The 54,874-nt window shown below is 61.6% G+C and carries 54 protein-coding genes (2 of these 54 cut by a window edge); 21 read left to right on the top strand and 33 right to left on the bottom strand.

The annotated features are described in order from the left end of the window. From prlC to OJHNALOF_RS00550, 3 genes are all read left to right on the top strand, one after another. On the top strand, positions 1-1,994 hold the 3' portion of the coding sequence (gene prlC / locus OJHNALOF_RS00560; protein ID WP_165660824.1) for an oligopeptidase A. It extends 49 nt beyond the left edge of the window; only the last 1,994 of its 2,043 coding nucleotides appear in the window; its start codon lies beyond the left edge, outside the window; the stop codon is at positions 1,992-1,994. Positions 1,995-2,107: 113 nt separating this feature from the next. Continuing rightward, on the top strand, positions 2,108-4,507 hold the full coding sequence (locus OJHNALOF_RS00555) for a bifunctional diguanylate cyclase/phosphodiesterase (RefSeq protein WP_165660823.1): 2,400 nt from the start codon (positions 2,108-2,110) through the stop codon (positions 4,505-4,507). Continuing rightward, a complete protein-coding gene (locus OJHNALOF_RS00550; RefSeq protein WP_240919602.1) occupies positions 4,476-5,234 on the top strand; it encodes a class I SAM-dependent methyltransferase in 759 nt (252 codons plus the stop codon). The genes OJHNALOF_RS00555 and OJHNALOF_RS00550 overlap by 32 nt, the downstream gene beginning before the upstream one ends. On the opposite strand, the gene OJHNALOF_RS00545 is transcribed toward OJHNALOF_RS00550, so the two are convergent. From OJHNALOF_RS00545 to speB, 6 genes are all read right to left on the bottom strand, one after another. Next, positions 5,235-7,154 (bottom strand): methyl-accepting chemotaxis protein, encoded by a 1,920-nt coding sequence (locus OJHNALOF_RS00545; RefSeq protein ID WP_165660822.1) that lies wholly within the window; start codon positions 7,152-7,154, stop codon positions 5,235-5,237. A 58-nt stretch (positions 7,155-7,212) separates the two neighbouring features. Then, positions 7,213-8,211, bottom strand: a complete 999-nt coding sequence (locus tag OJHNALOF_RS00540) for a GTP-binding protein (protein WP_094200939.1) — start codon at positions 8,209-8,211, stop codon at positions 7,213-7,215. A gap of 141 nt (positions 8,212-8,352) precedes the next feature. Further along, on the bottom strand, positions 8,353-9,801 hold the full coding sequence (locus tag OJHNALOF_RS00535) for an aldehyde dehydrogenase family protein (protein ID WP_094200938.1): 1,449 nt from the start codon (positions 9,799-9,801) through the stop codon (positions 8,353-8,355). Positions 9,802-9,828: 27 nt separating this feature from the next. Further along, positions 9,829-11,463: a 5-guanidino-2-oxopentanoate decarboxylase gene (locus tag OJHNALOF_RS00530; protein ID WP_094200937.1), complete on the bottom strand. Its 1,635-nt coding sequence runs from the start codon at positions 11,461-11,463 to the stop codon at positions 9,829-9,831. An 11-nt stretch (positions 11,464-11,474) separates the two neighbouring features. Continuing rightward, entirely contained in the window at positions 11,475-12,860 is a 1,386-nt protein-coding gene (locus tag OJHNALOF_RS00525) for a YjiH family protein (RefSeq protein WP_094200936.1), read from the bottom strand. 57 nt (positions 12,861-12,917) lie between these two features. After that, positions 12,918-13,877 (bottom strand): agmatinase, encoded by a 960-nt coding sequence (gene speB, locus OJHNALOF_RS00520; RefSeq protein ID WP_094200935.1) that lies wholly within the window; start codon positions 13,875-13,877, stop codon positions 12,918-12,920. A 206-nt stretch (positions 13,878-14,083) separates the two neighbouring features. Here speB and OJHNALOF_RS00515 point away from each other — a divergent pair, with 206 nt between their 5' ends. Then, entirely contained in the window at positions 14,084-15,499 is a 1,416-nt protein-coding gene (locus tag OJHNALOF_RS00515) for a sigma-54-dependent Fis family transcriptional regulator (RefSeq protein ID WP_094200934.1), read from the top strand. 55 nt (positions 15,500-15,554) lie between these two features. On the opposite strand, the gene OJHNALOF_RS00510 is transcribed toward OJHNALOF_RS00515, so the two are convergent. The 3 genes from OJHNALOF_RS00510 to OJHNALOF_RS00500 form a co-directional block, all read right to left on the bottom strand. Further along, complete coding sequence (locus OJHNALOF_RS00510; RefSeq protein ID WP_094200933.1) at positions 15,555-16,529, bottom strand: MDR family oxidoreductase; 975 nt, start codon at positions 16,527-16,529, stop codon at positions 15,555-15,557. 153 nt (positions 16,530-16,682) lie between these two features. Beyond that, positions 16,683-17,759, bottom strand: coding sequence for a heparan-alpha-glucosaminide N-acetyltransferase domain-containing protein (locus tag OJHNALOF_RS00505; protein ID WP_165660821.1), 1,077 nt, complete (start codon positions 17,757-17,759; stop codon positions 16,683-16,685). 172 nt (positions 17,760-17,931) lie between these two features. Continuing rightward, positions 17,932-18,798, bottom strand: coding sequence for a carboxylate/amino acid/amine transporter (locus OJHNALOF_RS00500; RefSeq protein WP_165660820.1), 867 nt, complete (start codon positions 18,796-18,798; stop codon positions 17,932-17,934). A 466-nt stretch (positions 18,799-19,264) separates the two neighbouring features. Here OJHNALOF_RS00500 and OJHNALOF_RS00495 point away from each other — a divergent pair, with 466 nt between their 5' ends. Next, positions 19,265-20,173, top strand: coding sequence for a LysR family transcriptional regulator (locus OJHNALOF_RS00495; protein WP_165660819.1), 909 nt, complete (start codon positions 19,265-19,267; stop codon positions 20,171-20,173). A gap of 17 nt (positions 20,174-20,190) precedes the next feature. Here the strand turns inward: OJHNALOF_RS00495 and OJHNALOF_RS00490 are convergent, their stop codons facing one another. From OJHNALOF_RS00490 to OJHNALOF_RS00480, 3 genes are all read right to left on the bottom strand, one after another. Beyond that, positions 20,191-20,631: a universal stress protein gene (locus OJHNALOF_RS00490; protein WP_094200929.1), complete on the bottom strand. Its 441-nt coding sequence runs from the start codon at positions 20,629-20,631 to the stop codon at positions 20,191-20,193. A 142-nt stretch (positions 20,632-20,773) separates the two neighbouring features. Further along, on the bottom strand, positions 20,774-21,550 hold the full coding sequence (locus OJHNALOF_RS00485) for an ion transporter (protein WP_094200928.1): 777 nt from the start codon (positions 21,548-21,550) through the stop codon (positions 20,774-20,776). Positions 21,551-21,580: 30 nt separating this feature from the next. Further along, positions 21,581-22,765, bottom strand: a complete 1,185-nt coding sequence (locus OJHNALOF_RS00480; RefSeq protein WP_165660818.1) for a methyltransferase — start codon at positions 22,763-22,765, stop codon at positions 21,581-21,583. 97 nt (positions 22,766-22,862) lie between these two features. Here OJHNALOF_RS00480 and OJHNALOF_RS00475 point away from each other — a divergent pair, with 97 nt between their 5' ends. Then, positions 22,863-24,035, top strand: a complete 1,173-nt coding sequence (locus OJHNALOF_RS00475) for an NAD(P)/FAD-dependent oxidoreductase (protein WP_165660817.1) — start codon at positions 22,863-22,865, stop codon at positions 24,033-24,035. A gap of 104 nt (positions 24,036-24,139) precedes the next feature. Then, entirely contained in the window at positions 24,140-25,441 is a 1,302-nt protein-coding gene (locus OJHNALOF_RS00470) for an MFS transporter (RefSeq protein WP_165660816.1), read from the top strand. A gap of 45 nt (positions 25,442-25,486) precedes the next feature. On the opposite strand, the gene trpB is transcribed toward OJHNALOF_RS00470, so the two are convergent. After that, positions 25,487-26,668, bottom strand: a complete 1,182-nt coding sequence (gene trpB, locus OJHNALOF_RS00465; protein WP_165660891.1) for a tryptophan synthase subunit beta — start codon at positions 26,666-26,668, stop codon at positions 25,487-25,489. Positions 26,669-26,814: 146 nt separating this feature from the next. After that, positions 26,815-27,693, bottom strand: a complete 879-nt coding sequence (locus OJHNALOF_RS00460) for an aldo/keto reductase (RefSeq protein ID WP_165660815.1) — start codon at positions 27,691-27,693, stop codon at positions 26,815-26,817. Between the two features lie 142 nt (positions 27,694-27,835). Between OJHNALOF_RS00460 and OJHNALOF_RS00455 the strand changes: the two genes are divergently transcribed. Beyond that, on the top strand, positions 27,836-28,162 hold the full coding sequence (locus OJHNALOF_RS00455; protein WP_094200924.1) for a hypothetical protein: 327 nt from the start codon (positions 27,836-27,838) through the stop codon (positions 28,160-28,162). 9 nt (positions 28,163-28,171) lie between these two features. On the opposite strand, the gene murQ is transcribed toward OJHNALOF_RS00455, so the two are convergent. The 3 genes from murQ to OJHNALOF_RS16920 are packed head-to-tail and all read right to left on the bottom strand — an operon-like array spanning position 28,172 to position 30,373. Next, positions 28,172-29,083: an N-acetylmuramic acid 6-phosphate etherase gene (murQ, locus tag OJHNALOF_RS00450; protein WP_094200923.1), complete on the bottom strand. Its 912-nt coding sequence runs from the start codon at positions 29,081-29,083 to the stop codon at positions 28,172-28,174. A 10-nt stretch (positions 29,084-29,093) separates the two neighbouring features. Continuing rightward, positions 29,094-30,191 (bottom strand): anhydro-N-acetylmuramic acid kinase, encoded by a 1,098-nt coding sequence (locus tag OJHNALOF_RS00445; protein WP_165660814.1) that lies wholly within the window; start codon positions 30,189-30,191, stop codon positions 29,094-29,096. Continuing rightward, positions 30,185-30,373 (bottom strand): hypothetical protein, encoded by a 189-nt coding sequence (locus OJHNALOF_RS16920; protein WP_094200921.1) that lies wholly within the window; start codon positions 30,371-30,373, stop codon positions 30,185-30,187. The genes OJHNALOF_RS00445 and OJHNALOF_RS16920 overlap by 7 nt, the downstream gene beginning before the upstream one ends. A gap of 101 nt (positions 30,374-30,474) precedes the next feature. On the opposite strand from OJHNALOF_RS16920, the gene OJHNALOF_RS00435 reads away from it, so the two are divergent. Beyond that, positions 30,475-30,927 (top strand): EVE domain-containing protein, encoded by a 453-nt coding sequence (locus OJHNALOF_RS00435; RefSeq protein WP_165660813.1) that lies wholly within the window; start codon positions 30,475-30,477, stop codon positions 30,925-30,927. A gap of 155 nt (positions 30,928-31,082) precedes the next feature. Here the strand turns inward: OJHNALOF_RS00435 and OJHNALOF_RS00430 are convergent, their stop codons facing one another. The 5 genes from OJHNALOF_RS00430 to gmk form a co-directional block, all read right to left on the bottom strand. Then, positions 31,083-31,877 (bottom strand): Cof-type HAD-IIB family hydrolase, encoded by a 795-nt coding sequence (locus tag OJHNALOF_RS00430; RefSeq protein WP_165660812.1) that lies wholly within the window; start codon positions 31,875-31,877, stop codon positions 31,083-31,085. A 17-nt stretch (positions 31,878-31,894) separates the two neighbouring features. Next, complete coding sequence (locus OJHNALOF_RS00425; RefSeq protein WP_165660811.1) at positions 31,895-32,935, bottom strand: alpha/beta fold hydrolase; 1,041 nt, start codon at positions 32,933-32,935, stop codon at positions 31,895-31,897. A gap of 115 nt (positions 32,936-33,050) precedes the next feature. Beyond that, positions 33,051-35,159, bottom strand: coding sequence for a bifunctional GTP diphosphokinase/guanosine-3',5'-bis pyrophosphate 3'-pyrophosphohydrolase (gene spoT / locus OJHNALOF_RS00420; RefSeq protein ID WP_094200917.1), 2,109 nt, complete (start codon positions 35,157-35,159; stop codon positions 33,051-33,053). Positions 35,160-35,247: 88 nt separating this feature from the next. Further along, positions 35,248-35,523 (bottom strand): DNA-directed RNA polymerase subunit omega, encoded by a 276-nt coding sequence (gene rpoZ / locus OJHNALOF_RS00415; RefSeq protein ID WP_094200916.1) that lies wholly within the window; start codon positions 35,521-35,523, stop codon positions 35,248-35,250. A gap of 49 nt (positions 35,524-35,572) precedes the next feature. Beyond that, positions 35,573-36,202: a guanylate kinase gene (gene gmk, locus OJHNALOF_RS00410; RefSeq protein WP_094200915.1), complete on the bottom strand. Its 630-nt coding sequence runs from the start codon at positions 36,200-36,202 to the stop codon at positions 35,573-35,575. Positions 36,203-36,522: 320 nt separating this feature from the next. On the opposite strand from gmk, the gene OJHNALOF_RS00405 reads away from it, so the two are divergent. Further along, positions 36,523-36,828: a DUF6482 family protein gene (locus OJHNALOF_RS00405; protein WP_094200913.1), complete on the top strand. Its 306-nt coding sequence runs from the start codon at positions 36,523-36,525 to the stop codon at positions 36,826-36,828. A 3-nt stretch (positions 36,829-36,831) separates the two neighbouring features. Here the strand turns inward: OJHNALOF_RS00405 and OJHNALOF_RS00400 are convergent, their stop codons facing one another. Together OJHNALOF_RS00400 and OJHNALOF_RS00395 are read right to left on the bottom strand one after the other, a co-directional pair. Continuing rightward, positions 36,832-37,620 carry a glycosyltransferase gene (locus OJHNALOF_RS00400; RefSeq protein WP_165660810.1) on the bottom strand — a complete coding sequence of 263 codons (789 nt, stop codon included), beginning with the start codon at positions 37,618-37,620 and terminating at the stop codon, positions 36,832-36,834. A gap of 127 nt (positions 37,621-37,747) precedes the next feature. Next, positions 37,748-38,446, bottom strand: coding sequence for a glutathione S-transferase family protein (locus OJHNALOF_RS00395; protein WP_165660809.1), 699 nt, complete (start codon positions 38,444-38,446; stop codon positions 37,748-37,750). A 190-nt stretch (positions 38,447-38,636) separates the two neighbouring features. Here OJHNALOF_RS00395 and OJHNALOF_RS00390 point away from each other — a divergent pair, with 190 nt between their 5' ends. Beyond that, entirely contained in the window at positions 38,637-39,242 is a 606-nt protein-coding gene (locus OJHNALOF_RS00390) for a TetR/AcrR family transcriptional regulator (RefSeq protein WP_094200910.1), read from the top strand. Between the two features lie 60 nt (positions 39,243-39,302). Here OJHNALOF_RS00390 and OJHNALOF_RS00385 read toward each other — a convergent pair whose 3' ends face one another. Beyond that, positions 39,303-40,166 carry a YicC/YloC family endoribonuclease gene (locus OJHNALOF_RS00385; protein ID WP_165660808.1) on the bottom strand — a complete coding sequence of 288 codons (864 nt, stop codon included), beginning with the start codon at positions 40,164-40,166 and terminating at the stop codon, positions 39,303-39,305. A 154-nt stretch (positions 40,167-40,320) separates the two neighbouring features. On the opposite strand from OJHNALOF_RS00385, the gene rph reads away from it, so the two are divergent. Both rph and pyrE read left to right on the top strand, forming a co-directional pair. Then, a complete protein-coding gene (gene rph, locus OJHNALOF_RS00380; RefSeq protein WP_165660807.1) occupies positions 40,321-41,043 on the top strand; it encodes a ribonuclease PH in 723 nt (240 codons plus the stop codon). Between the two features lie 47 nt (positions 41,044-41,090). Beyond that, a complete protein-coding gene (gene pyrE, locus OJHNALOF_RS00375; RefSeq protein ID WP_094200907.1) occupies positions 41,091-41,732 on the top strand; it encodes an orotate phosphoribosyltransferase in 642 nt (213 codons plus the stop codon). A 64-nt stretch (positions 41,733-41,796) separates the two neighbouring features. Here pyrE and mscS read toward each other — a convergent pair whose 3' ends face one another. From mscS to coaBC, 4 genes are read right to left on the bottom strand one after another with little or no spacing between them, the layout of a single operon-like run. After that, a complete protein-coding gene (gene mscS / locus OJHNALOF_RS00370) occupies positions 41,797-42,651 on the bottom strand; it encodes a small-conductance mechanosensitive channel MscS (protein ID WP_094200906.1) in 855 nt (284 codons plus the stop codon). A 43-nt stretch (positions 42,652-42,694) separates the two neighbouring features. Continuing rightward, positions 42,695-43,294 (bottom strand): nucleoid occlusion factor SlmA, encoded by a 600-nt coding sequence (gene slmA, locus OJHNALOF_RS00365; RefSeq protein ID WP_094200905.1) that lies wholly within the window; start codon positions 43,292-43,294, stop codon positions 42,695-42,697. Between the two features lie 16 nt (positions 43,295-43,310). After that, entirely contained in the window at positions 43,311-43,769 is a 459-nt protein-coding gene (gene dut / locus OJHNALOF_RS00360; RefSeq protein ID WP_370462284.1) for a dUTP diphosphatase, read from the bottom strand. Next, positions 43,753-44,961 (bottom strand): bifunctional phosphopantothenoylcysteine decarboxylase/phosphopantothenate--cysteine ligase CoaBC, encoded by a 1,209-nt coding sequence (gene coaBC / locus OJHNALOF_RS00355; RefSeq protein WP_165660805.1) that lies wholly within the window; start codon positions 44,959-44,961, stop codon positions 43,753-43,755. Before coaBC ends, dut begins: the two co-directional genes overlap by 17 nt. Before the next feature lie 115 nt (positions 44,962-45,076). On the opposite strand from coaBC, the gene radC reads away from it, so the two are divergent. The 4 genes from radC (at position 45,077) to mutM (ending at position 47,209) form a co-directional block, all read left to right on the top strand. After that, positions 45,077-45,751: a DNA repair protein RadC gene (gene radC, locus OJHNALOF_RS00350; RefSeq protein WP_165660804.1), complete on the top strand. Its 675-nt coding sequence runs from the start codon at positions 45,077-45,079 to the stop codon at positions 45,749-45,751. A gap of 130 nt (positions 45,752-45,881) precedes the next feature. Then, positions 45,882-46,118 carry a 50S ribosomal protein L28 gene (rpmB, locus tag OJHNALOF_RS00345; protein WP_014291125.1) on the top strand — a complete coding sequence of 79 codons (237 nt, stop codon included), beginning with the start codon at positions 45,882-45,884 and terminating at the stop codon, positions 46,116-46,118. Between the two features lie 11 nt (positions 46,119-46,129). Beyond that, positions 46,130-46,300 (top strand): 50S ribosomal protein L33, encoded by a 171-nt coding sequence (rpmG, locus tag OJHNALOF_RS00340; RefSeq protein WP_094200902.1) that lies wholly within the window; start codon positions 46,130-46,132, stop codon positions 46,298-46,300. 96 nt (positions 46,301-46,396) lie between these two features. Continuing rightward, the gene (mutM, locus tag OJHNALOF_RS00335; protein ID WP_094200901.1) at positions 46,397-47,209 is read left to right on the top strand and encodes a bifunctional DNA-formamidopyrimidine glycosylase/DNA-(apurinic or apyrimidinic site) lyase; all 813 of its coding nucleotides are present in this window, start codon (positions 46,397-46,399) and stop codon (positions 47,207-47,209) included. Between the two features lie 335 nt (positions 47,210-47,544). Here mutM and coaD read toward each other — a convergent pair whose 3' ends face one another. Then, entirely contained in the window at positions 47,545-48,030 is a 486-nt protein-coding gene (gene coaD, locus OJHNALOF_RS00330) for a pantetheine-phosphate adenylyltransferase (protein WP_165660803.1), read from the bottom strand. Positions 48,031-48,107: 77 nt separating this feature from the next. Between coaD and OJHNALOF_RS00325 the strand changes: the two genes are divergently transcribed. Next, the gene (locus tag OJHNALOF_RS00325; RefSeq protein WP_165660802.1) at positions 48,108-49,190 is read left to right on the top strand and encodes a glycosyltransferase family 9 protein; all 1,083 of its coding nucleotides are present in this window, start codon (positions 48,108-48,110) and stop codon (positions 49,188-49,190) included. Here the strand turns inward: OJHNALOF_RS00325 and OJHNALOF_RS00320 are convergent. Further along, positions 49,138-50,193 carry a glycosyltransferase family 9 protein gene (locus tag OJHNALOF_RS00320; RefSeq protein WP_165660801.1) on the bottom strand — a complete coding sequence of 352 codons (1,056 nt, stop codon included), beginning with the start codon at positions 50,191-50,193 and terminating at the stop codon, positions 49,138-49,140. The two genes, OJHNALOF_RS00325 and OJHNALOF_RS00320, sit on opposite strands and share 53 nt — an antisense overlap. Before the next feature lie 86 nt (positions 50,194-50,279). On the opposite strand from OJHNALOF_RS00320, the gene OJHNALOF_RS00315 reads away from it, so the two are divergent. Continuing rightward, entirely contained in the window at positions 50,280-50,990 is a 711-nt protein-coding gene (locus OJHNALOF_RS00315; protein ID WP_206063496.1) for a 3-deoxy-D-manno-octulosonic acid kinase, read from the top strand. Here the strand turns inward: OJHNALOF_RS00315 and waaA are convergent. Next, a complete protein-coding gene (gene waaA, locus OJHNALOF_RS00310) occupies positions 50,975-52,240 on the bottom strand; it encodes a lipid IV(A) 3-deoxy-D-manno-octulosonic acid transferase (RefSeq protein WP_165660799.1) in 1,266 nt (421 codons plus the stop codon). The two genes, OJHNALOF_RS00315 and waaA, sit on opposite strands and share 16 nt — an antisense overlap. A gap of 5 nt (positions 52,241-52,245) precedes the next feature. Then, positions 52,246-53,274, bottom strand: coding sequence for a lipopolysaccharide heptosyltransferase II (gene waaF / locus OJHNALOF_RS00305; protein WP_165660890.1), 1,029 nt, complete (start codon positions 53,272-53,274; stop codon positions 52,246-52,248). 275 nt (positions 53,275-53,549) lie between these two features. On the opposite strand from waaF, the gene OJHNALOF_RS00300 reads away from it, so the two are divergent. Both OJHNALOF_RS00300 and OJHNALOF_RS00295 read left to right on the top strand, forming a co-directional pair. Next, positions 53,550-54,743 (top strand): glycosyltransferase, encoded by a 1,194-nt coding sequence (locus OJHNALOF_RS00300; RefSeq protein ID WP_165660798.1) that lies wholly within the window; start codon positions 53,550-53,552, stop codon positions 54,741-54,743. A gap of 17 nt (positions 54,744-54,760) precedes the next feature. Further along, positions 54,761-54,874, top strand: partial view of a PIG-L deacetylase family protein gene (locus OJHNALOF_RS00295; RefSeq protein ID WP_165660797.1) — the 5' end (the start) only. It continues 1,170 nt past the right edge of the window; the window shows 114 of its 1,284 coding nt (coding positions 1-114); the start codon lies at positions 54,761-54,763; its stop codon lies beyond the right edge, outside the window.

The following is a 54,874-nucleotide window of genomic DNA, read 5'->3' as shown; positions in this document are numbered from 1 at the left end:
TCAAGCCGGAGCACGTAAGACCGGCCGTGGAGCATGCCATTGCGGATTGCAAAAAGCGGGTGGAAACCGTGCTGGCCCGTCACGAGCAGTTCACCTGGGACAACCTGGTGGCGCCGCTGGAAGAAGTGAACGATCACCTCAGCCGCATCTGGTCGCCGGTCAGTCATCTCAATAGCGTGCTCAACAGCGAGGAGCTGCGCCAGGCCTATGAGTCCTGCCTGCCGCTACTGTCGGAATATCACACCTGGATGGGTCAGCATCAGGGACTGTTCGAGGCCTATCAAAGCCTGGCCGACCGGGACAGTTTCAAGAAGCTGAGCCTGGCCCAGCAAAAGGAAGTGGCCAACACCCTGCGTGATTTTCGGCTGTCGGGCATCGCCCTAGAAGCGGAACAGAAGCGCCGCTTTGGTGAAATTCAGGCGCGGCTGTCGGAGTTGTCTTCCACCTTTGCCAACCGGGTGCTCGACGCCACCCAGGCCTGGCACAAGCACATTACCGACCAGGCCCGGCTGGCCGGCCTGCCGGAGTCGGCCCTGGCCGCCGCCGAGGCCCAGGCCAAAGCCCGCGAGCTGGACGGCTGGGTGTTCACCCTCGACATTCCGTCCTACCTGCCGGTGATGATGTATGCCGACGACGCCGAGCTGCGCGAGGAAATGTATTACGCCTTTACCACCCGGGCTTCCGATCAGGGTCCTAATGCCGGCGAGTTTGATAACACCAGAGTGATCGAGGAAACCCTGGCCCTGAAACAGGAGCTGGCCACCCTGCTGGGCTTTGACAATTACGCCCAGGTGTCGCTGGCCACCAAGATGGCGGAAAGCGAGCAGCAGGTGCTGGAATTTCTCGAGCAACTGGCCAGCCGCAGCCACCCTCAGGGGCAGGCCGAGCTGGCCGAGCTCAAGGACTTCGCCGAGGCGCAGTTTGGCGTGAGCGAGCTCAATGCCTGGGATCTGAGCTACTACGGCGAAAAACTCAAGCAGCATAAATACACCATCTCCGACGAGGAGCTGCGGCCCTATTTTCCCGAGAACCGGGTCATTCACGGACTGTTCGAGACCGTCAAGCGGCTGTTCGGCATCAAGGTGGTGGAGCGCTTCGGTGTGGAAGTCTGGCATCCAGACGTGCGCTTCTTTGACATCTTTGATGAAACCGGCGAGCTGCGCGGCAGCTTTTACCTGGATCTCTATGCCCGCGCCAACAAGCGTGGCGGTGCCTGGATGGACGACTGCATTGGCCGTCGCTACCGGGAAGACGGCAGCCTGCAAAAGCCGGTGGCCTACCTCACCTGCAACTTCAACGGCCCGGTGGGCGACAAGCCCGCACTCTTTACCCACAACGAGGTGCTGACCCTGTTCCACGAATTTGGCCATGGCATTCACCATATGCTGACCAAGGTGGACGTGGCCGGGGTGGCCGGCATCAATGGCGTGGCCTGGGACGCGGTGGAGTTGCCCAGCCAGTTCCTGGAAAACTGGTGCTGGCAGCCCGAGGCGCTGGCGTTTATTTCCGGCCATTATGAAACCCATGAGCCACTGCCGGCGGATCTGCTGGAGCGCATGCTGGCGGCGCGCAACTACCATTCGGCGCTGATGATGCTGCGCCAGCTGGAGTTCGCCCTGTTCGACTTCCGTCTGCATATGGATGACAAATGCGCCGAGCCGGGCCGGGTACAGCAGGTGCTGGATGAGGTGCGCAGCCAGGTGGCGGTGCTGACGCCGCCGGCCTTCAACCGCTTTCAGCACGGTTTCTCCCATATTTTCGCCGGTGGCTATGCGGCGGGCTACTACAGTTACAAGTGGGCCGAGGTGCTGTCGAGCGATGCCTTCTCCCGGTTTGAGGAAGAAGGGGTGTTCTCGGCAAAAACCGGGCGCGACTTTCTGCATGCCATTCTGGAACAGGGGGGCTCAAAAGAGCCGATGGAGCTGTTCAGGCAGTTTCGAGGCCGGGAGCCAAACATCGACGCCCTGCTGCGTCACTCGGGCGTTTCCGCTTGAGTCCACTCCAAAACAAGGTGGCCCAGGCCACCTTTTTTGATCCATGAGTCAGGGTAGAGGCCGGGCCCGGTTGCAGGCACAATGGGCGGGTATTGGTTAATGAGACACGCTTAATGGAAAACGGGGTTCTATCCTGGTTCAACCTCTGGTGCCTGAGTCAGCTGGTGGAGCAGCGCCTGGCGGATGGCGCCATGCTCTGCCGGCGCCGGGGCACTCGCTGGCAGCCGCTGCTGGCCGCCGGCATGCCGGTGCCGGACAGCCCCCTGTCGGGACTGGATTCTCGCCCCCAACGTCGCCTTACCCGCCGTCAATGTGCCGCCCTGGGCATGGCTTCCGGTCAGTTGTTGTCGCTGGCCGATCTTTACCCGGGTCACGCCCTGTTGCTGTTTCGGCGTCAGCGCCGGGTGCGCTTGTCGCGCAGTGCCTTGCTCGGTTTTTTTGCCACCGTTTTCACCCATCACGACAGGGCCCAGCAGGCGATTTCCCGGTTGGCACTGTTTGAACGGCTGCCGTTGCCGCTGGTACGGCTGACCCTGGATGGCGTGGTGGAATGGAGCAATGCGGCGGTGCGGCGCATTGCCGGCCTTGACGGCCAGATGGCGGGTCGCTCCCTGCGCGAGTTCAGCCTGGGCGGCGACTGGCCCGAGACCCTGCGCCTGTATCGGCGGCTGGCCGACGAGCCGGCCCTGGGCATGGCGGTGGTGGAGAAGCATTACCGCCATCCCGACGGTCGCCTGCTGCTGGGCGAAGTGCAGCTGACCCTGGTGCGCAACCAGCGTGGTGAGCCGATGTGCCTGATGGCGGCGCTGGCCAGCCTGCGGCCGCGGGCGCCCTTTCGTGAAGGGCTGAACGTGCGTTTTATTCCCGCCCCGGAGCAGCCCGAGGGGGTGATGATCTGCGACGGCAACAGCCGTATTCTGGATGTCAGCCCGGCCTTTGAGCGGGTCACCGGTTTTCGAGAAGAAGAGGTGCGGGGCAGCTACCCCTCGTTGCTGCGTTCCGGGCTGCACAGCCGGGAGTTCTACCGGCGCATGAACCAGGCCCTGAACGATCGCGGTTTTTGGCGCGGTGAGGTGTGGAACCGGCGCAAGAGCGGTCAGGTGTATCCGGAGCGGTTGCGTATCGGCTCGTTGCGCGGCCCCGGCGGTGCACTGCGTTACGTGGCGGTGTTCAGCGACATGGGCCAGCCCGATGCCACCGAACAGGGAGCGCCGCCGGAGGTCAAGGACAGCCTCACCGGCCTGGCCAACCGTGCCAGCTTTCAGCAGCGGCTGGCCCGGCACTGCCGGCTGAGCGAGTCCTTTGCGTTGTTGATCCTCGACATCAACAACTTTCGCCTGTTCAACAATGCCATGAACCACAAGGTGGGGGATCAGGTGTTGCAGGAGGTGGCCTCGCGGCTGCGGGGTCGGCTGCGCAGCGGCGACTTTCTGGCCCGTATCGGCAGTGACGAGTTCGCCCTGCTGGTGCCGGGTATAGTGCACCACCGCCAGGCGCGCATTTTTGGCCGCCACCTGCTGAGCGCCCTGGCCCGACCGTTGCCCCTGGCGGAGCAGCAGCTTTATGTGGATGCCACGCTGGGGGGGGCGCTCTGGCCCGGGGTAGGGGAGGAAGACGCCGAAAGCCTGTTGCAACACGCCGAACAGGCGCTGTTTGGTGCCAAGCAGAAGAAGGAAGCCCTGGCGCTGTATGACGACCAGCTCAACCGGGCCCAGAGCCGGCGCATGCGGTTGCAGCACGATTTGATGGATGCCATTCACCAGGGCGGCCTGCGGCTGCATTACCAGCCCATAGTGGACACCCAGTCGGGGCGGGTTACCAAGCTGGAGGCGCTGGTGCGCTGGCAACACGAGGAGCTGGGCGCCATTTCGCCGGTGGAGTTTGTGCCGGTGGCCGAGGAAAGCGGCCTGGTGCAGGCCCTGGGAGACTGGGTGCTGAACCGGGCCTGCACCGATCTGCGGCGCCTGCACCAGGCCGGGTATCCGTTGCAGATGGCCATCAACCGCTCCAGCCTGGAGTTCCAGAGCCTGGGGCTGGCGGGGGAGGAATGGCTGGCGATCATCGAACGGCATCAGCTCTCGCCCCGCCACCTGATTTTCGAAATCACCGAGTCGCTGTTTATGCAGGGTAACGAACACCACCTGGAGCGTATTTCGGCCCTGCGGCGGGCCGGCTGTCGTATTGCCATCGACGACTTTGGCACCGGCTTTTCGGCGCTCAACTATTTGCGTGCCTTTCCCATCGATCTGGTGAAAATCGACAAAAGCTTTATCGATCACCTGCCCGGCAATCAAAAAGATGGCTTGCTGCTGGAAGGCATTTTGCGCATTATCGGCGACCTTGGCATGAAGGTGGTGATCGAAGGCATGGAAACACCGGCCCAGGCCACCTACCTGTCGACTCAGCCCTGCCATTTTCTGCAGGGCTATCTGATCGCCAAACCCATGCCCCTTCGTGAACTGCTGGTATTTCTGGAGTCCTATGCCGGACACACTGTATCCACTGCAGATTGAGCTGCAGGACCACTCCCTGGCCGCCGAGGCCGACGGCCTGCGCCATCGCCTGCACGGCGTGACCGCCCCCGCCCCCTTTGCCCTGGTGTTCACCGAGGGCCGGCTGGAGCTGCACAAGCGGGACGAGCCCAGGCTGGGGGCGGTGTATGTTGACTTTGTGGCCGGGGCGGCGGCGCACCGGCGCAAGTTTGGCGGCGGCCGGGGCCAGACCATCGCCAAGGCGGTGGGGCTCAAGCACGGCCATAACCCCAGCGTGGTGGACGGTACCGCCGGCCTCGGCCGGGACGCCTTTGTGCTGGCCTCGCTGGGCTGCACCGTGGCCCTGTGCGAACGCCACCCTGTGGTGCACGCCTTGCTGGCCGACGGCCTGCGCCGGGCTGCCGCCGATGGTGAAATTGGCCCCTGGGTGAGTGAACGGCTGCGGCTGTTGCCCTTTGGCCACAGCCTGGGCGATATCGCCGGGCAGCCGGACGTGGTCTACCTCGACCCCATGTTTCCCCACAAGAAAAAGGCGGCGCTGGTGAAAAAGGAGATGCGGGTGTTTCATTCCCTGGTGGGGGCGGACGAAGACGCCGATGCCCTGCTGGCCCCGGCACTGGCGCTGGCCCGGGCCCGGGTCGTGGTGAAGCGGCCCGACTACGCCGGGTTTCTCAACGACACTCCCCCCTCGGCGCAGATCGCCAGCAAAAACAACCGCTTTGATCTTTATGTGAAGCAGGCGCTGTAATCAGCCCGCTTCCGGTCCCAGCAAGCGAGTAATGGTGCCGGCCTGGTGACGAATGTGGCCGGTGACCTGGCCGGCCCGATCAGACACTCGGGCCGAGCGCGCCTTGAGTTCGTCCATCAGTGTCATGAAGCGGCCCAGCTCGGCGGCCTGGCTGTCGGCGTGGCCGGCACCCTGCTCGGCCACCGAGGTGGTGGCCCGGGAGGTTTCGCTGACCTGCTCGGTCACTTCCAGCAGGGTCTGGGCCTGGCTGTGCTGATCTTCCGCCGCCTGCAGCATGCGATCCATGATGCCGCCCAGCTCGTCGTTTGACAGTCGCAGCCGATCCATGATGTTGGCGATTTCTTCCAGTGACCCTTGCGTATTGCCCGACAGCTTGCGCACCTCGTCGGCCACCACCGCAAAGCCCCGACCGTGCTCGCCGGCCCGGGCCGCTTCAATGGCGGCATTGAGGGCCAGCAGGTTGGTCTGTTCGGCAATCTGGCGGATCACGCCGATAATGGCGGCGGCATCGTCCACCGACCGGCCCAGGCTGGCCAGCGCCTCGCGGCCGGACAGCGCCGCCTGGCGGCTGTCACCGGCGCTGTGGGCCAGCTGCTCGACCTGCCTGCGGCTGACGTCCATGGCCTCAAGGTTGTCACGGGCGGTGTGGGCAATGTCGTCGCTGGCCTGGCGCATTCGCTCGGTCAGCCGGTTCAGGTCTTCCGCCATGGCCAGGCTGCCCTGCAGGGCGCCGTCGTTGCTCTGGGTGTGCTGCTGAATGTCCTGCACTTCCTCAATCATGCCTTCCAGTGCCGCCGACACCTGCTGCAATTGCTCGGCCCGCTCCTGCTGCTGACGTTGCAGTCGCGCCAGCAGGCCGTTGAAACTGGTGGCGATCTGGCCCAGCTCACTGTGGGGGTGGGTCACCGGCAAGGCGGCCAGCTGGCCGTCCTGCAGCAGCTGGCGAAAGGCGTTGCGCAACTGATCGAGCCGACCCACCACCAGCCGGCGCTGGAACAGGTAACCGAGCAGGGCAAACAACAGCAGGGCCGCACACAGGGCCAGCAACACCAGGGTGGAGTGATGATAGGCCTGTTGGCGTTCGGCCTCGCGGGCCGCCACCAGGGCGTCGAGCTGCTGCTCAATGCCGGCCAGGCTGGCGCTCAGGGTGGTGACGGCATGGGCACGTTGCGCCAGTCCCTGCTGGGTGTTGTCGAGCTCCTTGGGATAACGGCGCAGCAGGCTTTGCAGCTCCCGCCTGGGCGCGTCGCCCACTTCAACCGGCTTGGGTTTGCGCAGGGCGAATTCGTCCACTTCGGGAGTGTGATAGATGCCAAGCAGGGGCAGGGCCTGCAGTTGGCCGGCGAGCTTGTTCAGCTCCGACAGCTGAAAGTCGAGGCTTTGCCTGAGGTTGTCGTCCCCGCCGGCCATGTAGCCGCTGCGCAGGTGGATAAGGCGCGGCAGCGAGGCCAGCATTTCCGCCACCAGGGCCTGGTAACGGGCCGCCAGGCTGTGCTCGGTATCGGCGTAGCGGGCCAGGGCGCGCAGTTGGTCGGTCATTTCCTGCTCGGCGTGTTGCAGCAGCTGCTGGCTGTTGCCCGAGAGCTTGCCGGCCTCGCGAAAATCGTGGAGCAGCTGTTGCTGCAGGCGTTGCACCGCCTGCAGGGCCGGCTCGCCACCCGGTTCATCGGCCAGGGTGCCGGCCATGGCGTCCAGCCGCTGCTCGGCCAGGGTTAGTTTGCTGGCGTCGCCGTCGGCAAGGTAGGCGAACACGGTGCGATAGAGTTCGATATTGGCATTCCGGCGCAGCTGCTCCAGCTCGGCCCGGGCCTGTTCTCCCTGCCTGAGCTGGCGATCCCCGGCGAGAAAGGCAAACGCCAGCGCTATCGCCAGCAGCATCAGCCCCAGTGATGACAATAAGGAAAACCGAGATATTCGCATGAAGCCCAACCCTGGCCAATTTCAAAGGTGGGCAGATTAAGACACTGCGGTGACAGTTTTATGAAGATGGCAGCGAAATCACCGTTTTCATCAGTTGTTCATGCAGGGGCGCCGCCGCCAGCGGGCTGGCATCAATGAGTTCTATACGACTCTCTTTTTGGGGCGCCAGGCGGTACACACTGAGTCTGTCGGTCTGGTTGAAGGCCCACCAGCCGTCCGCCGTGCGCACCACCGCCTTGAGCCGGGCCAGGTTTTGCGCCTCGCAGAAGGCACGCAGGGCATCGAGATCGAACACCACTTCGTCGAGAAAGCGCCAGCCCACGGAGAAATGATCGTCGCCGTGATTGCCGTAGCGGCGCCAGGGCCGCGCCGGGCTGAGGGGCGGTTCGTGGGCCGCCAACATGGGACGCTCGGCCTTGCCGGCATGGGCCTGGGGATGGGCGGCACGGCGCTCGGGGGCGTGGGGGTGAGTCAGCCAGTTGAGATCCAGCCGTCCCTGCTCGGTTTCCACCAGGACCTGTTTCGGCTCGGGCCCTTGAGCGATATCGTGACGTAGTCGGCTCAGCTCGGCCTCGCTGCACATATCGGTCTTGTTGGCTACCACCACGTCGGCCAGGGCCAGCTGATCCCGATAGGTTTCGTGCTCGCGGTATCGGGAATCTTGCCACTGGCGTGGATCTATCAGGCAAAAGGCGGCGCCCAGGCTGAGCACGTTGCGGTAATGCTCATTGGTGAGAATGTCCATGACTCGGCTGGGATGACCCAGGCCGGTGGGCTCAATCAGCAGCCGGTCCGGTTGGGCCTTGTGCAGCAGGGCGTTCAGGCCAATCTGAAACGGCAACCCGGCCACACAGCACAGGCAACCACCGGGAATTTCCTTGACCAGGGCGCCCTGCTCACTCAGCAGCGCGCCGTCTATGCCCACTTCGCCAAACTCGTTGACCAGAATGGCCCAGCGTTCGTGTTCCGGCTTGTGGGCCAGCAGGTGGCGCAGCAGGGTGGTTTTGCCGGTGCCGAGAAAACCCATAACAAGGTGAGTGGGAATGGCGGTGTTCATCAGGCGCAGGAAGGTAAGGACATTTGTTATTTTATAACACTTTTTGCCGAGGTCGGGTACCTTGCCCTTTGCGTCTCACTGTTACAAAAAAGAGCCCTGGCGGGCTCTCTGATGTGGTGAGTGCGCTGGATGGTCTTGGCCCTATGCGGCAGGGCCGATGAGATGCTTGACCTCAAGGTAGGCATTCAGGCCCCAGGGACCCAGCTCCCGGCCGATACCGCTGCGTTTAAAGCCGCCCCAACTGGTCTCGGGCAGCACCAGCTGAGGGCTGTTGTACCAGATGGTGCCGGCCTGCAGTCGCCTGCCGAGCCGCCGGACCCGCGCTGCGTCCTTGCCGACCAGGGTCGCGGCCAGGCCGAACTCGCTGTCGTTTGCCAGGGCGACGGCCTGTTCCTCGGTGGCAAAGCTGCGACCGCAGAGCACGGGGCCAAAGATTTCTTCTCGCCACAGCCGGCTGGTGACGGGAACGTCCCGGTACAGGCTGGGAGCCAGGAAATAACCCTGCTGCGGCAGGGCCCGCTGGCGCCCGTCCCGTACGGCCTGCAGCCCTTCCTGATCGGCCTGGGTTAGATAGCCGAGGACGGTGTCGCGCTGGCGGGCACTGGTCAGGGGACCCATGTCGGTGTCCTCGGCCAGGGGGTTGCCCAGGCGCAGGGCGTCGATGCGCTGCCCCAATGCTTGATACAGGTCATCGGCGAGGGGTTCGTGCACCAGTAGCCGGGAGGTGGCCGAGCAGATCTGTCCGGCATTGAAGTAGATGCCGGCCATGACATAGTCGGCGGCCTCATTCACATCCGCATCTTCCAGCACCAGTATCGGCGATTTGCCACCCAGCTCCAGGGACACGCCTCGGCTACCCGGGGCGGCGGCGGCCATGATGGCCTCTCCCACCCGGTTGCTGCCGGTAAAGGAGATCTTGTCGATGCTCCGGTGGGACGACATGGACGAGCCCACCCCTTCGCCGTCGCCAAATACCAGATTGAACACGCCGGCGGGCAGGCCCACCTCCAGGACGATGTCGGCCAGTTCCCGCTCGGGCAGCGGGGTCACTTCGGACGGCTTGAACACCAGGGTGCAGCCTGCTGCCAACGCCGGTGCCAGCTTCCAGGCACTGGTGACCAGCGGAAAGTTCCAGGGCGTAATCAGCCCCACCACTCCCACCGGATCCAGGTAGCTGTGCGCCTGCACCCCTTCCATATCGAGGGACACCGGCTGGCCCTGACGCTCGTCCAGGGCGCGCGCCTGGTCCGCATAATAACGGTAACAGGCAATGGCATCGTCCAGATCCAGCTGGGCTTCCGCCAGGATTTTACCGTTGTTGACGGCAGACAGCCTGGCCAGATCTTCACGCCGTCGGCTCAGGCCCTCGGCCATGCCATCCAGATAAACTGCCCGCTCTGCGCCTGTGGTCTGTTGCCAGCCGGGCAGGGCGCGGCGGGCTGCCGCCACTGCCGCATCAACGTCGTCCGGATGACCACAGGTGACTTCGGCGATCACCTCTTCCGTGCAGGGGTTGACCACGGGCAGGTAACGGCCCCCTCGGCTCGGTCGCCACTGATTATCGATAAACTGTTGCACCAATCGTTGCATTACCGGCTCCTTAAACGCGCCGCTGGCTCAGCGGGCAATAATGTTGCGGTGCCAGGCGGCGGCATCCACTTCGATCAACTGCGGGCCATCGGTGGGCCTGTCCGCCAGGGCCTGAGCAAGCTCGGCCGGGTCGGTCACTCGGCAGGCCCGGCAGCCGAAGCCGTTCGCCAGCTGTTGAAAGTCCGGCGGCTGAATGTCCACTCCGACCCGGCTGACGCCGTGGTTGTCCATATAGCGGCGGATTTCTTCATAACCATGGTTGTGCCACAGCAGGATCACCACCGGCAGCTTTTCTTCCACCGCCGTGGCCAGCTCGCTCAGGGTAAACATGATGCCGCCATCACCCACCAGGGCCACTACCGGCAGCTCGGGCCTGGCCAGGGCCGCGCCCAGGGCAGCCGGCAGGCCATATCCCAGGGTGCCATAGCCGGTTGAGGCATTGAAGAAGCGCCGGGTGGCCGGTTGGGAGACCAGGTGGTTGCCGGCATAAACGGTGGCGGTGGAATCCCCCACCAGGATGGCGTCGGGCACGGCCTCGCGCAGGGTATTGAACAGGGGCACGAAGGGAGCAAAGGCGGCATCCTCGGGCAGTGCCAGAGCCTGGCGGGTAGTTTGAGTCCGTTCGGCACCATTTCGGCTCAGGGGCTCGGGAACCAGTTCAAGCAACAGTTCCAGGCTACGGCCGGCATCGGCCACCAGCCCCAGGGCCAGGCGCTGGTTACGCACCAGTTGCTCGGGATCGATATCGATGCGGATCAGTTTTCCGTCCAGTTGAAAGCCGTCATCAAACACCACGTCGTAGTCGGTTTCACCCAGCTCGGTGCCCACTGCCAGGATCACATCGGCGTCCCGGGCCAGGGCCCGCACCGCCGGCAAGGCGGCATTGGCACCGAGATCAAGGGGATGATCCCGGCCCAGCAGGCCCTTGGCATTAATGGTGGTTACGGTGGGGGCATCGAGTCGTTCCACCAGCTCACGGGCCGCTTCCGGCGCATCGATGCAGCCGCCACCCAGCAACAACAGCGGTCGTTGGGCTTCTTTCAGCCAGGCTGCCGCCGTGGCCAGGCCTTGCGGATCCGGGGCGGGCCGGTACAGGACCGGGGGCGCCGAGGGGGTGGGCACCTTGACTCGGGCGGCCAGCAAATCGATGGGAATTTCGATGTGCACTGGTCCGGGGCGGGCCCCCCGAAACAGGGCAAAGGCCCGGGCCAGTACCTCCGGCAGCGTACTGGCATCAAGCAGGGTGTGGCTGAAGCGCGCGACGCCGGCCATCAGCTGTTGCTGGGACGGCAGCTCGTGCAGCCGGCCCTGGCCCATGCCCAGGGTGTCCAGCCGGCTGACGCTGGAGATCACCAGCATGGGAATTGAATCGGCCAGGGCCTGACCCATGGCGGTGGCGATGTTGGTCATGCCCGGGCCGGTGATGATAAAGCACACACCGGGCTGGCCGGTGCTGCGGGCATAGCCATCGGCCATAAATCCCGCCCCCTGCTCGTGCCGGGGCGTGACATGGCGCAGTCCGCTGCCTTCAAGGCCACGATACAGCTCTATGGTATGCACCCCGGGAATGCCGAAAAGGGTATCCACGCCATAAGTATCGCGCAGCAGGCGTACCAGCAGCTCGGCACAGCTTGTTTCAGTCGTTGTACTGGTTACGGTCATAGGGGGTCACCTCAAAAGAAAAAGACATGGGCCATCAGGGCGATGATGGGCAGGGTGATCAGGGTGCGCAGCAGGAAAATCACCAACAGCTCCCACAGGTTGAGTGGTATTCTGGACTTCAGCAGCAGGGCGCCCACTTCCGACATGTATACCAGCTGGGTCAGCGACAGACAGGCGACCACAAACCGGGTCAGTTCGCTTTCAATTCCCTTGGCCAGCACCGCCGGCAGGAACATGTCGGCAAAACCGACCAGGGTTGCCGGGGCGGCGGCGGCGGCCTCGGGCAGGCGCAGCAACTCAAGCAAGGGGATCATGGGGTAGGACAGCCAGACGAACAGCTGGGTATATTCGGCCAGTACCAGGGAGATGGTGCCGATGGCCACCACCAGGGGCAGCAGCGCCAGGAAGATATCCACCACGTTGATCAGGGCACTCATGGCCAGCTTGCCGGCACCGGGTGCCTGGGCGGCCCGTGCCACCGCCAGCTCCAGGCTATAGCGCAGCACACCCTTGTCGCTGGGCGCGGCCTCGGCAATGCGGCAGCCCACCGGCTCATAATAGGTGTCGGGTTTGCGGGAAAGGGGCGGCAGGCGGGGCACTATGATGGCGGCGATCAGCCCGGCGACCACTACCGTCAGGTAGAACTGAATAAACATGTGATTCAGCCCCACAAAGGTGGTGATCAGCAGGCTGAAGGCAATGGAGGCCACCGAGAAGTTGGTGGCGATCACCGCCGCTTCCCGCCGGTTATAAAAGCCCTGTTCATACTGCTGTGCCGTGATCAGCACGCCCACCGTGCCCGACCCCAGCCAGGAGGCGGTGGCATCGATGGCGCTGCGTCCCGGCAGGCGAAAGATAAAGCGGAACGGTTTGCTCACCAGGGCCCCGATAAATTCCATCAGGCCAAAATCCACCAGAAAGGGCAGCAGCACGGCGGCACAGAAGAAAAAGGTCAGCAGCACGGGCACCAGATCCAGCAGCACCACGCCACCGGTATTGCGGTTCCAGATAAATTCCGGGCCGAACTGGAACAGGGTCATCAGGCCAAACAGGGCACCCAGCACGCGCATGGCAAACCAGGCATGGCCCACGTTGAAAATCTCGCGCCAGACCCCTTTTTGCGCCCAGCCGGGTTTGGTGACCTTGACCAGGGTGGTCAGCACCACCGACAGGCACAGTATGGTCACCGCCATGGCCGGTAGGGCATCACCGGCCAGGCCCTTGAGCCAGTCGGCCATCAGCCCCAGGCCGATGGTGACCTGGTCCTCCAGGTAAATGGGCACCAGAAACATGCTCATTCCCAGCAGTGAAGGCAGCAGGAACTTTAGTAGTCCATCTCGACTCAATTGATCGCCTTTGGCAGCGGTGCGCTCGGTTGCGGTATCCAGAGAAGACATAGGGTAACACTCCTTTGTTCATTCGTGATTGCCGCCCGGGCCGGCGGCAATATTCATTTACCGCCGTTGCACACCCGGCAACACGCACAGCATTTCATACAGCAGGTTGGCCGCCAGCAGGGCGGTATTGCCGCTGGGATCATAGGGAGGAGACACCTCCACCAGATCGCCGCCGACGATGTCCAGCCCCCAGGCACCACGAATGATCTCCAACGCCTGAGGCACGGTCAGGCCGGCGATTTCCACCGTGCCGGTGCCCGGGGCATAGGCAGGGTCGATGCCGTCGATATCAAAGCTGATATAAACGGGCCCGCCGCCAATCTTGGCGCGCACTTCTTCCATCAGTGACACCAGGGAGGTGTTCCAGCATTCCTCGGCGGGAACGACCCGAAAGCCCTGCTCCCGGCTCCAGTCAAAGTCATCTGCCGCATAGCCGGTTCCCCGCAGGCCAATTTGCACCACGCGGTTGCAATCGAGCAGGCCTTCCTCCACCGCCCGCCGAAAGGGGGTGCCGTGGGCGATCTCCTCACCGAACATGTGTTCATTGATATCGGCGTGGGCATCCACATGGATCAGGCCAACCGGGCCGTGCTTTTTGCGCATGGCCCGCAAAATGGGCAGGGCTATGGTGTGATCCCCGCCCAGCGTCAGCGGCCGGCATCCCTGTTCAAGCACCTGGTCATAGAAGGATTCGATAATGGCCATGCTCTTGTGCAGGTTGAAGGTGTTGATCGGCACATCACCGATGTCCGCCACTTGCAGGCTGTCAAAGGGAGCGGCGCGGGTTGCCATGTTATAGGGGCGCAGCATGCGTGACTCGTCGCGAATCTGTCTGGGCGCCAGCCGGGCCCCCGGGCGGTTCGAGGTGCCAATATCAAAGGGCACGCCGATAAAGGCGGCATCCAGGCCGGCCGCCGAGTCCTGGGCGGGCAGGCGCATCATGGTGGCGGGGCCGCCAAAACGGGGCATTTCATTGCCACCCAGGGGCTGGTTAAAGGTTGACGGGGTCTTGCTCATGGCTATCTCCTGCTGCTCCCACCAGGCTGGCTGGTGGGGATAATGGTCCTTGCCATTACAAGGCAGTAATCATGCCAGTTTTTATTTATATGATTTATAAGCTCTTTTTGTTTTTGTGATGCAAATATGTATCGATCGTGAAGCGTGTGTGATACATAAAAGAATTGATGATTCATTTATGTATCAATGGTTGAGCAAGGAAAGCCATGTCGGACATAGACACCCTGGTGATCGACACCATTCTCGCCACCGCTTACGATCACCTGTTTCTGGTTGATGCGGACGGTCGCATCCTTCAGGTCAGTCCGGGCAGCGCCGCCGTCTATGGCCTGAGTCCGGACGAATTGTGCGCCAGCACGGTACAGGAGCTGGAACGACGAGGCGTCTTGTCGCCGTCGGTCAGTCTGGAAGTGATTCGCACCGGCCGGCCGGCCCAGATGATGCAACATACCGCGACCGGGCGCCGAGTGATCGCCGAGGCCTACCCGGTTTTTCTGAACGGCAGGCTGACCCGTATCGTCAGCCGCTCCCGGGATCTTACCGATCTGCAACTGCTGCAGGATGAATATGCCCTGCTGCAACAGCGCTTCAGCGACCACCTGAAAAGAGGGAACGGCCCCTCACTGGGGGAGGATCTGGAGCTGGATGAGCTGGAAGTCCGCAGCAGCCTGCTGCGGGAAGTGGTGATGTTGCTCAAGCGAGTGGCCTCGACCGATGCCACCGTGCTGATGCTGGGCGAATCCGGAGTGGGCAAGACCGCCTTTGCCCGCCAGTTGCATCGCTGGAGTCAGCGCAGCCACGGCCCCTTTATCGACGTCAACTGTGCCGCCATTCCCGAGTCGCTGTTCGAGTCGGAAATGTTCGGTTATCAGCCCGGAGCCTTCAGTGGTGCGGCTCGACAGGGCAAGGCCGGCATTCTGGAACAGGCCCAGGGAGGCACCCTGTTCCTTGATGAAATAGGTGAATTGCCCCTGGCCATGCAGACCAAGCTGCTCAAGGTGATTCAGGATGGCAGTATCACCCGCCTGGGTGATACCCGTCCCAAGAGGGTGGATTTTCGCCTGGTCGTGGCCACCAACCGGGATCTGGCCCGACAGGTGGAGGAAGGCTCATTTCGCCTGGATCTTTACTACCGGCTCAATGTGATACCCGTGACCATACCGCCGCTGCGCGAGCGGCGGGAAGATATTCCGGGCCTGGTCGAGTTGCAGCTGGCGCGGCTAAACCGACGCTACGGCAGCCGAAAGGTGCTGCACCCCGGTGTCTGGCCAAAGCTGATGAGCGGTGACTGGCCCGGCAACGTGCGTGAGCTGGAAAACTGGGTGGAGCGGTCCTGGCTGTCCGCCAGCGGTGATCAGATTGGTGCCAATGAGGCCGAGGCCCATATCAGCCCGGATGCGCCGTCGCCCGAACGGTCAACTGACCAGGAAAGCGAGTGTCTGGTGCCGGGCCAGAGCCTGAAAGAGGCTATGGAACACCATGAACGGTGCATTCTGGCCGCATTGTGTGAGCAGTTGCCCAGCACCTACGCGCTGGCCGAGCGGTTGAGGATCAGCCAGCCCAGTGTGGTTCGTAAATTGCGCAAGCACGGTTTGCGTATTCGTAGCCGAGGGGCCGAATAGCCGATAAACATAAAGATGACTTCGCCGGCGCCATCGGGGAGCCGGCGATGGCCGGTCAGGGTTGAATCACCACTCGGCCCACCGGTTTGCCGGCGACCATGTCGTGGGCGGCCTCTATGGTCTGCTCCAGGGTCAGCTCCCTGACCTCATTCTCGTAGTTCATCGGCAGGCTCTGGTGCAGCCGTTGCCAGGCCTCAATGCGCCGCTCTTTGGGAATATGCACCGAATTGATGCCGAGCAGCTGCACCCCACGCAAAATAAAGGGCATGACGGTGGTGTGAAGGGCCACCCCACCGGTCAGGCCGCAGGCAGCCACGGCACCGTACATGCGAGTCTGGCTCAGAATGCGGGCCAGGGTACGGCCGCCCACGGCGTCGATGGCGCCGGCCCAGTGTTGAGACTCGAGTGCCGCCGGCTCCTGATCCAGCTTGATACGATCGATGATCTCGTGGGCGCCCAGGCTTTTCAGCCAGTCGCTGTGCTCGGGCCGGCCGGTGGAGGCGTGTACCTCGTAACCGGCCTTGGCCAGCAACCGTACCGCGATGGAGCCCACGCCACCGGTGGCGCCGGTGACCAGCACCGGTCCCTGGCCCGGCTTTACGCCGGCCTGTTCCAGTGCCATTACCGCCAGCATGGCGGTGAAGCCGGCGGTGCCGATGGCCATGGCCCGCTTGGCGCTCATTTCCGCCGGCAGCGGAATCAGCCAGTCACCCTTGACGCTGGCCTTTTCCGCCAGGCCGCCCCAGGTTTGCTCGCCAACCCCCCAGCCGGTGAGCAGCACGTCGTCGCCAATGCGGTAGTCCGGATGATCCGATGACAGCACGGTGCCGGCGAAATCGATGCCGGGCACCATGGGCCAGCTGCGCACGATTTTGCCCTTGCCGGTAATGGCCAGGGCGTCCTTGTAGTTGAGGGTGGAGTAGTCCACCTTCACCTTGACATCGCCGGTGGTCAGCTGTTGTTCGTTGAGGCGTTGCAGGCTGGCATGAGTCTGCTTGCCGGATTCTTCCAGTAAGATGGCCTTGAACATATCGCTCTCCTTGCACGTTTTTTATTATGTTTTTCAGTGTATGGAGACTATGGGCAAAAGCCATGGCCCGGCGCCGGGGAAATGTTGATTTTGTGACCCGGCGCCGTCGTGCCGCGCCAAACCGTGATGCCGGCACGGGGCATGATCCCGCCGTCAGGTTTGTTCGGCTGAGGCATCGGCTGCGGGCTTCATAACCCGAGCATGGCGTGGGCGTCTGCGCAGCCTCAGCCAGGCCCGGGTTGCCGAATCCGACAGCAGCAGCACGACGACCATCGCCACCAGGGTATCGGTGAAATCGAGTTGCCGGGAGCCGACCAGCATGAGTCCCCAGCCGATCACCAGCCACTGCAGTACATAGATGGATGTTACGTTCCTGCTCCAGAACAACAGCAGCCCGAGACCCGGGCGCGAACCGACTTTTTCGGCGAGCCTATGGCACAGCCAGAGCCAGGCCATTACAAAGCCGGTTAGCCAGAGCATGCCGCCCGGGCCGCTTCTCAGGTAGTAGCCGTAATGGAGGTCCCTGTCGACGAGGAGCAGGGCCGTTCCCGCAGCCATACACAGCAGGCCGGCCCACAGTGTGCGACGAAAGAAGCGGTGATGGTTATCGCTCTGCCTGAGCCAGTGGCCAAATGCCATGCCAAAAAGGGGAAACGCCAGCCAGGGGAACAGCGGGAACATGGCTCCCTGCTCCTTGTTTCCCCAGAGCAGTTGCAGCCCTTCGTTCAGCACCGGCCAGTCGCTGGAAATGTCCCAGAGCGCGGGAGAGGCGCAGATGACCAGTACGCCGGCGGCCATCCAGCACCTGGGATCCGCAAGGTAATGTTTCAGTACCACACAAATGGCCAGTGCCAGGCCTGCGAACTGCAGAATATCGACAATCAGTAATTCACTCAGCGGCGTGTAGCCCCCCAGCTGCTCATCGGTCACCAGTCCCATTTGTAATGACAGCCACATGGGAAGTGCGCCCCGCGCCAGGTTCAGCAGGTAGCCAAGGGCAAACAGCCAGGCCGCCCGAGCCAGCCCGGACGCCAGGCTTTGGCGCCCTGACCAGACAATAAAAATACCCATGATAAAAACAAAAATGGGTGCGGCCGGCGGGCTGCCGAGAAACTGGACGACCCTGCCCAACGGTGTGTCTCTTACCTCGGGCCGACCGTAGAAGTCCAGCACATGAATCAGGATCATAAAAAGCACCGCCAGCCCACGGGCCAGGTCCAGGCTTGCCATTCTCGCTGCCTGCGTTGGTAATGATGTTCGCTCGAAGTTCATGTTCGCCTTCCCCGCTGATCCATTGAGTCACGAATCCACTCACTTTGGCGGCCTGCCGTTTGCAGTGGTGGCTCTGAATGGAGCCATATTGAACAATGGCGGGAAAGGTTTCAATTGAAAAAGAGAATTATTATCCTTTGCGTGAGACTTTTGAGGTGCTGAACCAGCCCTCGTTGAGCCACAATGAGGCCAGTATGATGGCGCCGCCCAGCGCCAGCCGGGGCAGATCGGCGTCCCGGTTCCAGATCAGCAAATTGACCAGCAGGCCGGCGGGTACCAGGGCGTTGTTCATGATCGCCAGGGCGCCGGCGTTGACCCGGGTTGCGCCCTTGTTCCACAGAAAATATCCCAGCCCGGACGCTCCCAACCCCAGCCACAGCAGTACGCTCCATTGCAGCGTGGTGGCCGGATACCGGTCGCCGCCAAGCAGTAGCCAGGCCGGCACCACCACCAGCAGCGCGCCCAGATAGAAGTAGCCAAAGCGTTTGTGCTGGGGCTCGTCGGCGGGGTAGCGTTCCAGCAGCACCTTATAGCCGACCTGACCAAGGGCAAAGCAGAGGTTGGCGCCCTGCACCACCGCAAAGCCAAGCAGGTAGTCATCGGTGAGGCCGTCAAAGCGAATCACCAGGGCACCCAACACCGCCAGGGCGGCGGTAAACAGGTAGCCGGGGCGAAAACGCCGGTGCAGCAGATCGTAGATCAGGGTGACATACACGGGGGTGAGCACGGTGAAGATCAGCACTTCCGGCACCGTCAGCAGCAGGAACGACTGATAATAAAACAGGTACATCACCCCCAGCTGCAGGGCGCCGCAGGCCATCAGCCCCAGTGCCAGCCGGGGTGGCTGGCGCCAGCGTAAAAAGGGGGCAAACAGCAGGGCGGCCAGGGCCACTCGGCTCAACACCGAAAAGTAGCTGTCGACGGCACCGGCCAGGTAAACGCCGATAAGGCTGAAGGAAAAGGCCCAGAGCAGGGTGACAAAAACCAGATAAGGCATGGTGGAATCATGTTCATGGGTCGCGAAAGAGCGCCATAATGGCGTAAACCCACGGGGCGATCCAGCCGCTGCCGGAAAAAGCCGGCCATAAAAAAAGCCGGCGCAATGCGCCGGCCCGGGACCAATAGCAGGTTTGTCATAAAGGAGAGAATGACGTCCCCAAACAAAAGTGGTTCAACACCACACGCAGAACGGGTTGGGCATATTGTCGATGCAATAAAACCCGAAAAGGTTGTCAGCGTGGCAAACTGGATTGCCCGATCGTCAACGGTTCGTTTGTCGTGCCGCTTGTGCGACCCGAGACAGGCAGTACCCCCCATGATGCCACCATGCCCGAAACCGTGTTTGACCGGACCGTCAGAGACGTTTCATCACCACGCCGACGTTAAACTCGATGGCCGGCATTCTATGGTTGAATCGCTTATGCTAAAAATGAATTGTGGTCATGGGTGCATGGTGAATATCGATGGATAATCTGTTTCAACGGCTGGATCTGAATCTGCTCAGGGTGTTTGACGTGCTGATGCAGTGCCGCAACGTCACTCGCGCGGCGGAACGGCTGAACCTGTCCCAGTCCACGGTCAGCCATGCGCTGGGGCGGTTGCGCCAGACCCTGGACGATCCGCTGTTTGTCATGACCCGCAAGGAAATGCGGCCCACCCAGCGGGCCCAGGCCCTGGCCACACCGGTGCGCCAGGCCCTGGCCCTGCTGGAGCAGGGTGTGCGCCAGTCGGCGGGGTTTGAGCCATCCCGCTCGCAGCGTACCTTTCGGCTGGCGGTGCCGTCCTCCATCGAACACGGCGTGGTGCCACAACTGGTTGAGCTGCTGCACACTCGGGCACCGGGCTGTCGGTTGGCGGTCAGTGAGCTGGTCAACTCCGACTATGAAGATGCCCTGGCCCGGGCCGAGCTGGATCTGGTGGTGAGTTTTGCAGGGGCCGATCACTTGTCGGAGCGGCTGCTTACCGACACCTGGTTTCACAACCCCATGGTGTGCCTGTCGGCTAAAGACAGCCGGCTGCCCGAAGTGATCGAGCCGGCGCAGCTGGTGGAGTGGAGCCATGTGTCCACCTCCAACTGGGGCCATAATCAGACCCTGGTGGATGGCTGGCTGAGTGAAAAGGGGCTGGTGCGGCACATTGGCGTCTGGGTGCCGAGCTTTGAAGCCCTGCCCAGATTGCTGGCCACCGGCCGTTACCTGGCGGTGGTGCCGGAAATGATCGGCCGTGACCTCTGTATTCATTATCCGTTGCAGGCGCATACCCTGAGCGAACCGCTGCACAGCACCTATGTGCTGGCCCAGCATCCGCTGACCGAGTTTGACCCGGCACTGGTATGGTTCAGGCAACTGTTGCGGGACGCGGGTGGCCAGTAACCGGCCACCCGGCAACATCAACCCTTGGGCAGGGGTACCACCAGCAGATCGCAGGGCACGGTATTCATCAGCTGGCGGGCAGAAGAGGTAAGCAGGCTCCAGAAGCTTTGCTCATGGCCGCAGATCAGCAGGTCGACGCCATGCTGCTCAACCGCCTCGTTGACCTTGAGCGTCAGATCGCCGCAGATCACCAGTTTTTTCTCGATGGGATAGTCAATGTCGGCCAGGTAGTCTTCCAGCCGTTGCTTGGCGTCGGCCACCACCTGGTCCTGAATGTTGTCGATGTCGATGTCGATCATCTCGGTATAGAGATCCTTGAGATCCACGTCCACATGAATGACTGACAGTTTGGCGTTGTTGGCCCGGGCCCTGTCTACCGCCTTGGCGATCACCTTGCGGTTTTTCTCGGTCATGTCGACCGCCGCCAAAATGTGTTTGTACTGATACGGCTCTGTCATTACAAATCTCCTTTTTTTCAACCCTATCAATCCGTTAGTAAACAAACCGTGAGCTGCACGAAAGTTTTGCAACACCGCCAGCATAGGCCAGACCGCCGCCCCGGCACAAGTACCATAAAGTCTATATCCGTGGCCGAGGGATTCAGGAGCGCCGCTGGCCGATGGCATCCCTGAGGGTGTGTATTTCTTCCCGCAATGACGCGATTTCCGTGCGCAGGGCGCCCAGCTGTTGGTTCAGCTCCTGCCCTTCGGTTTCCACCGCCTCCTGTTGCTCCTCGGTTTTGGGGCTGAGCACCGCCGAGGCCACCAGGCCCGACACACCGGCAAACAGGGTTACCCCGGCAAAGATGACCACCGAGGAGATAATGCGGCCGGCGGTGGTCACCGGATAGTGATCGCCATAACCCACGGTGGAAATGGTCACCAGGGCCCACCAGATGGCGTCTTCGGCGGTTTCAATATTGGAGTCGGGGTGGCCGGCCTCGGTCATCAGAATGGCGATGGCACTGCCGCTGATCACCACCACCAGCACCAGCAGCATGGAGGCCATCATGGTGCTGCCACTGTGTTTCAGCAGGTGGCGAATAACCTGATTGGCGACCCGCAGCATGCGCAGCACCCGCAGCACCTGAAAAATTCGGCCGTAGCGCAACACGTCAATGGCCGGAATGGAGGCGATAAAGTCAATCCAGTGCACCTTGAGGAAGCGTTTCTTGCTGGGTGCCCTGGCCAGCCCATAAAAAAAGTGGCTGAGCAGGATCACGCAGATACCGGTGTCGAGGTAGAGCAGCAGCTCCTTTTCGTTGGCATTAAAAGGGCCGAACTGGTGCAGTACCACGGCCACCAGTGAAACGATGGACAGCACCATCATCAACAATTCAAAGGCGGTAGGGGGAACAAAGCGTACCGGTGTTTTCATGAAGTCTCCTGTCCGTGGTTGACGTTCGTTTCAGGGCGCGGCTGTGGGTTTGTGGGCCTGCAGCAGGTAACGACGGGGCGTGTTGGCCATGTCGGTAAAGGTGCCCAGGGTGACCCGGTAGCCCTGCTCTTCAAGAAACAGGGCCCGATCCAGCAGCAGCCACAGCTCCAGCGGATGACGGTAGAGGTGGCGCACCAGCTCGATGCGTTTGACCAGCAGGCGGCGATCGTCGGCCAGGGCGAGCCAGTGTGCGTCGTCAATCTGTGCGGGCACGGCCAGCCCCTTGCGTTTACAGGCCCAGCGGGCGAACGCGGCAAAGTCACCACTCAGTAACTGCTTGGGAAAGGTGGGCAGGGGCAGGTAGGCATCGTTGCCGGTGAGAGTCCGTTGCAGTTCGTCAAAGGCCAGTCGCCAGGTCAGTTCGATCTGGCGCAGCCGACGAACCCGCTCGCCACCGGTCACCTGCTGCTGCAGGGGCAGGCGCAGATCGTGGCGGCTTAGGCTCAGCCCGGCCCGACGGCCCGCCGTCGACAATGGCTGGTAGTGCTGCCCGGTGATCAGGTGATAGCAGCAGGGCGACAACGTCAGCGACCGCGTGCCAGCCCTCACGCCGTGCTGCAGAAAGCGCAGGTGCAATTCGCCGCAGGCATGCAGCGCCACCGCCTGTTGCTCCCGGCGAAACAGCCCGGCGGCCTCGGGAGCCAGGGCGTCGGCGCAGTAAAAGTGATGCTCGATCTGCAACCGCTCGGCCAGGGCTTTCCCCTGTCGGCACAGATCCGCGCTCCACTCCAGGCTGGTCACCGCCTGTTGCTGCTGCAGGGCCAGCAGCCGGCCCAGGTGGCCCTTGCCGGCACACCATTCGAGAATGGGGTGATGGCCGTGAATATTGGCGGCAAAGTCGCTGATCTGCGCCCATTTTCGGCCGGGAATGCCACTGCTCCAGCGGGGCGTGGCGTAATCACCGGCTCGTTTCAGAGTGGGGATGGGCCAGTCGTGCACCGCCGCCACTTCCGAACGATAGGGAGCCAGCAGGCCATGAGCCGCGGCCGGCTCGGCTTCCAGGGCGTCGAGATCGTCTTCCGACAGCGTGGTCAGCACCGGCGCCAGTTCCGGCCAGGGCAGGGTGCGGCAGGCAAAGGGCAGCCGCTGCCAGTCGCCGTGATGGCGTTGCAGCAGGGTGCTCAGGGAATGAAACTGGTCGGCGAGTTCGCTCATGGTGGCAATTATACTCACAGCCAAGGGGGCCGGCATAGCCGGGCGGCGGTGCGACGAGTAGAATGCCCTTCTTTTTTGCTTTGTTCGAGGAAATGCCATGCAGGCCTGGGATGTGATAGTGATCGGTGCCGGCGCCGCCGGTCTGATGTGTGCCGCCGAGGCCGGCAAGCGAGGGCGCCGCGTGCTGGTGCTGGATCACGGCAAGCGCATCGGCCGCAAAATCCTGATGTCGGGGGGGGGACGCTGCAATTTCACCAACTACCATGTGGAGCCCGGCGCCTACCTGTGCGCCAACCCGCATTTTGTGAAGTCGGCCCTGGCCCGCTACACCCAGTGGGACTTTATCGCCCTGGTCGACAAGCACGGCGTGGCCTGGCACGAAAAGACCCTGGGGCAGCTGTTTTGTGATGATTCGGCGCAGAACATCGTTGATCTGCTGGTGGCGGAGTGCGAGGCCGCCGGCGTGACCATACGGCTTAGGGCCGAGGTGTTGAACGTGGCGCCCCTGGGCGAGGGCTTTGAGGTGGCTACTGCCGGCGAACAGTACAGCTGTCAGTCGCTGGTGGTGGCCACCGGCGGCCTGTCCATGCCCAAAATAGGCGCCTCGCCCCTGGGGTACCGGTTGGCGGAACAGTTTGGTCTCAAGGTGTTGCCCACTCGGGCCGGCCTGGTGCCCTTTACCCTGCAACCGGAAGACAAACAGACCCTGGAAAGCCTGTCCGGCGTCAGCCTGCCGGTGGTGGCGGAAAGTGAAGACGGCACTCGCTTTGCCGAGAACCTGCTGTTTACCCACAGGGGCGTATCCGGCCCGGCGGTGCTGCAAATCTCCTCTTATTGGCAGCCCGGTGAGCGGGTGTGCTTTGAGCTGCTGCCCGCCGGCAGTTTGGCCGGGGCGGTGGCAGAGAGCCCGAATCAGGAGCTGAAAACCTGGCTGGCGCGACACCTGCCCAAACGGCTGATCGAGGCCCTGCTGGCCCGGGAAGATCTCAACAGCAAGCCGCTTAAGCAATACACTCCCAAAGAGCTGGCGGCGGTGGAGCACACCCTGGCCGCCTGGCCGCTGCAGCCCGGCGGCACCGAGGGTTACCGCACCGCCGAGGTGACCCTGGGCGGGATCGACACCGACGAGTTGTCTTCCAAAACCATGGAGGCGAAAAAGGTGCCTCACCTCTATTTTATTGGCGAGGTGATGGACGTGACCGGCTGGCTCGGGGGCTACAACTTTCAGTGGGCCTGGAGCTCAGGCTGGGTCGCCGGTCAGGTGGTGTAAGCGGTCACCATCATTATTCGGGCATGATGCCTGCCGGCATTGGGCAGGCATGACGGGCGGTGACCGGGACCACCAGCAAGTGCCTTTAACGGCAGGAGGGCGTCATGCTCGGCGTACTGGCTAACCGAACCTACCGAAAACTGTTCACCGCCCAGGTGATTGCCCTGCTGGGCACCGGGCTGGCCACCGTGGCCCTGAGCCTGCTGGCCTTTGAGCTGGCGGGTAACCAGGCGGGCGCCGTGCTGGGCTCCATCTTTGGCATCAAGATGGTGGCCTACGTGTTGATTTCTCCGGTCGCTGCCGTTATTACGGCACGGTTGCCACGCCGTCCCCTGCTGGTGACCCTGGATCTGCTCAGGGCGGCCACGGCACTGTGTTTGCCCTTCGTCACCCAAGTATGGCAGGTCTATGTGCTGGTTTTTCTGCTACAGTCGGCCTCGGCCTGTTTTACCCCGCTGTATCAGGCCACCATTCCCGAAGTGCTCAAGGATGAGGAGCAATACACCAAGGCCTTGTCCCTGTCGCGCCTGGCTTATGATCTGGAGACCCTGCTCAGTCCGGCACTGGCGGTGGCGCTGCTGTCCCTGATGAGCTGGCATGGCCTGTTTATTGGTACCATGGCCGGTTTTGTGGCCTCGGCATTGCTGTTGCTGGCGACCACACTGCCGGTGCCGCGAGCCAACAGCCAGGGAAGCTTTTACCAGCAAGTGACACGCGGCCTGCGTGTGTATCTGGCCACTCCCCGGCTCAGGGGACTGCTGGCCTTGAACCTGGCGGTAGCCTGTGCCGGCGCCATGGTTATCGTGAATACGGTGGTGATGGTTCAGGCCCGGCTGGGCTTGTCGGAGCGGCATACCGCGCTGGCCCTGGCCTGCTTTGGGGCGGGCTCCATGATGGCGGCGCTGGCATTGCCGTTGTTGCTGAAACGATGGCAGGAACGGACCCTGATGCTGTTTGGTGGACTGTGTCTGGTGGCGGGGCTGTTGGCGGCCACCGGTATGCAAAGTCTGATGTGGCTGCTGTTACCGTGGTGGTTGCTGGGTATCGGTTATGCCCTGGTGCAGACCCCGTCGGGACGGTTGCTGGCGCGTTCGGCCCACGCCGAAGACAGGCCGGCGGTGTTTGCCGCCCAGTTTTCCCTGTCACATGCCTGCTGGCTGCTGGCCTACCCCTTGGCCGGCTGGCTGGGCAGTGCGCTGGGGCTTTTGCCCACCCTGGTATTGCTGGCCGCGATTTCCCTGGCGGCGGTATTGGCGGCCGCTCGCCTGTGGCCGGCGGTGGATGCCGGCGCACTCTATCACTGCCATGATGATCTCGCCGCCGGGCACCCCCACCTGGCCGGTGGTCCCCCATGCCATGTGCATCCCTATGTTATCGACGATTTGCACACGCGCTGGCCGGGGTGAACACGGGCCAGGCCAGCGAAGGGTGGACCGACCGGCCCGGCAGGCTTAATTCAGTCCCAGCTTGCGGCAGACGAAGTCCAGATCCTTGTCACCCCGGCCGCTCAGGTTGACCAGAATGACCTTGTCCTGGCTGAGCGTGGGTGCCAGCTTGATGGCCTGGGCCACGGCGTGGGCGCTTTCCAGTGCCGGAATAATGCCCTCGGTGCGGGACAGGGTCATAAAGGCGTCCAGGCATTCCTGATCGGTGATGCTGGTGTATTCCACCCGGCCCATTTCCTTCAGGTAGCTGTGCTGGGGACCCACCCCAGGGTAATCCAGGCCCGAAGCGATGGAGTGCACCGGCAGCGGCTCGCCGCTGGCGTCCTGCAGTACATGGCAGCGAAAGCCGTGAATGACGCCGGACGTGCCCAGGGTCATGGTGGCGGCGTGATCCGGGGTATCGAGCCCCTTGCCTCCGGGCTCCACCCCCATGATGCGTACCGACTCGTCGTTAAGAAAGGCGTCAAACAGTCCCATGGCATTGGAGCCGCCGCCCACACAGGCCAGGATCACATCCGGCAGTTCGCCGGTCATGTCCTGCATTTGCTCCCGGGCTTCCTGGCCGATCACCTTTTGAAAATCCCGCACCATCATGGGGAAGGGATGGGGACCTACCACAGAGCCGATGGCGTAAATGTAGTCGGTGGGGTTTTTCAGGTATTCCTCAAAGGCGCTGTCGACGGCGTCCTTCAGGGTAGCGGTGCCCCGGGTCACGGGTACCAGGGTGCAGCCGAGGATCTTCATGCGCATCACATTGGGATGCTCTTTTTCAATGTCGACCTGCCCCATATGAATTTCACAGGGTATGCCCACCAGGGCGCAGGCGGTGGCCAGGGCCACACCGTGCTGGCCGGCGCCGGTTTCGGCGATCACCTTCTTCTTCCCCATAAAGCGGGCCAGCAGAGCCTCGCCCAGGCAGTGATTGATCTTGTGGGCGCCGGTATGGTTGAGGTCTTCCCGTTTCAGGTAGATCTGCGCGCCGCCCAGTTGCTGGCTCAGGCGTTCACAGTGATATACCGGGCTGGGTCGGCCCACGAAATGGGTCAGCAGTCGCTGCAGCTCCTGCCGAAAGTCCTCGCGCTGGCAAATTTCCTGATAGGCCCGCGTGATGTCGTCCATGGCCTGCTTGAGTGCGGGCGGAATTTCGGAGCCGCCAAAGTCGCCGAAATAGCCCTCGGCGTCGGGCATGTTTTGCTGGTAGTCCACACTGCTTCCTTATGCGGTCAAGGGGAAAAGCAAGGCAGCATAACAGCGGTTAAGAGGGGAAGCCATTAGCCACAAGTTGGTGAGAAGACATGAAAAAAACGCCCCGGTGCTGGCCGGGGCGAGGTAAATCAGACGATATCCAGTGGAGTCTTGCGCTGAGGGGCCGGAAAGGCGGCATCGAGGCAGGCCAGCACGTCGTCACCGAGATCAAGTGTGAGGGCCTCGGCGTTTTGCCGCACATGCTCGGGCTGCACCGCCTTGGGGATGGCAATGACATCGCGCTTTCCGTTCACCGGGCGAGTAGCCCAGGCTAACAGCAACTGAGCCACGGTGACGTTCAGATCCGCGGCAATGGCACGCAGCTCGGGGTGGCCGAACAGCTCCCGCCGCAGCCGGCCGCCCTGAGCCAGGGGGCAGTAGGCCATGGTGGGCAGGCCTCGCTCTCGCTGCCAGGGCAGCAGGGAATGCTCAATGCCCCGGGAGCCCAGGTGGTAGAGCACCTGGTTGACCGTGCATTGATCACCGCCGTCGGTATACGCCAGCGCCTGCATTTCGCCCAGATCGCAGTTGGACACCCCAAAACGCTTGATCTTGCCGTCGGCCTGCAGCCTTTCAAAGGCTTCCAGGGTTTCTTCCAGCGGAATGCTGCCGGGCCAGTGCAACAGGTAAAGGTCGAGGTGATCGGTGCCCAGGCGCCGAAGGCTGGCCTCGCAGGCGGCAATGGCGCTGCGGCGACCGGCATTCCAGGGATACACCTTGGATACCAGAAAGGCCTGGTCGCGGCGGCCCTTCAGCGCTTCACCCACGACTTCTTCGGCACCACCGTCACCGTACATTTCGGCGGTGTCGATTAGTGTGAGTCCCAAATCCAGTCCCTGTTGCAGGGCTTTTACCTCCGCCTGGCGGGGATTGAGACCTTCGCCCATATACCAGGTGCCCTGACCGATGGTTGGCAGGGTAACGGCGGGCAGGCCGGCGGTGGCCTTGAGGGTGACGGTAGTATCCATGCTTGCCTCTTGGGAATTTGAAAACGGTTTCCACGATATGGTGAAACAGCCGGGCCCGCTTTGCAACCGGGCGGCTTGCCTTTGGGCCCGCTTTGCTCTTAACTCGGACTGACCTACTTTTTCGGGCAAAAGGAGCCGCTTCATGACCGCAGATTCAAAAGTCGATGACAGAACCCTGGTGCGGCGTCATCTTCGGCTGGATCACATGAACCAGCTGCAGATTGAAAAGCTGGCGGAAGTGTTCGATGCCGAGCCGGGGGTAGCCAAGGTGGTGGTGCGCAAGCACTGGCTGGACATTGACTACGATGCCGCCGTGCTTACCCTGGACAGGGTCATCGCCCTGCTCGAGGCCTATGGCGGTGAGCTGTCGGCCGACTGGTGGACGGCGTTCAAGGCCCACTGGTACCGCAAGCGGGAAGAAAAACTGCGCGCCCGCCTGGCCCGGGAAGACGAGCAGGACGAGCGCTGAGTCGCGTCGTTAGTCCGCCAGGGCCCGGCGCAGCACACCCTGGCCTCGGGTCAGCCGCTCCTTGGCTTCGGTCTTGCCCAGACCGGTCAGCAGCATCAGGATCGCCAGTTTCACTTCATTATCTGCCGCCGCCAGGGCCTCGGCGGCGGTGTTTTCATTCTCGCCGGTGGCTTGCATCACAATGCGAATGGCACGCGCTTCCAGCTTTTGATTGCTGGCGTGCAAATCCACCATCAGGTTCTGATATACCTTGCCCAGGCGAATCATGGCGGCGGTGCTGAGCATATTGAGCACTAGCTTCTGGGCGGTGCCGGCCTTGAGCCGGGTAGAGCCGGTGATCACCTCGGGGCCTACCTCGGGCTCGATGGCAATGGCCGCCTCCCGGCCGATGGCAGAGCCGGCATTGCAGGCCAGCGCCGCGGTGCCGGCCCCCAGGCGGCGGGCGTAGCGCAGACCGCCAATGACATAAGGGGTGCGGCCGGAGGCGGCAATACCCACTACCACATCCTTGTCGGTGAGTTGAATATCGCGCAGATCCTGCTCGCCCTGCCGCTCGTTGTCTTCCGCGCCTTCCTGCGCCCGGAACATGGCTGCTTCACCCCCGGCGATCAGCCCCAGCACCAGGCCGTGGGGCACGCTGAAGGTGGGCGGGCATTCCGATGCATCCAGCACCCCCAGCCGGCCGCTGGTGCCGGCACCGGTATAGATCAGCCGGCCCCCCGCGCGCAGGGCGGTTTCTATCATGTCCACGGCGGCGGCAATGGCGGGCAGCACCCTGGCTACCGCCTCGGGCACGCCCTTGTCCTGCCGGTTGATAAGCGTAACGATGTCCAGTGCGCTCAGGGTGTCTATGTTGAGGGTATCCGGGTTGCGGCCTTCCGAGGCCAGCCGTGCCAGATCCTGGATCAGCGGGTTGTTCATGAATGTCTCGTCAGTCGGGAAAATGAAGGGCGCCCAGCACCGCCGGGCGGCTTGCGCCGGTGGCCTCAGGCAGGTTGCCGGGGAGTCGGTGCAGGGTCTGGTGCGCAAGCCAGGCAAAGGCCATGGCCTCCATGGCGTCCATGTCGACCCCGGCTATTGTTGTGGTGGCGACCCGCCAGCCGGGCAGCAGCGCGGCCAGCCGTTCCATCAGTAGCGGGTTATGGCCGCCACCACCACACACCAGCAGCTCGCCGTCGGAAAAGTGACGCACCTGCTGCGCAATGGCGGCGGCGGTAAACTCGGTTAGCGTCGCCTGTACATCGGCCACGGCTTCGTCGCCATCAAGCCGTGCATCGAGCCAGGCGTCGTTAAACAGCTCCCGGCCGGTGCTCTTGGGTGGCGGCAGCGCCAGCCAGGGTTCGGCCATCAGGCGCGCCAGCAGTGCCGGCAGCACCATACCCTGGCGGGCCAGGGCCGCATTCTTGTCATAAGGAGCGCCGGTATGGCGCCGGCACCAGGCATCCATCAGCATGTTGCCCGGGCCCACGTCGTAGCCCTGCACCGGCCGGCCCGGGGCCAGCACGCTGATATTGGCGATGCCGCCGATATTGACCACGATGCGCAGCCGCTCGGCATGGCCCAGCACCCGCTGATGAAAGGCGGGCACCAGGGGCGCACCCTGGCCGCCCAGGGCCATGTCCTTGCGGCGAAAATCGGTGATCGTGGTGATGCCGGTCAGGCCGGCGATGCGGTTGCCGTCCCCCAGTTGCAGTGAAAACGGCAGCTCGGCGTCGGGCTGGTGCCACACCGTCTGGCCGTGGCAGCCAATGGCGCTTACCTCGGCGGCCCGCAGGCCGGTGTCGGCCAGCAGTTGCAGCGTCACCTCGGCATAGGCCTGGCCCAGGGCCACGTCGAGCTCGCCCCACTCCCGGGCGGTCACGGTACCGCCAACCGCCAGCGCCAGCAGCCGCTCCCGCAGCAACGCATCAATGGGTGCGCTGACGGCGCCCTTGAGTTCAATGCGGCGACCGTCGGTGGCCACCAGAACGGCGTCGATACCGTCCAGGCTGGTGCCGGACATGATGCCGATATAAGGCTCCATTACCATTCCGGCGGCAGCTCCTGCAGCGGACTTATCGGTACGCTGATAACACCGTTTTCATAGGGCTGGGGCGCGGGTTCCGGCTCGGCCTGTACTTCGGGCTCGGGTTCTGGCGCCGCCGGCGGTGGCGGTGTGCCGCCGCAGCCAGCCAACAGCAGAACGGGAAGTAGCCACAGGGGGTTACGCATTGCGAATTTCTCCGGGTAGGGTCAGTATGGCGACCATTCAAGGTTGCCACAGGGCAATCCCGGCCGCCAGCGGGCGGCGCAACAAAAGATGAGGAAGCATCATGGCCTGCTGGCTGTTCAAAACCGAACCCGATACCTTTTCCATCGACGATCTGGCCCGCGCCAACACCCTGTGGGAAGGGGTTCGCAACTATCAGGCGCGTAATTTCCTGCGGGATGAGGTCAAGGAAGGGGACGAGGTGTTTATCTATCATTCCAGCTGCAGCCGGGTCGGTATCGCCGGGCTGGCGCGGGTGGTGCGCGCCGGCGTTCCCGACCCCTTTGCCTTTGACCCGGACAGCCCCTATTTCGATCCCAAGTCCGACCCGGCAAAGCCGCGCTGGTATGCGGTGGAACTCACCTTTGAGCGCAGGCTGCCGTTGCTGCCCCTGGCCGCGCTCAAGGCCAATCCGGCCCTGGCCAACATGCCGCTGGTGAAAAAGGGCAACCGGCTGTCGGTGATGCCGGTTACCGACGCCGAGCGGCAGGCCATTCTGGGCATGACGGGGGTGTGAGCCCGGCAGCAGTGACGTAGGTTGGCGATGAGCGCAGCGAATTCACAACATTCCTCAGCCGGCTGTGTGTTGGAATTCGCTGCGCTCATTCGCAACCTACAGGTAACCCTGCTGCTGCATCCTTGCATGGCTTCCCAGCCGGCGAGTTAATCGGACTACAGCTCAAACACCCGGGCCAGGTAGCGGGCCACGCCGTCTTCGTCGGCGCTGTGGGTGCGAGCATGGTGAGGCAGGGCATCCTGCAACCGAGTGTGGGCGTTGGCCATCACCACGCCGGTGCCGGCCCGGTGCAGCATTTCATAGTCGTTCATACCATCGCCAAAGGCGATCACCCGCTCCATCGGCGTCTTGCTTCGTTCGGCCAGTGACGCCATGGCCGATCCCTTGTTGACCGCGCCATGCATGACTTCCAGGCAGATGGGCAATGAAAAGGTGATATTGAGTTTGTCGCCGAAGTGAGCCAGCAGCATGTCTTCCACCTCGATCAGCTGATCGTGGCTGCCGGCGTAAAACACCTTGTCCACGCCCTCAATGGACAGTTGCCCGAGGTCGGTCACACGATAGCGAAAGGGGCTGTCGGGACAGAAGTCGAGCAGGGCGGGCAGGGGCTCTTCCACCAGCCAGTGATCGCCCTGATACAGGTTGAGGTGCACCCCCGGCAGGCGAAAGCGAAACAACAGATCCTCGACCATGTGCGGCGGAATGGCACGGCTGTGAAGCAGCCGGTCCTGGGCGTCGTGAATGCGGGCACCATTGCTGGTGATCAGGCTCACGTTCAGCCCCAGTTGATCGCGAATGGCGCGCACGTCCACATGATGGCGGCCGGTGGCCACAATAAACTCCACGCCCCGACGGGTCAGTTCGTGCAGCACCTCGCGAGTGTAGTCGGAAATGCGGTGCTGGCTGTTGAGCAAGGTGCCGTCCAAATCGGAGACGATCACGTCATACATGGCTGGTTTTCCGTGGTTCAGGGGTGTTGTTCAAAAAAAGCCAGCACCGCCTTTAGTGCGCGGTTGCGGTATTTGTCCTGCTCAAGAAAGAGCTCGTGGGCGGCACCCTTGATGCGTTTGGGACCACCGCCGTCACAGTGGCGCAGGGCTTGGCAAAAGGCGTCCTGGGCCTCGTTGCTCACCACCACGTCTTGGCTGGATTGCAGCACCAGCAGCGGGGTGGTTATCTGGCGGGCGCGGGCGATGGTGCGGTCACCGGCGGCCAGGCTCTCCTCCAGCCATTGCAGACTGACCCCGCCCAGTTGCAGCTCAGGGCGGTCCCGGTACAGCTCGCGAAACAGTTGGTAGCGTACTTCGCTGTGGGTAAGCTCATTGTCGGCAAAGGGCGTTTCCTCATAGCCACCCTGACCGGGGGCATAGCAGACATCGCGGCCGAGCCAGCGGCAGCCGGTACCCAGCACCGAGACCAGGCCGTCGGCCAGCCAGCGGGGCAGGGGACCGAGATAAATGCCCATCATGGGAGAAGACAGCGCCGCCGCCTGCACCTGCACACTGGTTTTGCTCAGCCACAGCGCCGCTATGGTACCCCCCATGGAGTGGGCCAGCAGATACACCGGCTGTGGGCCCGCGGGCAACACCACCTGCCGCATGAACAGCTCCAGATCCTGCACATAATCGTCAAAGTCGGCCACATGACCCATCAGTGGATCGTCGGTGAGCCGGGGTGCCAGGCCCTGACCCCGGTGATCATAGAGGTAGACGTTATAGCCGTTTTCAAACAGATCCCGTGCCAGTTCCTGGTATTTGAGGTAGGACTCGGTGCGGCCGTTGATCAGCACCAGGGTGCTGCCGTGTTCCGGATCGCGCAGGGCGGCCCAGGGCAGGGAGAGGTCATGATGGCCGGTGAAGCGGCCTTCGGTGGCGTGGGTCTGCCAGTATTGCTGCAGGCCACTCAGACCCAGCATGCTCAGCTCGGCTTCGGTGGTCAGGCGCGGCGTTTGGGCAATGGCGGTGTTCATGGCAAGGCAGATCCCCAGCAGCAGCAGGCGGGAGAGCATGGAGGGCTCCGATCGGTTATGAATGACGGCATAGCCCCAGTGTAGCGTGAAAGACTTCGTGTGAGGAGTGAGGGGCCGTTTCTCCTCACCCCTCACTCCTTACCCCTTCATCAGATCATTTACGCTGGCGATACACCTTGAGCACATTGGGGGTGACACGAATCTTGCGCATGATGTTGGCCAGGTGAATGCGGCTGCGAGTGGTGATCAGCAGGTCGACCACATACACCCGGCCGTCTTTTTCTTCGGTGGCAATGCTGTGAATGTTGGCACCGGTCGCGGCAATCACATTGGCCAGCTCCGCCAGGGCGCCCTGGTGGTTGACGATTTCGATGGCGATTTCGGTTTTGAATTCGTAGTCGAAGTCCTGCTCCATGTCCCACTGTACCGCCAGGTACTTGTCGGGCTCCTTGCCATAGCCACGAATGTTCTTGCACGACTCCAGGTGTACCACCAGGCCCCGGCCCGGGCTGATGTGGGCTACGATGGGATCCCCGGGAATGGGCCGGCAGCAGTTGGCAAAGTTGAGCAACATGTCGTCGGCGCCGCGAATGGGCATTTTCTTCACCGTCTTCTGACGCTCTCTCGGAGTGTCGTCCAGCAGCCGGCGGGCCACCACCACGCTCATGGCGTTGCCCAGGCCAATGTCGGCCAGGAGGTTATGAATGGAGCCGTGTTTGGTGTCTTTCAGCACCTGTTCGACCCGTTCTACCGGAATGTCTTCCAGGTTCTTGGCTCCCAGGGCGTGATTGAGCAGGCGCCGGCCCAGCATGACCGACTCCTCGGTGCGCAGGTTCTTGAGGAACTGCCGAATCTTGGTGCGTGCCCGCGAGGTAACCACAAAGTTGAGCCAGGCGGCGTTGGGGCGGGCGCTGGGGGCGGTAATGATTTCCACGGTCTGGCCCGAGTGCAGCGGCTGGCTCAGCGGATAGGGCTGGCGATCCACCCGGGCGCCGACGCAGGCGTGGCCGATGTCGGTGTGCACGGCATAGGCGAAATCGACGGCGGTGGCGCCGGTGGGCAGCTCCAGTATGCGGCCTTCCGGAGTGAACACGTAGATTTCGTCGGGGAACAGGTCGGTTTTGACCCCTTCGATAAACTCAAAGGACGAGCCGGCACTCTGCTGCAGCTCCAGCAGGCTCTGCATCCAGCGCTGGGCCCGCACCTGGGCGGTGGTGCCTGAGGCTTCGCCGTCCTGTTTGTAGGCCCAGTGCGCGGCCACACCCTTGTCGGCCATCTGATCCATGTATTCGGTGCGGATCTGCACCTCCACCGGCACCCCGTGGGGGCCCACCAGGGAGGTGTGCAGCGACTGATAGCCGTTGGTCTTGGGAATGGCGATATAGTCCTTGAACCGGCCCGGGCGGGGCTTGAACAGGGTATGCATCTGTCCCAGCACGCGGTAGCAAGTGTCGATGTCCTTCACGATCACGCGAAAGGCATAGATGTCCATTACCTCGTGGAACTGCAGCTCTTTTTTCACCATCTTGTTGTAGATGGAGAACAGGTTCTTTTCCCGGCCCTTGACCTGGGCCTCGATGTGGGCGTCGTCCAGTCGTCCCTGAATCTCGGCCAGAATCGACTCGATGATCTCGCGGCGATTGCCTCGGGCCCGGCGCACCGACTCCCGCAGTACCCGAGTGCGCATGGGATAGAGGGCTTCCAATCCCAGCTCTTCCAGCTCGTTCTTGATGCTGTGAATGCCCAGGCGATTGGCGATGGGGGCGTAGATTTCCAGGGTTTCCCGGGCGATGCGCCGGCGCTTGTCCGGGCGCAGCGCCCCCAGGGTGCGCATGTTGTGGGTGCGATCGGCCAGCTTGATCAGAATGACCCGAATATCCTGGGTCATGGCCAGCACCATCTTGCGGAAGTTTTCGGTCTGGGCTTCCTTGCGGTTGCGGAACTTGAGCTTGTCGAGTTTGGAGACCCCTTCCACCAGCTCGGCCACGGCGCTGCCAAACTGCTCGTCAAGCATCTCCCGGGTCACCGGGGTGTCTTCAATGGTGTCGTGCAGCAGCGCCGCCATCAGGGTTTCCTGATCCAGGCGCATTTCGCACAGAATGCGGGCAACGGCAACGGGGTGGGTAATGTAGGGTTCGCCGCTGGAGCGGGTTTGCCCCTGATGGGCATCGCGGGCGACGATGTAGGCGGCCTTGAGTTGCGCCATCTGCTCCGGGGGCAGATAGGTGACAGCGAGTTCTTTCAGCGGTTCGAACAGATACAAGGAAATACCCCGACAGAGAATGCCGTTAACACGCGATAAAAAGCAGTGGGCCCGCCAGGCGGGCCCCGTCGGCCAGGGCCGAGAAGGATCAGCCGCGACCTTCGGTAATGGCGGCCACGGCGGCCAGTTCGGCGGCTTCCAGCTCCTGCTGTTCCTGACGATCCTGGGCATCCATTACGGCATGGTTGACCAGGCCTTCTTCGATTTCGCGCAGGGCGATAACGGTGGGCTTGTCGTTCTCTTCTTCTACCAGGGCATCTTTGCCCTGGGTAGCCAGCTGGCGGGCGCGGCGGGCTGCAACCAGCACCAGATCAAAACGGTTGCCAACCTGTTCTACGGCATCTTCAACGGTAACGCGGGCCATAACAGACTCCAATGACTAAAAAAGGTGCAAAATTCTAATGGATATTAGCTTATTCCGCCAGTAGCCGGGAAAGCAAGTCCTGGTAGCGGACCGCCTGTTTGGCGGTATTGGCGCGCTCGGCCTCGATAATGGCGCTGAGCTGGTTGAGCGCATGCTCAAAGGTGTCGTTGACCAGCAGATAATCGTACTCGTCGTAGTGGGACATTTCCGACACCGCCTTGGCCATGCGTCCCTGTATGACTTCGGCGCTGTCCTGCTGGCGGGCATTGAGCCGGCGTTCCAGCTCTTCCCGGCTGGGCGGCAGAATAAAGATGGACTTGGCGCTGGGAGATTGCTCCCGAATCTGGCGGGCACCCTGCCAGTCGATATCGAGCAGAATGTCGATCCCCTGGGCCAGCTGTTGATCAATCCACTCTCGAGAGGTGCCGTAATAGTTGCCGAACACTTCGGCCCATTCGTAAAAGGCCCCCCGGTTAATCAGGGCCTTGAACTCGGGTTTGTCGACGAAGTGATAATGCACGCCGTGCTCTTCGCCCGGACGGGCGCTGCGGGTGGTATGCGACACGGAAACCTGCAACCGGCCATCGGTGCTGGGGCGGTCAAGCAGGGCCTGGATCAGGCTGGATTTGCCCGCGCCACTGGGAGAGGAAATAATGAATAGGGTACCGATGTGCGCCATAGTGTTCTGCCCGTTCGTGATACGTCCCGAGCCGCCAGCCGGGATCAGGGGCGGCCAATCCTACCAGAAAGCCGGAAATAAAAAAATGGCCGTTGCAAATGCGACGGCCAGTCAAAAAGTAACTATAGCTTGCTGCGGAAGTGCCCTCCACGCAGATTTCATTATGATCAGCAGCTCGCTTCGGCTCTATCAGTTTTTTCCTGCCGGAAACTTCGTAATTTCCGAGTTATTTTTGGTGATTGTGCGGTGACGCAAGCATTTCTGGTCGGTACCGGTCTGCATGTTCGGCCTTAACAAAGTTGAAATAAAGGAGCGGAACCATGTGGCAAGTCGAGACCCTGCTGCGGCAGTCGGTACCCGTTGATACCCTTTTTATTCACTCCCACGACATGAGCCTGTACACGGTGGAAGCGGAGATAGATGGTGAACGACACCCGCTGGGTGACGCGGGGCGAGTGTTGTCCTTTCGCTGTATTGAGCAGGTTCGGCAGCGGCTGGCATCGCTGATGGTGGTGCGCTGCGTGTTGGTGCAGGTGTCGGCCTATCAGGAAATGGTGGGGCAGGCGCCGGCGGCCCCGCCCATGGAGCTGGAGCTGAGCTGGCCCGGCTGGCAGGCCGAGGGCTGAACTTCAGCCATCGGGTGTGTCCCGGCGTACCACGTCAACCTTGTGCTGTTCCTTGGTCCACTTCCCCTGGGGCTTGTCGATGTACTGAAAGTACTCGTTGGTAAAGCTGCCCTGGCTGCAGGTGTGGCGATACCAGGTGGTGGGCACTTGCCGGTAGTCCAGCACCTGGTTGAATACCCCTGGCCCGGTCATGTCGTATACGCCAGTGATGGTGTTTTCCCGAATATTGGTGAGCACGCGATCGATCAGGGCCGCCAGGTTGGGGTTGTCGGGCTTGCTGGCGATAAAGTAGTTGGTCAGCTCGTTGTTCTTGCGAATGATATAGAGCTCGTCGTGATGCGAGCGAATGGTATACCCCAGCGGCCACACCGCGTGGGCGTCGATATCCAGGTAAACACCACCGTATTTCTGCAACACCAGCAATCGCCAGAAGTCCGCCTGGGCGGCGCCGATCTGCAGCCGGGAATAGGCCGCAAAAATCTCCGGCGAGTAGTTGGCCTGAATAAACTCGGCCCGGGCTTCGGTGATCATGAAGCGATACTCAAAGGTGGGTGACATGATGCGGTTAAACAGGTAGTTCAGGTATACCGGCAGGGTGGCCTTGTCGGTGTAATTGGTCTGCCAGATGGTGCGTGGAATGGGCCTGCCTGGCCCCTTTATCAATGGCGCGGATCGCGCCGGCAGGGTAAAGCGCTTGTTGGGCAAAACGTAGTGAAAACCATAGCTCAGCACCTTGGTAATGTTGGCGACAAGCCTGATCAACCGATTGGCAAGGACTACATGCGCCTTCACGGAAACCTCATGGGATTGTTAGTGGCGTAAACAACCCGATGATTCTAGCATGCCTGAATCGCGAGCCGACCTCCAATGTCGGCTCGTGACCAGATTCATTGAATCGAAAGGGATTACCGTTCGTTCGTCACTTCGCTTGTTGCTCGTGTTCGGCCTGCGCGTAATTCTGTGGATACAGGGCTCGGCGGGCGATCTCGTCCAACTCGGTCTTGAAGTTGGCCTGTGTGGCCAGCTGACGAGCCCTGGCCACCGCCGGGCGAGCATCGATGGCGCTGAACCAGCGTTGCAGATTGGTGTAGGGAGCCAGGCCATTTTCACCCAATACCACACTGGCCTTGTCGATCCAGCCCCAGGCGGCGATGTCGGCGATGGTGAAGTCGTCACCCACTATGTAGTCGCGTCCTTCCAGGTGAGTATTCAGCACTTCGTAGTGGCGCTGTGCCTCGCGCAGGTAACGATTAATGGCATAGGGCAGTTTTTCCGGGGCGGCGTGACGAAAATGCACCGACTGTCCTGAATAGGGTCCCAGTCCGGTGGCGATGAACATCAGCCAGGAGAGCAACTCCCCCCGCAATGCCGGGGCGCCGCCCAGCTGGCCGCTTTTTTCCGACAGATAAAGCAGAATGGCATTGGAATCAAACACCCGTTGCCCGTCATCCACGATCGCCGGCGTCTTGCCGTTGGGATTGATGGCGCGGTAGGCGGGTGTGTGCTGCTCGCCCTTGAGGGTATCTACCGGAGCCAGTTGGTAGGGCAGGCCGCTCTCTTCCAGAAACAGGGCAACCTTCATCGGATTGGGAGTGTGATGAAAATAAAAGGTGATCATGATTTCGTCCTTATGGTTGGAGGATGACTGCTTGAACATTCATTCAAGCGCGATATGAACAATCGTTCAAGTTAAATCTGAACGGATGTTCAGGCGCCTTGTTTTAGCGTTGGGGCGAACTTGCGTGATGGCGGTTGGATTAGGGCGTGGTAACGGGATAATATTGAACATGTGTTCAAAAGGGGGAGTCATGGTAAGTCAAGCAAAATACGACCGTGCGCAGGCCATTCGGCAGGCAACCGAGCTGTTCTGGGCCAGGGGGTTTCATGCCACCTCCATGCGTACCATCCAGGCGGCCATCGACATGCGCCCGGGCAGCATTTATGCGAGCTTTGGCAGCAAGGAAGGCCTGTTTCAGGAAGCGCTGACCCATTACGCCCGGTCCAGCCGCTCCCGTCTGGCGGCCTGTGTTGAAAGGGCCTCATCCCCCCTTGAAGGGTTACGAAGCTTTGTCACCGAGGTGGTGATTGAATGTCGGGAAACGGCGCCCAACGGCATGTGTATGCTGGTCAAGACCATCGCCGAACTGACCTCGGATCATGCAGATTTGCTGGCACTGGCCAGACGGTTGCTTAAAGAGGTGGAAGCGGCCTTTGCCGGTGTGCTGAGACAGGCCCAGGAAGAAGGTGAGGTTGACGCCGCAAAAAGCCCGGAGCGCATGGCGTGTTACCTGCAGGTGCAGCTGATGGGGCTGCGCGCCTATGCCAGGGCCAACGAAGGGGATGAGCTCATACGGGCGCTGATAGACGATGTGTTTGCCAACCTGAAGCCAGCGCCAAGCGGCAGCAAGGGCTGAGTAAAAAACAAAAAAGCCCCTGTTTACAGAGGCTTGAGAGTTATTCGAGGCCGGCTCGTATTACTCTATATTCTGAATCTGCTCGCGCATCTGCTCAATCAGCACCTTCAGCTCTACCGCGCTGGCGGTGATGTCGGCGTTGATGGACTTTGATCCCAGCGTGTTCGACTCGCGGTTGAACTCCTGCATCATAAAGTCCAGGCGCCGGCCGCAGGGGCCGCCCTTTTTCAGGATCTTGCGGGTTTCGGCAATGTGAGCGGTGAGCCGGTCCAGTTCTTCGGCCACGTCCACCTTTTGGGCCAGCAGCACCATTTCCTGCTCCAGCCGCTGGGAGTCCAGTTCAATTTTGGCTTCTTCAAAGCGGTCCCGCAGGCGCTGGCGCTGCCATTCCATGATGGCGGGCATGTTGGCGCTGACCTTCGCCACTTCCTGTTCAATGCCGGTGAGGCGCTGCTCGATCAGGGCCTTGAGCTTGTCGCCTTCACTGGCGCGGGCGGCGAGGAAATCGTTGATGACGTCGTCCAGGCCTTTCAGCAGCGCCTGGCCGATGGCGTCCATGTCCTGGGCCTGGGCTTCCATCACCCCGGGCCAGCGCAGAATGTCCACCGGATTCAGGGTGCCCTGACCGGCCTTTTCCATCACCCAGGTGGCGCCTTCAATCAGCTGCTCGGCCAGCGCCTTGTTGATGTGCAGCTCGCCCTGACTGGCCTGATTGCTTTCAAAGCGCAGGGCGCATTCCACCTTGCCTCGCTGCAACCGGGCGCGCAGTTTTTCCCGCACCATGGGCTCCAGACCGCGGAACTGCTCGGGCAGCCGAGTATAGGTTTCCAGGTAGCGCTGGTTGACCGAGCGCAGTTCCCATACGGCGGTGCCCCAGTCCTGTTTGAATTCCTGCCGGGCAAAGGCGGTCATGCTGTGGATCATGCGGTTTCCATTTTGTGTCATAAAGGTAATCACAAAGTGTGACACAGCCGGGCCCGGTCGCCAATGTTGGGCGGCATGCATTGGGCCGGCGCTTTCTTTATAATGCCCCGGTTTGCCCGCCGGGCAGCGCCACTTTGACCTACAGGAGAACACCATGACCGAACGAGCTTCAGGCCGGGCGGCGGACGAAATTCGCCCCGTGACCATTACCCCGAACTATACCCGTCATGCGGAAGGCTCCGTGCTGGTGGAGTTTGGCCATACCAAGGTGCTGTGCACCGCCTCGGTGGAAAAAGGCGTACCGCGTTTTCTGCGTGGTCAGGGCCAGGGCTGGGTTACCGCGGAATACGGCATGCTGCCGCGTTCCACCCACAGCCGCATGGCCCGGGAAGCGGCCCGAGGCAAGCAGGGCGGTCGCACCATGGAAATTCAGCGGCTGATCGGGCGCTCGCTACGTGCCGCCATGGATCTGGAAAAGCTGGGTGAATACACCATTACCGTGGACTGTGATGTCATTCAGGCCGACGGCGGCACCCGTACCGCCGCCATTACCGGCGCCTGCGTGGCCCTGGCTCATGCCCTGAACTGGATGCAGGCCGAGGGCATGATAGTGCACAATCCGCTCAACACCCTGGTGGCGGCCATTTCCGTGGGCATGGTGGATGGTCAGGCGGTGGCCGATCTGGAGTACACCGAAGACTCAAAGGCGGAAACCGACATGAACGTGGTAATGACCGCCGAAGGCAACATGATTGAAGTACAGGGTACCGCGGAAGCCGCGCCCTTCAGCCACGACGAGCTGCTGGCCATGCTGGCGCTGGCGCGCAAGGCGGTCAACGAGCTGGTTGAGCATCAGCGCCGAGTGATTGCCGGCTGATCGCGGCAAATGCCCTTAACTTATTGAATGACATTGCGGAGAGCAGCATGAAAGCCTACCAGCGTGAGTTTATTGAATTTGCCATGGCCAAACAGGTGTTGAAGTTTGGCGAATTCACCCTGAAATCCGGGCGCAAAAGCCCCTATTTCTTTAACGCCGGCCTGTTTAACAGTGGCCGCGACCTGGCCCGTCTGGGCCGTTTTTACGCCGCCGCCCTGGTGGATGCGGGTGTGCAGTACGACGTGTTGTTTGGCCCGGCCTACAAGGGCATTCCCATTGCCAGCGCCACCGCGGTACAGCTGGCGGAAGTACACGATCAGGACGTACCCTACTGCTTTAACCGTAAGGAAGCCAAGGAGCACGGCGAAGGCGGCAACCTGGTGGGCAGCCCGCTGGCCGGCCGCATCATGCTGGTGGACGACGTGATCACCGCCGGTACCGCCATTCGTGAGTCCATGGACATCATTCAGGCCAACGGCGCCGAGCTCGCCGGCGTGCTGATTGCACTGGACCGGCAGGAAAAGGGCAAGGGCGAGCTGTCCGCCATTCAGGAAGTGGAGCGGGATTACAACGCCGAGGTGACCGCCATCATTACCCTTGGCGATCTGATCGAGTACCTGAGCGAGCAGCCGGAGATGGCCGAGCATCTGGAACGGGTGCGGGCCTACCGTGAGCAATACGGTATCTGACGAAGTCATCTGAATTAATAAAAAAGCCGCTGAAAAGCGGCTTTTTTGTAGGTAAATGCGGCGTTTAGGCCTTTTCTTGCCGGAACAGGTGCACATCCATCTGCGGAAAGGGAATGCCGATGTTGTTGGCGTCCAGTTCGTTCTTGATTTTTTCCAGCAGATCGAACTTCAGGTTCCAGTAGTCTTCCGCCTTTACCCAGGGGCGCACGATAAAGTCGACGGAGGAGGCGCCCAGATTGCTGACCGCAATGCGGTAGGCGGGGTCTTTCAGTACCCGGGGCTCTTCATCGAGAATGCGGGTCAGTACGTCGCGGGTGAGTTTGAGATCGGCGTTATAGGCCACGCCAATCACCAGGTCGAGGCGGCGGGTGCTCTCCTTGGAATAGTTGACGATGCTGTCGTTGAGGATCTTGGAATTGGGCACCACTATCATGCGGTTATCGGGGGTCATCAAAATGGTGGTGAAAATCTGCACCGATTGCACGGTGCCGGCGGTGCCGCCCGCCTCGATGTAGTCACCGGCCTTGAAGAAGCGAAAGCCAATCAGCAGCACGCCGGCGGCAAAATTGGACAGCGACCCCTGCAGTGCCAGGCCGATGGCCAGACCGGCGGCACCCACCACGGCCACGAAGGACGCGGTCTGCACCCCTACCCGGCTGAGCGAGGCGATGATCACAAAGGCCAGCAGGCCGTATTTGAGCAGACTGGTAACAAAGTCGGAAATGGTGCTGTCGACCTTGCGCGCCTTGAGCACTCGGTTCAGGCCACCGGTGAGCATGCCCACGGCGACAAAACCGATCACCAGGGTGAGCAGGGCGGCGGCCATGTTCACCGTGTAGCGAATGATCAGCTCCTGGTTGTTGGCTATCCAGCTCTGGGCTTCCTGCAGAAACTGGGTGTTGAGCAATTCTGTTTCCATTTTCTCGTGCCTCTGTCGTTATTGAAGTAAAAGCGGGGCGGGCTTACACCGCCGCCAGCTGCCGGTGCAGCAACTGCCAGTGGCTGTCGAAATTGTGTGTGGGCCTGAGCTTGAACTGACTGCGCACATACTGATTGATACGGCCTTCCACATAGGCCAGCAACAGGTTGGCCAGCACGGTTTCGTTTTCGGCATAACCGTCGCCTTCGTACAGGCGGCGTTCGCGCATAATCTGCTTGAGCTGGGTTTCCAGTCGGTCAAACAGCTGGTTGATGCGGGCCAGCAACCGCTCGTGCTCGCCCTGTAGGGCGTCGCCGTTGAGCAAGCGGGTAATGCCAGGATTGCGCTCGCAAAACCCCAGCACCAGCTGCAGTATGTAGCGCAGCCGCAGGCTGCTGTCCTTTTCGTCCTGCAGTATGAGATTGATGCGGGAAAACAGGGTTTCCTCAATAAAGTCGATCAATCCCTCAAACATGCGTGCCTTGCTGGGAAAGTGCCGGTAAAGGGCGGCTTCCGACACGCCCACCGCCGCGGCCAGCTTGGCGGTGGTAATGCGCTGCCCCGGGCTGGTTTCCAGCATGTGGGCCAGCGCCTGCAGGATCTGCTCCCTGCGGTTTTTCCTGTTCTGGTTATTGTTGGCCATGAAGGTGTCCGGTTGGTTAGTGGCGACCGGAAGAGCCGAATCCGCCTTCTCCCCGCTCGCTTTGATCAAAATCGTCAACCAGTGTGAACTGGGCTTGTACCACCGGCAGAATCACCAGCTGGGCAATGCGTTCGCCTGGCGCAATGGTGAAGCTGTCGTTGCTACGGTTCCAGCAGGATACCATCAGCTGGCCCTGATAGTCAGAGTCGATCAACCCCACCAGGTTACCCAGCACAATGCCGTGCTTATGACCCAGACCGGAGCGGGGCAGTATGGTGGCGCACAGCCCTGGGTCCTTAATGTGAATGGCCAGGCCGGTGGGCAGCAATTGCGTTTCACCCGGGGCCAGGGTCAAGGGTTCATCCAGGCAGGCGCGCAAATCCAGGCCGGCGGAGCCGGGGGTGGCGTAGGCGGGCAGGGGCAAGTCGGTGCCGACCCTGGGGTCGAGAATTTTCAGCTCAATGGAGGTCATGATATCGCTTCGCAATCAATGTCAGTAACTGTTCGGCCAGCTCGGCTTTGCCGGCCAGGGGTAAATGGTGTTGGCCGCCGGGCCAGAACACGCTCAGGGCATTTTGGTTGCTGTTAAAGCCACGATCACTGCCGGAAACGTCGTTGGCGGCGATCATGTCGAGGTTTTTACGCTTGAGTTTGTCGAGGGCGTATTTTTCCACATCCCGTGTTTCGGCGGCAAACCCCACGGTGAAGGGCTTGCGTTGCAGTGCGGCGACCGACGCCACGATGTCCGGATTTTTGGTCAGCTCCACTACCATATTATCGGCGCGGGTCTTCTTGATCTTGTGCGATGCCACCACTTTTGGCGCATAGTCCGCCACGGCGGCGCAGGCGATAAAGATCTGTTGTTCCCCGATACCGGCCATCACGGCGTCATACATGTTCTGCGCGCTGTCCACGTTGACTCGCTGTACCCCGGCGGGGGTGGCCAGGCTCACCGGGCCGCTCACCAGGGTGACCTCGGCGCCCAGCGCTGTAGCTGCGGCGGCCAGGGCAAAGCCCATCTTGCCCGAGCTGTGATTGGAGATGTAGCGCACCGGATCCAGGGCTTCGCGGGTGGGACCGGCGGTCAGCATCAGGTTAATCCCGGCCAGAGGCTGCGGTTTGGGGGCAAAATGGCGCTCCGCCAGGGCCACCAGCTCCATGGCTTCCAGCATGCGGCCGGGGCCCACGTCGCCACAGGCCTGTTCGCCTTGAGCCGGGCCCCAGATGTGGGCGCCACGGGCTTGCAGGGTGGCCAGGTTGGCCTGCGTGGCCGGGTGACGGTACATCTGCTGATTCATGGCCGGGGCCACCGCCAGCGGCGCCGCCGTGGCCAGCGCCACCGTGGTCAGCAGATCGTCCGCCATTCCGGCGGCAAGCCGGCCAAGAGTATTGGCGCTGGCGGGGGCAATCAGCAGCAACTCGGCCCATTTGGCCAACTCGATATGGCCCATGCCGGCCTCGGCCGCCGGATCGAGCAGGGCATGGGATACGGGCTCGCCCGACACCGCCTGCAGGGTGAGCGGGGTAATGAATTCCTGGGCGGAGGCGGTCATGATCACCCGTACCTCGGCGCCCCGCTCCTTGAGCCGGCGCACCAGCTCGGCAATCTTGTAAGCGGCAATGCCGCCGGTGATGCCGATCACAATGCGTTTTCCTGCAACGGACATGGCTTTGTTCTCCTCAAGTTCAGGCGGCAAGATTATCACAATCCCCAGTGGCTGTGCGCTTTGGGCTAGGCTTAACCTTCCAGACTCAATCGTGTTTGGTCAAGGAGACATTGCCATGAGCATCAAGGACTGGCCCGCAGACGAGCGCCCGCGGGAGAAATTGCTGAGTCGGGGCGCGGGCAGCCTGACGGACGCCGAGTTGTTGGCCATTTTTCTGCGCACCGGTGCCAAGGGCATGGACGCGGTCACCCTGGCTCGCACCCTGCTTGCGCAGTTTGGCTCGTTGCGCGGCCTGATGCAGGCAGAGGCGCGTCAGTTTTGTGAAGGGCCCGGCCTGGGTCTGGCCAAATACGTGCAATTAAAGGCCAGCATGGAACTGATGCGTCGCTTTCTGGATGAGCGGTTAAAGCGGGAGCATGCCCTCACCAGTCCGGATCTGACACGGGAGTTTCTGCAGTTGCGATTGCGGGACCAGCCTCGGGAAGTCTTTGCCTTGCTGCTGCTCGACAACCAGCACAGGGTCATTGAATTTCACGAGCTGTTTTTTGGCACCCTGGATGCGGCGGCGGTGTATCCGCGAGAAATCGTCGCCCTGGCGCTCAAGCAGGGTGCCGCCGCGGTGATTTTGGTGCATAATCATCCATCCGGAGTGGCCGAGCCCAGCCGGGCGGATCGCATGATCACCGAGCGTATACAGGCCGCCCTGGGGTTGCTGGATATTCGCGTGCTGGACCATCTGGTCGTCGGCGACGGCGAAACCGTATCTTTTGCCGAGCGTGGCTGGCTTTGAACGCCGGGCGTTTGGCTTATTGTTGATCTCGAGCTGAATTTGCTGTATAAATTGCCGCCTTATTTTGCCCCGACTGACGGCCAACGGGGTATCATTGCTCGAGCAAAAGTAAGTTTTGGAGAAGACTGACATGTCTAAAGTATGCCAAGTAACTGGTAAGCGGCCAGCTGTTGGTAACAACCGCTCTCACGCGAACAACGCCACCAAGCGTCGCTTCCTGCCCAACCTGCAAACTCACCGTTTCTGGGTTGAGAGCGAAAAGCGTTTTGTAAAACTGCGCATTACCACCAAAGGTATGCGTATTATCGACAAGAAAGGTATCGACAGTGTCCTGGCTGACCTGCGTGCCCGTGGCGAAAAGGTCTAAGGAGATAACACATGGCTTCTAAAGGTATTCGCGAGAAGATCCGCCTGAACTCCAGCGCCGGTACTGGTCACTTCTACACCACTACCAAGAACAAGCGCAACATGCCTGAAAAAATGGAAATCAAAAAGTTTGATCCCGTTGTTCGTCAGCATGTGATCTACAAAGAAGGCAAAATCAAGTAAGGTTTTGCCCTCTCAAAAAACCCGGCTTTGGCCGGGTTTTTTTATGCCTGGTGTCCGGGCTATACTGCCGCCGCCGTGGAGTGAAGGAGAGTGCGAATGCCGGAATTGCCGGAAGTGGAAGTCAGCCGTCTGGGCATTACCCCGCACCTGCTTGGGGAGTCGGTGATGCGGGTAGTGGTACGCAATGCCAGCTTGCGCTGGCCGGTGCCGGCAGACATTCAGGAGCTTACCGGGCTGACCGTGACCGGCATACGCCGTCGGGCCAAATATCTGTTGCTGGAAACCGACTGGGGCACCGCCATTTTGCATCTGGGCATGTCCGGCAACCTGCGGGTATTGCCTCACGGCACCCCGGCCGGCAAGCACGATCATGTGGACATAGAGTTTGCCAACGGCAAGCTGCTGCGGCTGAATGACCCGCGCCGCTTTGGCTGTCTGCTGTGGACCCGCGAGCCCGCAGAGAAACACCCGCTGCTGGCGAAGCTGGGCCCGGAGCCGCTCACCGATGATTTTGACGGCGACCACCTGTTTACTCGCAGCCGGGGCCGCAAGACCGCGGTAAAGCAATTCATTATGGACAACCATACCGTGGTGGGGGTGGGTAACATCTATGCCAATGAATCGCTGTTTGCGGCGGGTATTCATCCCCAACGGGAGGCGGGCAGCATCAGCCGGGCGCGCTACCTGAAACTGGCCGAAGAAATCAAAACCGTGCTGTCCCGGGCCATCGGACAGGGGGGCACTACCCTTAAGGACTTTACCGGCAGCGACGGCAAGCCCGGCTATTTTGTGCAGGAGTTGCAGGTCTATGGCCGGGCCGAGCAGCCCTGTGTGCAATGCGGCAGCCTGCTCAGGGAAATTCGCATGAATGGCCGCAGCACTGTGTTTTGCGGGCGCTGCCAGCGCTGAAAGCCCGTTATTGCCTGCTAGAGTGTGCACACTCGTCGGTCAAAGCGCACTACTTCGCCGGCACGCCGTAAACCCTTCCATGGGGGCTCCGTTGCGCCATCCCTGGCGTAAAGGGCGCGGCGAAGCAGACATCCTTGGCCCACCTCAGGTGAGCAAGGTGTCGACTGTTGTTGGTTTTCGGCGGTCGGCGCAGGAGTTTCTCAAAGCGGCAGCGGGGATTGCCGTAGCCGACCGTCAAATGCCACGGATCGAACGTCCCAAGGGTGGGCTTGAAGCGTGTCGGCGGAGTGCACGCGCTGTCGCTTTGCGTTGCGGGTTCGTTCAATAGTGAGCGTTTACGCCAGCTTCTGCGCGATGGCTTCATGCACGGCATCGGGTACGAACTGGCCGATATCGCCGCCGTGAATGGCCACTTCCTTCACCAGGGTGGAAGAGATAAAGGAGTTTTCCTCGGCCGGAGTAAGGAAGACGCTTTCAAGCTCCGGCATCAGCCGCCGATTCATGTTGGCCAGCTGAAACTCGTACTCAAAGTCCGATACCGCCCGCAGGCCCCGCACCAGTACGGTGGCGTTATATTCCTGCGCAAAGTCCACCAGCAGGCCGGAGAAACCGACCACAGTCACATTGCTCAGCTGCTGCTGTTCGATCACCTCTTTCACCAGTGCCACCCGCTCTTCCAGCTCGAACATGGGCCGCTTGCTGGGGCTGAAGGCCACGCCCACGATCACCTCGTCAAACAGCTGTGAGGCGCGTTCTATCAGGTCCAGATGGCCATTGGTGATGGGGTCGAAGGTGCCGGGGTAAATGACCCTGATGCTCATGACGGTTCCTTTTATCAAACGATGAACGAAAAGAATAAGGTAGAATAGCGCGGCACGAGAGCAAGCGGGAGAGCGGAATGAAACGAATACTGGTGGTGCGCAACGACAAAATCGGCGATTTCATGCTGGCCTGGCCGGCCTTTGCCTTGCTCAAGGCATCCCTTGACTGCCATATTACCGCCCTGGTGCCCGGCTATACTCGGCCGCTGGCCGAGCTGTGCCCGAGCATTGACGCCGTGCTGGCGGATCCGGGCAAGAGCGCAGACGCTGCCGCGCAACAAAACCTGCTGGAGCGGCTAAAGGTGAGCAATTTCGACGCCGTTATCTGCCTGTTCTCCAACTTTCGTAACGCCAGGCTGATGTGGCAGGCGGGCATTCCCCAGCGTTGGGCGCCGGCCACCAAGCTGGCCCAGGTGCTGTATAACCACAGGGTAAAACAGCGCCGCTCCGAGTCTGCCAAGCCGGAGTATGAATATAACCTGGATCTGGTACGGGCCTTTCTGGTCAAAAATGACATCACGCCGGTGGAGCCGGCCACGCCCTACCTGGGCTTTGACGCCTCTGAGCTGGCGATGTTTCGTGAGCAACAGGCGGCAGCGCTTGGTATTGATGCCGGCCGGCCCTGGTTGCTGGTGCACGCCGGCAGTGGCGGCTCGGCCAATAACCTGAATACGGCGCAGTATGCCGGGCTGCTCGACCGCCTGCAGGCGGCGTTTCCCGGGGTGCAACCTGTGCTCACCGCCGGGCCGGGGGAAGAGGACCTGGCGACAGAGGTGGCCGATATGGCCGGCGGCGGTGCCGTGGTGGCCAGCGGGCTGCCGCTGCCGGACTTTTGCCGGCTGCTGGCCTGCGGCCAGCTGTTTGTGGCCGGCAGCACCGGGCCGTTGCATATTGCCGGCGCCCTGGATGTGCCCACCGTGGGCTTCTTTCCCCTGCGCCGCTCGGCCACCCCGCTGCGTTGGCGCCCGCTCAACAGCGAAGGCCGTCACCTGGCCTTTCACCCGCCCAAAGGCGCCGAGGCCGAAGACATGAGTAGTGTGGATGTAAAGGCGGTGACGGGCCAGATTCGTTCCTGGGCGAGTAAATTCTTATCTGGGGCCAGCCGATTTACTCAGCCTTCTGCACCTGGTCGTGATAAATGCGATCGAACTGCGCCGTAACCTGCTCAATGGTAATACGCTTCATGGCGTGCTCATCCTTGACCCGGGTACGCCAGGGCAGCTCGGCGGGGGCCTTGCCGGTTTCCGCCAGCAGGGCCTCTTCGTAAACGCTGACCACATAATCCCGGCAATGATAGGGGCCGGTGCGGGCCGGATTGTGATGGGCATAGAGCCCCAGCACCGGGGTGCCGGTGAGGGTGGCCATGTGCGCCGGGCCGGTATCGGGGGCTACCACCAGGCTGGCCGCCTTGATCAATGCCATCAGCTCGGGCAGGCTGGTTCGACCCACCAGGTTTTCATCAATGTTGGCCGTCAGTTGTTCGATGCGGGCCGCCAGATCCCGTTCCATCTTGGCCGGGCTGCCGATCAGCATGACCTTCATGCCGCGCTTATGAGCATGATCGGCGAGGGCGGCATAGCCCTCGGCGGTCCAGTTCTTGTAGGCCTTGCTGGCGGCGGGACAGATCAGCAATAACGGTCGTTTATCCTTATGTTTGGCGGCCTGAGCTTGTGCTTCGGGCGTCACGGGCCAATGCCACCGAGGCGTTGTGTCAATCAACCCCAGTGTTCGGCCAAAGCCCATAAAGCCGTCCGCCACGTGTTCGCCCTTGGCCTCCACCTTGAGGTTGGTAAACAGCCATTGGCCGTCCTTGGCGCGTTCCCGTTCAAAGCCAAGGCGGTATTCGGCGCGAATGCCCAGGCTGACAATGCTGGCGCGCATGGCCGCCTGCATATGCAGCAGGGCATCAAAGCGGCGGCCGCGTAATTGCCGCCACAACCGAAGGTAGGCTCGCCAGCCGGCGCTTTTGTCAAAGGTGATAATCTCGACATCGGGCAGCTGATCGAGCAGCCGGGCTTCGATTTTGCCGGTGATCCAGGTGATGCGGGTTTGTGGCCACTGGCGTTGTATGGCCTGCACCAGCGCCACCGCATGGCAACAGTCGCCAATGGCGGACAGGCGCAGCAAGCACAGGGAGGTGGGAGCCGAGGTGAACACTGCCATAAGGGAACTCTTGTGGATTCTGAGTCCGGCATTATGCAAAGCCTTTTCGGCCATGTAAAATTCGGCTTTTCGCTGGGGGGATGGCAATGGAACGAATTGAGCACGGCTCTGAAATTATCTGGTATGACCCGGACTGCTTTGGTGACTTTCACCGGGACTTTTTTGAGATCGACTTCTGGCGAGAGCACAACGCCATTCGCGGCAAGGCGGTGGGGCGCAATACCACCTGGTTCGTGGAAGATGAAGTGGGTCACAAGGTGCTGCGTCATTACTACCGGGGCGGCATGATCGGCCGGGTCATGGAAGACACTTTCCTGCATGTGGCCGAGTCCAAAAGCCGGGCCATGGCCGAATTTACCGTACTGGCCAAGCTGCACCGCAAGGGCCTGCCGGTGCCGCGTCCCTGCGCCGCGCGCATGGTGCGCTCCAACCTGGTCTACCGGGCCGATATCATGCTGACCCGCATCAACAATGCTCGGGATTTGGTAGCCATACTGCAGGAAAGATCACTGAACGAGCAGGAATGGCAAAGCATTGGCCATACCATTCGCCGCTTTCACGATGCCGGCCTGTACCACGCCGATCTCAACAGTCATAACATCCTGCTGGATGACGGCGGCAAGAGCTGGCTCATCGACTTCGACAAGTGCCATTTTCGCCAGCCCGGCAGTTGGTCCCGGGAAAACATGGACCGCCTGCTGCGCTCATTCCGCAAGGAGCTGAGCCTGCACGAGACCTTCCGCTGGAACGAGCAGGACTGGAAAGCCCTGCAACAGGGCTATCACAAGGCCAGCTGATTGGCGATGGTGTCCAGGGTGCGTGCCAGTGCGCCCTGATTGGCCCTGACCACCTTCAGGGCCGCGCTTCCCATGGTATTGCGTTCTGGCTCGTGTTCAAGCAGCTCGGTCAGCGCCAGCGCCAGTGCTTCGCCATTGGCCACCACCCTGGCGCCGCCGGCCTGGCGCAGTTCACGGGTAATGTCGCTGAAGTTGAAGGTTGAAGGGCCCGTCAGTACTGGCTTACCCAGGGCGGCGGGCTCCAGCAGGTTGTGGCCACCCCGCTCAATCAGGCTGCCCCCCACAAAGGCCACATCGGCCGCCGCCAGCAGCACCGGCAGTTCGCCCATGGTATCGCCCAGATACACCTGAATGCCGGCGTCCGGCTCACCCTGGGTGCGGCGATGCAGGGTTAACCCCTGTTTGTGTACCAGCGCGGCGACCTGTTCAAAGCGTTGTGGGTGTCGGGGCACCAGCATCAGCAGGGTGTTCGGCTGGTGTGTCAGCAGTGTCTGATGCGCCGCCAGCAGCTGTTCGTCTTCCCCTTCGTGAGTGGAGGCGGCAATCCACACCGGGCGCTGTGCGCCCAGTTGCATTCGCAGCGCTCGCCCCTGCTCCCGTACCGCATCGTCGTAGTCGATATCAAACTTGATGGAGCCGGTAATGCTCAGCCTGTCTTGAGGTACGCCGAGGCCGGCAAAGCGGTCGGCATCGTCCCCATACTGGCAGGAAATATGGCTGAGATGGTTGGATAACAGCCGGAAAATGCCGTGAAAACGCCGGTATCTTTCGGCGGAGCGGGCCGACAGTCGAGCATTGAGCACCATCACCGGCACGTTGCGTCGGCCACAGGCGGCGAGCCAGTTGGGCCAGAGTTCGGTTTCCATGATCAGCAAGGCTCGAGGCTTAACCCGGCGCAGAAACAGGGCCACCGCCCAGGGAAAGTCCAGGGGGGCGTAGCGGTGCTCGATCAGATCCCCAAGCTTGGCGGCCTGATCGGCACCGGTACGGGTGGTGGTAGTGACCAGCACCGGCAGTTCCGGGTGTGCCGCCTTGAGTGCCTTGATCAGCGGGGTGGCCGCCACCACTTCCCCTACGCTCACCGCATGCAGCCACACCGGCCGTTCGCCGTTGACTGGCGCCACCAGGCCCAGGTGCTCCGGCCAGCGCCGGCCAAAGCCGGGTTTGCCTTTTTTCGGCCAGTATAACAGCGCCAGCAACAGCGGGCTGAACAGGTGAATAAGCAGGTTGTAGAGCAGGCGATAGAGCATGGTGACTAGCCTGCCAGCCTGGCCAGAGCGTCAATCACCCGCTGGGGGGGTAACTCCTTCAGGCATTTGAGGTGTCCGAGCGGGCACTCCCGTTTGAAACAGGGGCGGCATTCGATATCGGTATGCACCACAGCCACTTTTTCTGCCAGGGGTGGAGTGTATTGAGGAGAGGTGGAACCATACACTCCCACCAAAGGGCGTTGCAGGGCGGCGGCGATATGCATCAGGCCGGAGTCGTTGGATACCACGGCGGTGCTCAGCGCCATCAGGTCGATGGCCTGGTGCAGCGAGGTTCTGCCTGCCAATACATGGCAGTGCTCCCTTAACCGTTCAGGCAGCTGATGCTTAATGGCTTCGGCTACCGCAATGTCCTTGGCAGAGCCGAAGATCCAGACCTGCCGGCCCCGTTCAATCTGGTGTTGTGCCACCTCGGCATAATAGGTTTCGGGCCAGCGTTTGGCGGGGCCAAATTCGGCGCCGGGGCAAAGGCTGAGTACCGCTCTGGTGGTATTCAGGTTCAGCTCGATCAGAGCAGACTGCTGATTATTGGCATTCACACTCAGGGCCGGCCAGGGCAACTCGGGAATGTTCTGATGGTTTTGCATCTGGGCCTTGGGGTAGGCAAGGGCATTGTAGCGCTCGACCATTAGTGGAAAGTCCCGTTTGTTGCTGCGCAGGTCGTTGAGCAGGCCGTAGCGGGACTCGCCCTTCCAGCCGGTGCGCTTCTTGATACCGGCAAACAGCGGGATCAGCGCCGATTTGAGAGAGTTGGGCTGAATGATGGCCCAGTCATAACCTTCAGTGGCCAGTTTTCTGCCCAGCCGAAAGCGCTCGGTTAGCCCGAAGTCGCCATGTCCCAGGGGCATAACGATGGCCTTGTCCACTTCGGGCATGCGCTCCAACAGGGCACAGCACCAGGCCGGTGCCATTACATGCAGCTCGGCCTCGGGGTGTTGCTTTTTCAGGGTGATGTAGAGGCTCTGGGACATCACCATGTCTCCGACCCAGGAAGGGCCAATGGCCAGAATTTTCATATGCATATACAAACCGGGTGAGTGAAGTCGCATTATATCCAAGATAGTGTGCTTGATTCACATTTCTTATTTGCATATCTCCTTCTATCGAAAAGAACTTTGTCACCGAACACCTGATCAGCAATGGTGGTAAAGTCTGGTATTCTTGCCTGCGTACAGATAAAGCTATCTGCTGGCAGAGTGCCAAAACAGGCCAAGTATTTCCTTTGCTAAAGGCCCACCATGTGCCTCTTTAGCCTGCCCGGGTATGAGCTATTAACCGAATCAATGAGTTTATGAAAAGTGAGAAACAAGGGCAGAACGCAGGTTCTGCTTCGAGGCGAGTTCTGATCGTGCTTCGGCGCCTGGGTATGGGGGGGATTGAACAGGCATCCAGGACCCTGGCCCAGGCCTTTACGGCTGAAGGGCACGAGGTGCATATGATGGTGCTAAAGGGCAAGGTCGACTATGCCCCTGCGGCTCCGGTCAGGCTGCACCGTCTGGACCTGGAAAAAATGCAGCGGCGCTCGGCTGCTGGCATCGCCTGGCATCTGGTATCACGCCTGATGTTACGCCCCTTGTTACCTCGATCGGGATTTGTCTGGCAAGGCATGGGGTGTGGTCGCCTGTTCGAAGCAGCCGTGGCGGATATTGAGCGGCAGAGCGGGCGCTTTGACCTGATTCTGGTGCGGGGGCAGGGTGCCTTTGAGATGTTGTGGACGGTGCGCGATCCACGCCTGTGGCGGGTGGTGGAGTCGGCCGCCAGTGACTTCAAAGGACGTCTGGGCCGGTGGTTACGTCATTGTCTGTATCACGATCACCGGTTGATCTGTGTGTCGAATGGAGTGCGCAGCCGCCTGCTGGAGCAGATTGGCCGGCATCGCACGCAAGTTGCCGACTGCCGAGTGGTCTATAACGCCGTGCCGATGTCACTGATACGAACCCTGGCAAAGAAGCCCTGCGCTCCCGACTTTAACGAACCCTATCTGGTGCATGTGGCTCGTCTGGTGCCGGTGAAACAGCAACCGCTGTTGCTGGAGGCTTATGCCCTGGCTCGTCAAAAAGGGTTGGATTTGCCACTGGTTATCATTGGTGATGGTTCGGAACGCAGTTCCCTGCAGGCGCTGGCCAGGCGTTTGGACATTGCATCCCGGGTCCACTTTTTGGGGCAGCAGGACAATCCCTATCCCTGGGTGGCCAAGGCGCAGGCCTTTGTGCTCAGTTCTCGTACCGAGGGGTTGGGTCTGGTACTGATTGAAGCGTTGGCGCTGGGCACTCAGTGCGTCGCTACCGATGTCCCGGGAGGCATTCGGGAAGTGCTGATCGATGAGCAACGCCGCCTGCTGGCGGAGAATCGAGCCGACAGCCTGGCCGACAAAATCCTGGAAGCCGTGCAAAAGCCGGTTCGCGTTGATGACGCCTGGCTGGAGCGCTTTTCTGAGCCCAATATCATTCGGCAGTATTTGTCGTTGATTCCTCCATTAGACTGAACATAAGAGCCATACCCATGATACGAAATCATACATATCCGCTGGCACCGGATCTGTCACTCGACGTGAATATTGATGAGCATGGACGGCTGGTTTTCGCCGCGGAGCAGCCTGAGCTGTTGGCCGAACCC

This window comes from Oceanimonas sp. MB9, from assembly GCF_011319775.1.
Taxonomy (GTDB): Bacteria; Pseudomonadota; Gammaproteobacteria; order Enterobacterales; family Aeromonadaceae; genus Oceanimonas; species Oceanimonas doudoroffii.
Note: the sequence above shows the minus strand (reverse complement) of the source record. Positions and strands in the feature narration are given on the sequence as shown.

Excerpts from the sequence above, each read along its gene's own strand:
- OJHNALOF_RS00395 (WP_165660809.1), bottom strand. The coding sequence starts at position 38,446 with ATGATCACCTTTTATTTTCATCACACTCCCAATCCGATGAAGGTTGCC.
- OJHNALOF_RS00430 (WP_165660812.1), bottom strand. The coding sequence starts at position 31,877 with ATGTATGACGTGATCGTCTCCGATTTGGACGGCACCTTGCTCAACAGC.
- OJHNALOF_RS00555 (WP_165660823.1), top strand. The coding sequence starts at position 2,108 with ATGGAAAACGGGGTTCTATCCTGGTTCAACCTCTGGTGCCTGAGTCAG.
- OJHNALOF_RS00445 (WP_165660814.1), bottom strand. The coding sequence starts at position 30,191 with ATGGTAATGGAGCCTTATATCGGCATCATGTCCGGCACCAGCCTGGAC.
- mutM (WP_094200901.1), top strand. The coding sequence starts at position 46,397 with ATGCCGGAATTGCCGGAAGTGGAAGTCAGCCGTCTGGGCATTACCCCG.
- OJHNALOF_RS00385 (WP_165660808.1), bottom strand. The coding sequence starts at position 40,166 with ATGATCCACAGCATGACCGCCTTTGCCCGGCAGGAATTCAAACAGGAC.
- OJHNALOF_RS00495 (WP_165660819.1), top strand. The coding sequence starts at position 19,265 with ATGGATAATCTGTTTCAACGGCTGGATCTGAATCTGCTCAGGGTGTTT.
- OJHNALOF_RS00515 (WP_094200934.1), top strand. The coding sequence starts at position 14,084 with ATGTCGGACATAGACACCCTGGTGATCGACACCATTCTCGCCACCGCT.
- OJHNALOF_RS00320 (WP_165660801.1), bottom strand. The coding sequence starts at position 50,193 with ATGGCAGTGTTCACCTCGGCTCCCACCTCCCTGTGCTTGCTGCGCCTG.
- OJHNALOF_RS00455 (WP_094200924.1), top strand. The coding sequence starts at position 27,836 with ATGACCGCAGATTCAAAAGTCGATGACAGAACCCTGGTGCGGCGTCAT.
- coaBC (WP_165660805.1), bottom strand. The coding sequence starts at position 44,961 with ATGTCCGTTGCAGGAAAACGCATTGTGATCGGCATCACCGGCGGCATT.
- OJHNALOF_RS00490 (WP_094200929.1), bottom strand. The coding sequence starts at position 20,631 with ATGACAGAGCCGTATCAGTACAAACACATTTTGGCGGCGGTCGACATG.
- OJHNALOF_RS00500 (WP_165660820.1), bottom strand. The coding sequence starts at position 18,798 with ATGCCTTATCTGGTTTTTGTCACCCTGCTCTGGGCCTTTTCCTTCAGC.
- pyrE (WP_094200907.1), top strand. The coding sequence starts at position 41,091 with ATGAAAGCCTACCAGCGTGAGTTTATTGAATTTGCCATGGCCAAACAG.
- murQ (WP_094200923.1), bottom strand. The coding sequence starts at position 29,083 with ATGAACAACCCGCTGATCCAGGATCTGGCACGGCTGGCCTCGGAAGGC.
- OJHNALOF_RS00505 (WP_165660821.1), bottom strand. The coding sequence starts at position 17,759 with ATGGCAAGCCTGGACCTGGCCCGTGGGCTGGCGGTGCTTTTTATGATC.
- speB (WP_094200935.1), bottom strand. The coding sequence starts at position 13,877 with ATGAGCAAGACCCCGTCAACCTTTAACCAGCCCCTGGGTGGCAATGAA.
- OJHNALOF_RS00485 (WP_094200928.1), bottom strand. The coding sequence starts at position 21,550 with ATGAAAACACCGGTACGCTTTGTTCCCCCTACCGCCTTTGAATTGTTG.
- OJHNALOF_RS00530 (WP_094200937.1), bottom strand. The coding sequence starts at position 11,463 with ATGACCGTAACCAGTACAACGACTGAAACAAGCTGTGCCGAGCTGCTG.
- OJHNALOF_RS00405 (WP_094200913.1), top strand. The coding sequence starts at position 36,523 with ATGTGGCAAGTCGAGACCCTGCTGCGGCAGTCGGTACCCGTTGATACC.
- slmA (WP_094200905.1), bottom strand. The coding sequence starts at position 43,294 with ATGGCCAACAATAACCAGAACAGGAAAAACCGCAGGGAGCAGATCCTG.
- rpoZ (WP_094200916.1), bottom strand. The coding sequence starts at position 35,523 with ATGGCCCGCGTTACCGTTGAAGATGCCGTAGAACAGGTTGGCAACCGT.
- rpmG (WP_094200902.1), top strand. The coding sequence starts at position 46,130 with ATGGCTTCTAAAGGTATTCGCGAGAAGATCCGCCTGAACTCCAGCGCC.
- OJHNALOF_RS00480 (WP_165660818.1), bottom strand. The coding sequence starts at position 22,765 with ATGAGCGAACTCGCCGACCAGTTTCATTCCCTGAGCACCCTGCTGCAA.
- trpB (WP_165660891.1), bottom strand. The coding sequence starts at position 26,668 with ATGCCCGACGCCGAGGGCTATTTCGGCGACTTTGGCGGCTCCGAAATT.
- OJHNALOF_RS00535 (WP_094200938.1), bottom strand. The coding sequence starts at position 9,801 with ATGCAACGATTGGTGCAACAGTTTATCGATAATCAGTGGCGACCGAGC.
- OJHNALOF_RS00475 (WP_165660817.1), top strand. The coding sequence starts at position 22,863 with ATGCAGGCCTGGGATGTGATAGTGATCGGTGCCGGCGCCGCCGGTCTG.
- OJHNALOF_RS00390 (WP_094200910.1), top strand. The coding sequence starts at position 38,637 with ATGGTAAGTCAAGCAAAATACGACCGTGCGCAGGCCATTCGGCAGGCA.
- OJHNALOF_RS00315 (WP_206063496.1), top strand. The coding sequence starts at position 50,280 with ATGGAACGAATTGAGCACGGCTCTGAAATTATCTGGTATGACCCGGAC.
- rph (WP_165660807.1), top strand. The coding sequence starts at position 40,321 with ATGACCGAACGAGCTTCAGGCCGGGCGGCGGACGAAATTCGCCCCGTG.
- waaA (WP_165660799.1), bottom strand. The coding sequence starts at position 52,240 with ATGCTCTATCGCCTGCTCTACAACCTGCTTATTCACCTGTTCAGCCCG.
- gmk (WP_094200915.1), bottom strand. The coding sequence starts at position 36,202 with ATGGCGCACATCGGTACCCTATTCATTATTTCCTCTCCCAGTGGCGCG.
- OJHNALOF_RS00550 (WP_240919602.1), top strand. The coding sequence starts at position 4,476 with ATGCCGGACACACTGTATCCACTGCAGATTGAGCTGCAGGACCACTCC.
- OJHNALOF_RS00510 (WP_094200933.1), bottom strand. The coding sequence starts at position 16,529 with ATGTTCAAGGCCATCTTACTGGAAGAATCCGGCAAGCAGACTCATGCC.
- OJHNALOF_RS00435 (WP_165660813.1), top strand. The coding sequence starts at position 30,475 with ATGGCCTGCTGGCTGTTCAAAACCGAACCCGATACCTTTTCCATCGAC.
- OJHNALOF_RS00460 (WP_165660815.1), bottom strand. The coding sequence starts at position 27,693 with ATGGATACTACCGTCACCCTCAAGGCCACCGCCGGCCTGCCCGCCGTT.
- OJHNALOF_RS00545 (WP_165660822.1), bottom strand. The coding sequence starts at position 7,154 with ATGCGAATATCTCGGTTTTCCTTATTGTCATCACTGGGGCTGATGCTG.
- rpmB (WP_014291125.1), top strand. The coding sequence starts at position 45,882 with ATGTCTAAAGTATGCCAAGTAACTGGTAAGCGGCCAGCTGTTGGTAAC.
- OJHNALOF_RS00325 (WP_165660802.1), top strand. The coding sequence starts at position 48,108 with ATGAAACGAATACTGGTGGTGCGCAACGACAAAATCGGCGATTTCATG.
- OJHNALOF_RS00525 (WP_094200936.1), bottom strand. The coding sequence starts at position 12,860 with ATGTCTTCTCTGGATACCGCAACCGAGCGCACCGCTGCCAAAGGCGAT.
- OJHNALOF_RS00540 (WP_094200939.1), bottom strand. The coding sequence starts at position 8,211 with ATGAACACCGCCATTCCCACTCACCTTGTTATGGGTTTTCTCGGCACC.
- OJHNALOF_RS00470 (WP_165660816.1), top strand. The coding sequence starts at position 24,140 with ATGCTCGGCGTACTGGCTAACCGAACCTACCGAAAACTGTTCACCGCC.
- mscS (WP_094200906.1), bottom strand. The coding sequence starts at position 42,651 with ATGGAAACAGAATTGCTCAACACCCAGTTTCTGCAGGAAGCCCAGAGC.
- waaF (WP_165660890.1), bottom strand. The coding sequence starts at position 53,274 with ATGAAAATTCTGGCCATTGGCCCTTCCTGGGTCGGAGACATGGTGATG.
- radC (WP_165660804.1), top strand. The coding sequence starts at position 45,077 with ATGAGCATCAAGGACTGGCCCGCAGACGAGCGCCCGCGGGAGAAATTG.
- OJHNALOF_RS00300 (WP_165660798.1), top strand. The coding sequence starts at position 53,550 with ATGAAAAGTGAGAAACAAGGGCAGAACGCAGGTTCTGCTTCGAGGCGA.
- coaD (WP_165660803.1), bottom strand. The coding sequence starts at position 48,030 with ATGAGCATCAGGGTCATTTACCCCGGCACCTTCGACCCCATCACCAAT.
- OJHNALOF_RS16920 (WP_094200921.1), bottom strand. The coding sequence starts at position 30,373 with ATGCGTAACCCCCTGTGGCTACTTCCCGTTCTGCTGTTGGCTGGCTGC.
- OJHNALOF_RS00425 (WP_165660811.1), bottom strand. The coding sequence starts at position 32,935 with ATGCTCTCCCGCCTGCTGCTGCTGGGGATCTGCCTTGCCATGAACACC.